The following is a 57671-nucleotide window of genomic DNA, read 5'->3' as shown; positions in this document are numbered from 1 at the left end:
GGACGTTAGAGTCGCATGATCCGATGGCCTACCTTCTCTTTTAAGAAATCCACCTGGAACTTTCCCAACAGCATACATTTTTTCAATATAATGTACGGTTAAAGGAAAGAAATCCATTCCAGATGTTTTTTTTGAAGCAACCGCTGCGGATAAAACGGCCGTATCGCCATAACGAACCAAGACAGCTCCATTAGCTTGTTTAGCCATTTGCCCAACTTCAATAGTTAAAGGACGGCCCCCCCAAGTCGTTTGAAAAATTTGTTTATTTGACATAAATATACTCCTTTAAATAATGTACCTGTCTACTCGACCACTAAACAAACATCAACTCACTGTAGCCAATCAGTTCATGTTTGGTTAGTAGTTGAGAGTAAATCAAGCTACTAGTAATATAACAAAACTCTTCCTGAAAAGCGAATTTGCTTAAATAATAAAACATATTTCTTCAACAAAAAAATGGTTGGGGCTCAACCCCAACCACCTTAACAATGACTAGCGACGTAGTCCTAAACGTTGAATTAATTCACGGTAACGTGTAACGTCTTTTTTACGTAAATAAGCAAGCAAGTTACGACGGTGACCGATCTTCTTCATCAGACCACGATATGAATGAAAGTCTTTCTTATGAATCTTAATATGGTCATTTAAAGTATTGATATCTTCAGTCAAGACAGCTACTTGAACTTCAACTGAACCTGTATCTCCTTCATGACGAGCATATTCCTTCATAATTTCATTTTTACGTTCTTTAGAAATTGCCATCATTTTCACCTCTTTCTATTTTGTCTGTGCCTCAAGCTAAGTATGGCGTTGGTGATTCGCCAAACTGAGCTTGGGTCAAAAGTTCATAGTCGGTATATTACAGCAACTTAGAACCACTTCATTATGTTACTACAAGTGGCTTTCTGATGCAAGTATTAATTGTGCTTGATTCAGATCTTGAAGCAAAAAATAAGGCTGAAATTCTTCCGGAGCTTCTTCTTGTCTTAAAAGATGAAGTCCTAACTCTCCTTGTTGAAAGCGATTTGTATCCATGCAGAGATTAAATCGAAAATCTATGTGATGATGGGCCCCCTCATTTTTTATAGGGTTAGCTGGTATTGAATGATAATTCACATCCAATAAGAACACGGGCGCTTTAGACAGAGTTTTGAAGCCAGTCTCCTCTTCAAATTCACGTTTAGCTGTCTGAATAAGCTGTTCACCTTTTTCAACATGTCCAGCTGGTAACAACCGACGATTTAAATAAGGGTGGTCTATAAAACATGCAGCATTCTCTAGAAACACAAATGCTGATGCTGTTAAATGCAAGCTACTAGATCGGTCATCCAACTGGTCGTTAGCTGTTTGTAAAAGAAGACTTTCAATCTCCTTCAATTTTTTATTTGATAACCAAGGATAAGTTTGAGTCTTCAATTGTTTGATATAAGCTAATGCTTCTTTTTTAAGCATCACTTAACAGCTCCAATCGTACACATTTAATTAAGTGAAAAGAACCCAGAATAATCAGTGGTTGTAGTTTTGCATTTAAGGCATAATTAACTGCTTCCAAGGGGTTTTTAAATTGCAAAGTCGAAACACTTTCCTTGTCAAAGATTACAGCTAAATCTTCTACCTCTAATGCCCTCCCTGGAAAATCTGGTTGGGTCAATATAAAATCAGCCTTTAACTCTTTTAAAACCTTAACCATCGAATTAACATCTTTATCTTTCAAAAAGCCACAAATAATATATATCTTTTGATTTTTAAATTCTTGTTTAAGGGTATCAATCGTTGCTTCCATTGCATCCATATTATGACAGGCATCTAAAATAATCAGTGGACTTTGACTTACTCTTTCATACCTTCCAGGCAAAGAAAGGTCTCGAAGAGCGTGGTTAACCCGCTTTTCATCGACAATCAAGCCCTCCTCCTGTAACCAAGCTTGATACCATAAACAAGCTGTCGTAAGATTTTCTACCTGATACTCTCCCTGCAGTCCTAAAGAAACCTGCAGGGTACAATCATCCGCTAAACGTACGAGATACCGTCTATCTGGTTGAATCTCAGCTAGCGGCTTAGGGGAATAAACCCAATGACAAGCCAACTGTTCTGACCTCTCCCGAAGAATATCGATCGCTTCTTGCTTTTGATTTGGAGCAACAATGACCGTCTGGTTCGGTCGCATAATACCAGATTTAGTCCTGGTAATTTCAGAAAGATTATGCCCCAGAATATTCAAATGATCCAAACCAATTTTAGTAAATACAGCGTAATCAGAAGAGGCAATCGCATTGGTAGCATCCAATGCCCCTCCCATGCCACATTCAAAAACAACCCAATCGCAAGCTAAATGAGCATAGTAAAGTGTAGCAACCAAAAAGGATAACTCAAATTGCGATAGATCCACTTCTGGATTCAGCCCTTCTAAGATGGCCGCTTGATATACTTGATCCAAAAGACGTTCAAAAGCCGTCTTATCAATCATTTTATGATTAACTTGAATCGACTCACACTCACTAAATAAGTGAGGGCTTGTAAATAATCCCACTCGAAGATCGTACTCAGCCAGTATACAAGCGATCATGTTTGCGGTCGATCCTTTTCCATTGGTTCCGGCGATATGAATAATTCGATAGGCTTGATCAGGATTACCTAGCCTATTTAGTAAACGCCTCAAAAGAGCTAAACGATCCCCTTGACCATAAAGCATAGCCGGGGTTTTGTTTGAAAAATCACTTGCCATTTTAATTCACCTTTGGTAGGGATTGTAAGAACTCATTTCTAAGTTGTATATTTTCCTTAAACTCTCCAACATAATAACAAGTTCGAGTGATCGAATTCATTTTCTTAACACCACGCATTTCAACGCACATGTGTCTTGCATCAACAATCACTGCCACTCCTCTGGCATTGGTCACTTCCATCAAAATATTCGCCACTTCTCGGGTAATATTCTCTTGTACATTCAATTTTTTTGATACATAATCAACCAATCTTGGAATTTTAGAAAGGCCAATAATTTTGCCACCTTGCGGTAGATAGGCTACAGAAACCTGGCCAAAAAAAGGAAGCATGTGATGTTCACACATCGAATAAAAAGGGATATTGTTAACCGAAACAAATTGGTCATCATCTTCATGTTCAGTCGGGAACATCTTTCCCTCAGAAAATTCCGTCAAACGAGTTGAAGCGGTTGTCTCTGCCAGAGCTTTAGCAACACGCTTAGGTGTTTCAATTAATCCATCACGATCAGGATCTTCACCAATCTCAATTAAAATTTCCCGTACTAGTTCTTCCACTCGACTTAAATTCATTTCTTTCATTTTTACACTCTTTCTATTTTTTGCTGCCCCTGAGCTTCCAGTAATTCAATGGCATCAAGAACGGCATCTTTTTGATAAAAATCATCTTGCATAATTTCCCTTAAAGGAATAAGGACAAATAAACGGTTGAAAATCTGGGGATGAGGTAATATTAATTTAGGATCCTCCTGATTTTTATGATCGAAAAATAAGATATCAATGTCTACCGTTCTTGGTCCCCATCGCACAATTCGTTCACGATGCAATTTGGCTTCGATTTCATGAATATAATCCAATAAGCAATACGCCGATAAACTAGTTTCAATCAACAATGCCTGATTAATAAAATCATCTTGAACAACTCCTCCAACCGGTGAAGTTTGGTAATAAGAGGACGAATGAATGATTTTAATTTCCTTATGCATTTTTAAATACTTCTGTGCACTTTTTAATTGCTGAATACGGTCCCCCATATTCGACCCTAAACTCAGATAAACCTGATGCATCAATCTTAAGCCTCCAATTCAATTTCCGCACTATCCATAAAACCCTCGATTGGTAATTGTAGTTTACGAACATTTACCTTTACCAAATCAATTTTTTCGGGGCTCGAATTCTTGATTAGGCGTACAATATCAAAGGCGAGCGTTTCAATCAGATCTGCCCGTGTTTCTTGAATATATGTTTCAATTATTTGATAAAAATGAGCATATGAAACTGTTTCATCTAACTGGTCAGCTTTCACTGAGTTCTTAATAGTCACACAAAGATCGATCGCTAACTTTTGACCTAATTTTTTTTCTTCTTCAAACACCCCGATATGAGAATAAAAAAACATATTATTTAATTTAATCTTAAACATTCATAACTCCTTACTTCTTCTGATAGGCCGAAAAATTAATATCATCCAATTGATCCGCTAAACGAATATTTGAGCCAATTAATCCAGCAACGACGTGTTCTTTAGCCACATGAACCCGCACAACTTCAATCCCCATATAAGATGCGACAGCAGTCAGTGCTGCGGACGCTTCATCTCTTAATGCAAAACCTTCTTCCTTACTTGGATCCGTATCAAAACCCGCTTCCGCTAACGTATTTTGAATAAATCGTTTTCTTGAAACACCCAAAAAACAAGTAAATCCCCAATCGTGAATACGCTGCGACTCACGAACAAGGTGATAGTTTTCCTTTTTAGTTAATCCAAAACCGATTCCTGGATCTAACATGAGTCGATTTAAAGAAATCCCTGCTGCTTGAGCTATTTCCAAGGTTTTGTCAAAATAAGCCTCCATTAAACTTAAATCATCCATTTGACTGAATGCTTGTAGTTCTTGATGAGTAAAGATGCCTTCTGCGCCAAAATGAGGAAAAATTTTGGCTGAAGGATGTTCTGGACGAACAATGACAGGATTAAACATGGCCACGCAGCCTACTTGGGACTGACTAATTACATTAGCCATTGCTGGATCACCTAATAAGCCAGTAATATCATTAATTATATCTGCCCCGGCTTCAATCGCTGCCTTAGCAACTTCTGCCTTCCAAGTATCCACTGAAATAATAACATCTGAATCTTGTCGTAATGCCCTAATAACAGGTACTACGCGGGCAATCTCTTCATCAATTTCAACATAGCTTGATCCCGGACGGGTCGATTCCCCACCAATATCTATCATTTTACAGCCTGCTTGAATCAAATACTTTGCCCTTTTAATGGCTTTATCTGTTTGAAACCATTGTCCTCCATCAGAAAATGAATCCGGAGTTACATTGACAATGCCGCAAATGATAGTAGCTTGCCCATGACAAATCTTTCGTTGGTTAAAATGAAAATCTCTTACTACTTGCTTTACTTCCATAATATGCTCCTTGAGAAAAATTATCAGAAAAAGAGCACCTTAGATTAACTAAGGTGCCCCCGCAAGGATTAACAGCGGAGGCAATGATCAACCGCGTGATAGCCACTTCGTCTACCGGCAACATCCCATCCGGAAGCACTTAACGTTAATCATTTACTCTGTTCTAATTCCACTCTATTGTAGTGGAATATATTTCTTTTTACAATGCTTATTATAAGAATTTTATTTCATCGAAAACTTAGCTTTTAGCTCCATAATGACATCCCGCATCAAGGCTGCTTGTTCAAAATTAAGCTCTTTGGCATAAGTTTTCATTTGAAGTGTCATCCGCTCTAACTCTTCCTGTCTTTGTAAACGAGATAGCTTTTTGAATTTAGCCAAAGTATTTTCTTCTTTTTCTTCATGACTAACATCCGTTGTAATACGGATCAAATCACGAATATCTTTTTTAATGGTTTTCGGCGTTATACCATGCTTTTTATTATAAGCTTCTTGAATCTCACGGCGACGCTTTGTCTCATCGATCGCATTTTTCATCGATTCTGTAATACAATCCGCATACATGATAACCGTTCCATCGGCATTACGCGCAGCTCGACCAATGGTTTGGACCAAAGCTCTCTCAGACCTTAAAAAACCTTCCTTATCTGCATCTAAAATAGCCACCAGAGAAACTTCTGGAACATCGATACCTTCCCTCAAAAGATTAATTCCAACTAAAACATCGAACACTCCCAATCTAAGATCGCGAATAATCTCAGTTCGTTCTAGGGTAGCAATATCCGAATGAAGATACTTCACTTTAATATCAATCTCTTTGAGATATTCTGTTAAATCTTCTGACATCTTCTTAGTTAAAGTTGTAATAAATACTCTTTCATTCTTGTCGACTCTTCGATTAATTTCATGGACTAAATCATCAATTTGACCTTTAATCGGTCGAACTTCTACTATTGGATCCAGTAAACCAGTAGGTCGAATAATCTGCTGCGCCATTGGAAGAGTAGCTCTTTCCATCTCATAAGGACCTGGTGTCGCAGAAATATAAATAATTTGGTGAACATGTTCTTCAAACTCATTTAACTTTAAAGGACGATTATCTAAAGCAGAAGGTAGACGAAAACCAAAATCAATTAACTGCTGCTTACGTGCACGGTCTCCATTATACATACCACGAATTTGCGGCATCGTCATATGCGACTCATCAACCACAATTAAAAAATCATCGGGAAAAAAATCAAGCAAGGTAAAAGGTGCTTGGCCCGGTTTTCTACCATCCATATGGCGAGAATAATTCTCAATTCCAGAACAATAACCCATCTCTAATAACATTTCAATGTCATAGTTTGTCCGTTGCTCTAAGCGTTGGGCTTCTAATAATTTATTTTCTTTACGTAAGAAATCCAATTGCTCTTCCAATTCTTGACGGATGGTATCAACCGCCAGCAAAATTTGAGGTTGATCAGCGACGAAGTGAGTAGCGGGATATACTGGAAAATGGGCAACATCATTCTTTACTTCTCCTGTTAGAACATCCACTTCTCGAATACGATCAATTTCATCTCCAAAAAATTCAACCCGAATTACCTCTTTATCACGGGATGCTAAAAAAATTTCTAAAACATCCCCTCTCGCTCGAAAAGTTCCCCGTTGGAAATCTATATCATTACGTACAAATTGCATATCAACTAGTCGCGTCATTACTTCTTCACGAGAGATTTCCTGTCCCTGTCGTAAGGATAACACATGATCTCGATAAACTTTAGGATCAACTAACCCATAGATACACGAAACAGAAGCAACCACAATGACATCATTTCTTTCTAATAAAGCAGATGAAGCGGAGTGTCGTAACTTATCAATCTCATCGTTAACTGAAGACTCCTTCTCAATATAAGTATCCGATGAAGGGACATAAGCTTCTGGTTGATAATAATCATAATACGAAACAAAATACTCTACGGCATTTTCTGGAAAAAACTCCAACAATTCTGAATACAATTGTCCGGCTAAGGTTTTATTATGAGCTAAAACCAAAGTTGGTTTATTAACTTCCTGAATAACATTCGCAATTGTAAATGTCTTACCAGTACCTGTTGCCCCCAATAGTATTTGTTCCTTAGTTCCCCTATGCAAACCTTGGACCAGTTGCGCAATGGCTTCAGGCTGATCTCCAGCAGGTTTATAGGGGGCCTTAATTTTAAATTTATTATTTAACACCTTTTGTACGCCTCCTCATTGGCATCATCTTCCTAAATTTAATGAAGATGACTAATATTGTCAAATAAATCACTTTAATCATTTAAACTCATTTTTAGCCTTAATATTCATTAATAAACTTGTAACACTGATATATCTAGGTTTTTGAGCCTAATTGTGCAATAAAAGATTGCATCTTTAATATGACTTCGGTATAATGTTTTCTGTTGACTAAGTTTTAGCTTAGACGATTCTATAGGAAAAGGGGTGACCATAAATGGCCAATACTAAATCAGCCTTAAAGCGCGTACGTCAAACTGAAAGTGTGAATTCTCGCAAGCGTTCACAAACAGCAGCTCTTCGTACTGCCATTAAAAAAGTTCGCCAAGCAGTTGAAACTGGCGAAGGTGATAGCCAAGCTTTATTCAATGCAGCGGTTAAAGCCATTGATTCAGCAGTTAACAAAGGCTTAATCCATCACAATAAAGCATCACGTGATAAATCACGTTTAGCAAAATTAGTTAATTCAGCAAAATAAGCTTGAATCGACTCAATAAACAATCAAGGCCAAGGGCAACCATCGTTGCTCCTTGGCCTTTTTAAGTATGCCCATCAAGAATGAGCTAATTGACTTAAAATAAGATAAAAAGATGTGTCTGCTTGCGATTTTCCAGTCTTAATAAAGAAATCAGCCTCAATTAAAGAACGATAAAGCTTTTCTAAAACTCGCCGATCCATTGACGTCGCATAATTCATGGCTAATTTAACCCGATAAGGATGTACATTTAAACTCTTAGCCATTTCTCCTTGATTTTGACCAGCTTCATAAAGAATTTGCACTTGTAAAATTAATCGAAATTGTGAAATAATTAAAGCTTGCAAAGCCAAAGGATCGTTCTTCATCAAAATCAAATCTTGATAGATTTGGATAGCCTCCACAAAATGCCGTCGAAGAATGGCATCAGTTAATTCAAAAATATTAGACTCGAGACTCCGCGTTACCAAATTTTTAACAACTTCTAAATTAATCGTTTCATTATTTTTGGCATATTGTTCTAATTTTTTAATTTCCGCCATGGTCTGACTCAATTGAAAATTAGTACGTGTCAATAATTCTTCAAAGGCTTCTTTTGTAACATTTAGTGAAGCTGCTTTAATATAGTCTTTTAAGTATCGTCTCAACTCTCTTTCGTCCAAAGCCAAGACCTCAATAAATTGACTATATTTTTGAATTTGTTGAGTCAATTTTCGTCGTTTATCAACTTTTTCATAAGGCATCAAAAACAATAAACAGGTCCCAGGGTTAGGATCTTTTAAATAAGCTTGAAGTCTTTTTTCTTCAGCGATTGTCAGCTTTTTCTGAGGATTGGTTGAAATAAAATCTGCCTCCTCCACCATAACTAACCTTAATTCAGCTAAAAAGGAAAAACTCTCAGCCTCATCTAAAACCTGATCCATTGTCACTTCACGATAGTCAAGGACAGATATATCTAAATCACTATAATATCTCTCAACACTTTTCATCAACGTTTCACGAAATTCCTGAATCAGGAAATATTCCTTACCTAATAAAGTATAAATTGCTTGAATATCATTTTGATTTATCGCTTGAATGGCTTCTTGATAACCCATATTTTTCTCCTAATCTTACCATTTCAACACTACAATTATTTACTATCCTATCCATTTTAGCTATAATAACAAACAAATTCAATCGAAAGGATACAGACTATGAAGCCTTTAATTGGTATCACTACTTCTATCACCTCGATTCATAATGATCCTCGTTATCAGCCGTTTGATGCTACCTATCTTCCTCACTACTTAGTGACCGCGGTCGAAAAAGCAGGAGGAATTCCAGTCGCAATACCTATACTGAATATTGATAATCTAGAAGAAATTACTCAACGACTGGACGGCCTAATTCTAAGTGGTGGTCATGACCTTGATCCAAGTTATTACCAAGAGGAACCTCATCCCAACTTAGGGCCGATATTTCCAGCCAGAGACCGACATGAAATGAATCTCATCCGACAATTTTATCCCCTCAACAAACCAATATTAGGAATCTGCCGAGGAATGCAACTACTTAATATTGCCTTTGGTGGTAACCTCTACCAAGATTTAAGTCAAAACCCCTCAATCCAAATACAACATTGTCAAAGCAGTGAGATGGAATATGCCACCCATTCTATTAACATTGCAGAGGATTCATTTCTTAAATCCTTAATATCCGATGATATTCGAGTAAACTCTGTTCATCACCAAATTATCAAGCAATTGGCACCTAGTTTGAAAGCAATCGCTTGGTCACAGGATCGAGTGATTGAAGCGCTAGAAGATCGGGATCATCCTTTTCTATTAGGTTTACAGTGGCATCCTGAATATACATATAATTATTCACCAGCCTCCCAAGCTATTTTTAATTGTTTTATTGAAGCTTGTCAAAAATAATCAATAAAAATCCCTAGACTTTTATCAGTTTAGGGATTTTGTTTATTATTATTCGTAAAAAGGCCGAATGACTCTTAAAATTACTGGTAATTCTTAACAATATAATCAACTAACAGCTTCATAGGATCAATAAATTCCACCGAGTAATCCGCTTGTCCTGTGGCTAATTCAATTTCAGTACAACCTGCAATAATAGCCTGTGCACCTTCATCAATGAGATGATGACCAGCTTCTTTTAATAATTGATTAGGGTATGTTCCCACGTGCCCATTTTTTATGCCTTCAGGGCCATAAATTGCCTCCATCACTTTCTCTTGATAATCTCTATTTGGATAAATGACCTGTTTAGAAAGATGATGTGAAAAAAGATCTATCTTTCGTGTGCCATCAGTACACATGACTCCAACTTTTTCCATACTTGGATATTTATTTTCGAGAAATCGGTTTAAAACTTGATAAGCATTTAAAATTTTAACGGAAGACTGTGCTTGAAGGGTATCTATATAATAATGACATGTCATACATGGAATAGCGATCAAATCACAGCCTGCTCTTTCTAAAAGTTGAACTGATTCCATTAAAGCATCCAAGGGGCTCGGTCCTTTATGAAGAATTGCCTCCGTACGGTCAGGAATTTGTGGGTGGCTATCTATAACTACCCTAAAATGATCTTGGTCACAATGAATATCTGTCGTCTGCTGAATAATGTTTTGAAAGAAAGAAGCGGTTGCAGCTGGGCCCATGCCACCTAAAACCCCAATAACGGTTTGTCGTGCCATAGTTTCCTCCTTATTTTTTTAAACGATGAGCGATTAGTTGGTAACAGTAGGCAAATCCAGGCAATGGATCAGACCAAGACCAAATAGCTCCAACTTTTCGATTAAATAAGCTTTTAATCATAGTTGTTAAACTTAGTTGGCCAGTTCGGTAATAATCTCTCATCGCAACTAAATCTTCTTTTAAATATTGAAAATAAATATGACTATCATAATCAATTACTTTTTGTCCAATTCCATGCCCGGTTAACTCAAGGTAGGCTAAATAGGGCATGTTAATCCCGACCTTTTCAATCATCGCATTAAAATTGGTAGTCCGTGCATTAATCTCAATTAAGAAAAACTCACCCGTTTGAGCATCTTTCTTAAATTCAATTTCAGCAAAGCCCTTAAATCCAATTGATTGAAGAAATGGAATGCCTAACTCTGCCAAACGAGGAACATATTCTTGCCGAATATAAGTCGATGCGCCAAAATTGATCGGAAATTGTCGTAATTTATGGCCAGTCATCCAATGAGTCACTTTAGAATTTTGATCCAAATAAGCATCAAAGGTATACATATGGTCATCAAAACCTTGTATGAATCGCTGGACTACCATTTCATAGCCTGCATTTTGTGTCATTTGAATTTTTTGCATGAGTTCTTCATCTGAATGAATAATAAACAATTTTGTTCTAAAACGCGAAACAAAGCCCATCGAATCAACAGGTTTTAAAATAACTGGATAAGCTAAGTTAGCATGCAACTTATCCAATAATTCAGGGTCTTGAGCAGACAAAGTGATTGGATAAGGCATCCGATGCCTTTCAGCTAATCGATATAATTGATCCTTATCAATCACCCTTTGCCATAATCCTTGCTCAGTCATGGTAATTAAATAATAGTCTTTCAATATATCCATGTAGCGATCAATATATAAAGCTAAGGTGTCAGTTGTTGGAAAAAGAACAGGTTTTTCGCTTTGTTGTTTCCCATAATCTACTAAAAAATTGAGCATCGCTTCAGGATCTTTATTATAATCTGGTCCGATTAACTTTTCTTGTACATAACGTGAATGCATCGCAAAAGCTCGGCTTTCATCGTAGTCATAGAGAGTAACAGATACCCCCTTTTTACCTAAACACCGTACTATACTCAAACCAATATAATAATTTCCTCCTAAAACTAAGGCCTTATGATTAGCCATCCCCTTACCTCCTTTAATCTGTAGCTCTTATATTTCCTGAATGCATGGGTAAGTTTGCTCAAAGAATCGTTGATACCAAACTAAAAATGCATAACAAACATACAATTTATGTCCATGGTCTGCTTTTCCTTCTTGATGTTCTTTTAATAAGTTCAATAGCGTGCCCACCTCAAAAAATTCCTGGGCTGTTTCCGAGGTGAAACGTTCTTCCATCTCATGATACCAATTACTTTCCTGCATCCACTTTCTAACTGGTGTGGGGAATCCTAATTTGGGTCGTTTAGCCCACTCCTCTGGTAAAACATCCTGGGCTACTTGACGCAAAGCGACCTTGGTTGTCTCATAATTAACCCGTTCCGAATTCTTTAAAGTGCGCGCTAAATGATACATTTCCTTATCTAAAAACGGCGTCCTTAATTCTAACGAATGAGCCATCGACATTTTATCCGCCTTTTGAAGAATATCATGCGGATTCCAAACTCTTAAGTCTAAGGATTGCATTTGATTTAGATCACTTTGACCCCTAAACTCTTCATAATAAGCCGATAATAAGTCATAAGGTGTTTCTTCTTTTCGATAACTTGCTTGTAGAACCTCATTAACATCATTTTCTTCAAAGACCTTTGATTGCCCCATAAATTTATGAGAAACATCCATCAAACTGCGCTTAGCCATCTGGCCGATTCGTCCGATTTGACCTTTCTTGTCAGCATATGGTACTAGACCTTTACGAAGAGATTTTGGAAGATGCCGCATTACTTTTTCTTCCATTTTTGAAGGTTTATACCATGTATACCCTGCGAAAAGTTCATCTGCTCCTTCTCCTGATAAGACGACTCGAACATCTTGAGCTGCTAATTTATTTAGAAACCATAATGGAATACAAGAATAATTCGCATCTGGTTCATCCAAATGGTAAAGAATTTCAGGCAATGCTTCAAGTGCTTCTTGACTTGACACATAATATGAGGCGTTCTCAATTGATAAATGTTCTGATAATTGTGCTGAAAAGGCCGTTTCATCAAATTGAGGATCTCTCAATTTAGAATTATCAGGATTTTCAAAGCCAACGGAGTAGGTTTTCACAGGATTACATAGACTCGTAATTAGACTGGAATCAACTCCACCAGAAAGAAAACTCCCAACTGGCACATCAGCAATTTTATGATAATCAATCGATTCGATGAGCGCATCTTTAATAGCTGTTTTGGTCTCCTCTTGACTTCTTGATTGATCTTCATATTCATCTCTAAAGTCGACTTCAGCAAAACGGAATTGCTCAACCAATTCACCATCTTTGAACTTCAGATATGATCCTTGAGGTATATGATATACCCCTTTAAAGAATGTTTCATTCATGGGATTATATTGGAACATAAGATATGGTCGCAATGCATCTTGATTTAGGCTTTCAATAAATAAAGGATAGTCTAAAAAGGATTTTATCTCTGAAGCAAACAATATAGAGTGATCCTGAGTATTTTTTGTATAGTATAAAGGTTTTATACCAAATTGATCTCTTGCTAATGATAATGTCCTCTCTTGACGGTCCCAAATAGCAATAGCAAACATACCCCTTAAACGAGCAAAAACTTGAGATCCCCATTCTTCAAAACCACGAATGATAACTTCTGAATCGGTTGTCGATATAAATTCATACCCTTTTGCTAGCAAGTCTTCTTTAATATCATGATAATTATAAATTTCACCATTAAAGACCATAACATAGCGCTCGTCTTGTGAATAAAAGGGCTGATTCCCTGCTTGGGAAAGATCGATAATTGCTAAGCGGCGAAAGCCTAATTGACAATAGTCATCTCTAAAATAACCCGCTGAATCAGGTCCACGGTGTTGGATACGGTCCAACATATTCTCTAGTACTTCTGATTCCAGTTCCAATTTTGTTTGATTAACAATTCCACAAAAACCACACATCAATAAAAACTCCTTCCAGTATAAACGGCACTCATCATTTAGCAATATATTCTAAAAATGATCCTCTTTGGCAAAAAGATAGGAACGATGATGATAACGCATCGACAAAATTAAACCTACACCGATCATATTTGAAATAATTGCTGAACCCCCTTGAGAAATAAAAGGCAGCGGAACCCCTGTAATCGGTAATAGTCCAATCGTCATTCCCACATTTTCTAGAACGTGAAACAATATCATTGAAATAACGCCTGAAGCAATATAGGTATAATATTCATTTTGCGTTTCAAAACAAGTTTGAACCATTTGGTAAATCAAGATAAAATACATTACCAAAATGAAAGAAGATCCTACAAATCCAAAGTTTTCACCGATCGTTGTAAAGATAAAGTCTGATTCTCTAACAGGGACCGGAACATTAGATACCCCAAATCCTTTACCACTTAATTGTCCCGAGCCTATCGATAAAAGGGACTGAACTAACTGATACCCTTCACCTGAAGTATCCTGAAAAGGTCTAATCCATGTTGTAATCCGACTTAGCTGATACGGTTTAAAACCTAACTTAAATAGTAACTCCGGGAAGAAAACCGCAAGGGCAATTAAACCTCCTCCTACTATACTAGCCATTAAAAAGCTAGGGACGAGAATTTTCCAAGAAATTCCCGATAACAAAATCATCCCTGCTAAAATTGATAACATAACCAAGTTGGTCCCTAAGTCGTTTTGCATTTGAACTAAAATCAATACTGGCGCTGTAGCTAATAAGAGCTTTCCTATTAATTGAAAGTCTGATCGAATTGTTCGTTGAGAAAAAAGACTATTATGATTAGTAATAATTTTTGCGAGAAAAATTATTAAAGCTGGCTTCATCACTTCGGAGGGCTGGAATGAGAAAGGTCCTACCGAAAACCAAGACTTAGCCCCTGTCTCAGCCGCAGTTGATCGATCATGAAAGAAGAATACCAGTACTAACAATATAAGCCCTAAAGCATACAAATAGTTCGATAATTTCCAATATTGTTCACTGTCAAATTGCATCACAGCAATCACCACTAAGGCTCCCACAGAATACCATAGCGCTTGCTGCAGAGTAGGGCCTAATCCTTGATTTTGAATAATCGCTGTTGTCGAATAAACAACAACTAGCCCAATTAGACAAATTATTAAGACGGTTAATATAATCCCATAGTCAATTCGATTATCATGATAATTAGCTAGACGTTTTTTCAGATTCATAGCGTCTCTCCTTTAGAGTTAAAATTCTTTCTTATCACAGGGCGTCAATTTTCCGGTTAAGTAGGGCCGGTACTGCCATTGAGGATCAAAGTCTATCGAATGAACTTGAAATTTCTTTTGTTGCTTCACTCGATACAACAATTCATCCGACGATATATGTTTGAAATCAAAAACTAATACATTCACATAGGCTCCAGCAAGTAATACAATCCCATTAAAATAGAGCCACATCAAAATAACAATCCCTACACCTAAAGCAGTATTAGACGATGCAGAAGGATTAAAGTGATTGATATATAGATCAAACAGTCGGCTAATTAAAGTAAAACCTATCATTGCCAGAACAGCTCCTGGGATTGAATCGACCCATCGACGATGATTATTCGGTAAATAAGTATATAACAAAACTAAACAAATAAACAAGACTAAGCTTGCTAAAAACCATCCTTGTTGAATAAGCGTTATGACTATATTCAAATTGATTAAAAGATACTGATTCAATTGTGTAATTAAATATTCACCAAACATAAAAATGAAGGAAGTAATTAAGGCGACCATCACAATTAACCAGGTAAATAGATAGGCAAATAAACGTTGAAACATAAAGTTCTTAGATCTTTCAATCTTATAAATTCGATGAAACACTCTCTGTAAAGTATTAAAAACTTGAGATGCTGGCCATAAAGAAAAGACCAACCCTAAAGAAAACGCCCCCGTTGAAGTATGATTTAAGTAGGATACCACAATAGGTATCACAACTTGTGCCACTTCACTTGGTAGTATATTTTTAAGTGTCACTGCCACTTCTTGAGGATTGGTTGGTAGTAATGCCAGAACATTGGTAAAAACCAAAAGTAACGGAATGATGGCTAATAGAATATAAAAAGTAAGTTCAGCAGCATAAGAAGTCAAATGACCTTGTCCAGAATTTAAGCGAAGTACATATATGAATTTCTTCAATGGATCCATCTTTGTTTTTTGACGCATCAATTAAGACTCTCCTTTAATCATTAACTCCTTAAGATTAACACAGTCATGAATAAAATGCACTGGATTCTCCTTATTCATAAATATTTCTTCCTTTTTTAGACAAGCCATCTGAAAAACACTATAATAATATATGAAAAAATAAGTAGGAGGTTTAACATGTCAAAAGGTGTCACTTTTTATTTTATGCGCCATGCTGAAACCTTTTTCAATCGAGAAAACCGAGTCCAAGGCTGGTCCAACGCTGAATTAACACCCCAAGGAATTGAAGACGCACTTGCCTCAGGTCGTGGTTTTTCTGACCTGCATTTTGATGCCGTTTATACAAGCGACTCCAAAAGAGCAATTGAAACAGCTGAATACTTCCTTTCTGTCAATCACTACCGTGATGACTATCAAATGAAACCCATGCAAGAATTACGGGAAGTAAATTTTGGTTCCTATGAAGGGCTGCCTTCCAGTAAATTATTTAACGATCTCAATGAAGCATTCCATCAAGATAGCCCATCTAAGGAGTCCTTTGTACTTCCTTATGATAGTCCACAAATCTTACGAATGATAAAACACCTCGATCCCAGTCATACCGCTGAAAACTATGTTGAATTTTGGCGCCGAGTTGAGTCAGGCTTATTAATTCTACTTAATAAACATGCTGGTACCAACCAAAATATCTTAGTGGTGAGTCACGGATGGACTATTCGAAATCTTATTCATGGTTTAGTAGCTGACTATGAAGTCGGAGAACCTTTAAAAAATGCATCCATATCAATCGTCGAATATATTGACGGTCAATTTCGATTAAAAGCAATAAACCAAGTCAACCATTTTGTTCATACACATTAATAAATAATAAATGATCAGATAACCGAGGAGAATAATAATGAAAATAGTTTTAACAGAACCTTTATCAATTGCCCCAGAGTATCTAGATCAACTAATTCAGCCTTATTTGGATCAAGGACATGAATTTATCTGCTATGATACAGTTAGTGATAATGATTCAGAATTGATTAGACGAACCCATGATGCAGACATTGTTTTGCTTGCCAACCATCCTTTTAGTGAAGAAGTTGTTGGTGACTTAGACAACTGTCAATATCTAAATATTGCGTTTACTGGTGTGGATCATGTCGCTGTTCAATCTGCCAAAAAGAAAAATATTCTACTATCAAACGCTTCTGGCTATTCTAATACTGCAGTCAGCGAATTAGTCATAGGTTTAACGCTAGATCTCTATCGAAACATCTCAAAACAAAATCAAATGATTCGCCAAGGGCATACCTTTTCTGGGCCTATCATGGGACAAGAAATCAAGGGGAAAACAGTAGCTATCTTAGGAACTGGAAAGATCGGCAGTCAAACAGCTGAACTATTCCACGCACTTGGAGCTAAACTTATCGCCTATGATCAATCGGAAAACGAAAATCTAAAACAAGCCCTCCCCATTCAATACTTATCGCTTGATGACGTGTTAAGCCAGGCTGATATTGTGACATTACACCTTCCATTGACGGATGACACTCACCATCTGATTAATCAGCAAGCATTGCAACAGATGAAAACTTCTGCCATATTAATAAACGCAGCAAGAGGTCCAATAATCGACCAAACGGCTCTTTGCCAGGCATTAGATCAAGGCCAAATTGCTGGTGCAGCTATTGATGTCTTTGATCAAGAACCCCCTCTTAATAATGATCACCCTTATTTTAAACCTGCTAACTTATTGCTCACCCCTCATATCGGCTACCTAACCCAAGAAGCAATGAATAAACGTGCCCAAATTGTCTTCAATAATTTGAAATCCTTCCTAGATGGCGAACCACAAAACCTCGTTTAATTATCAAAAGGACCTTGTCAATATGCTAATGCATTTGGCAAGGTCCTCTTAATTATAATAGTTAAAGTATGGCTTTTCCTTAACTTTTCGCTTTTCCATGTCCTACATCAAATATTTATTATTTTAGTAGAGATTTCTAATTACGTCAAAATGATCCTTGGACGCATGAATAGCTGGATCATTTCCAATAACAACGGTTCTAGCCTCTTTTAGACTGGTGTTTAGAGAATTGTATAAGCTTTTAAGATCTTCTAGTTGACAATTAATAATTTCCTTCTTAAGTTGACGTAAATCCTCCCAGTCACGTCCAGATAAAGCGAGTGCTAAAGCTGAGTATGCACGGTCTATCGGTGACTTTGGTGCTTCTAATTGTGAAATTGTTCCAATAATATCCTTTAATAAAGCTTCTTGCGAGAGGTTCAAATTAGCTACATAATCGGGAGTTGCTTTATAAATAGCTAAGGTTCTTTCAATATTAGGATCTCGGTATGAATAAAATCCAATTTGACCAAATCGATTATCTTGGAATCCTGCCCCATAGGCGCCTCCCTTAACACGTACCTCGTTCCATAAATATCCATAATTAAGTTCATTAGCTAATACATGATCGGCTCCTGTAAAGTCATTCGAATCAGGAGTTTTAGAGGCTAAAGCGACATAATTCACATCTTGAGCAGTGACAAAAGCTTCGTTTAATGACTCCCCGCAAGGATAATTAACAGTATTAGCTAACTCCAATGATTTAATTTTTTGTAGAGACTTTTCAATTTGTCCTTCAATATCTTCTTGATCCGAAGCTGGCCCTAGGAAAAGATATGAAAAGCGCTCTTTATTCAGTAGTTGCAGGTATACATCCTGAAGACGTTCAATAACCTTTCGCCAATCTTTGCCCTCAAGCTGAGTCTTTAGATTCTTTAAATAATTGTAATAATCAATTCCAGCTATGGCTTCTTGCAATTTTTTAACAGGATGAAATTGACTCAGTGCTCGATTTAAGGCCAGAGCGTTCGCTTGATAATTGATCGTCATTTGGAAACGCGAAATAGATTGATTAATTACTTTTAAAAGCTGATTTTTATCTTCAATTACGCTAGTCAACATTACTTCACTCATTAAATCGATCAAATATTGACGATAAATCTTAAGCCCTTTCGCTTGTAAAGTAAAATAAGGCAGTGGACGACCGTTTTCATCTTGATAAACTCGTAACCCAGCACTAATACCTCCGGTATAAATATCAATCTGTTTACGTAATTCTGAAGTTGAATAATTCTTAGTTGATAATTGAGTCAATAAACTCGCTAAGAATGACAAGTCACTATAAAAGTCCAAGTCTAAATCTGATAAGTCCCAAAAATATGTAAGATAATCAATTCCCGCCGTATATAGATCTACCTGATAACTTGACTGGCCAAAAGCTATCGAACTCCTTTTTAAGGGTGTTTCTTGAACGCTGGTAGATAAGTCCTCTTTAGTCAATGTTGGAATTTTTAATAGATCCTCGGGCTTGTCAGGGCTTGCTTGCCGTTCAATTAAGGACTGGGTATTTGCCACAAGTTCTTGGATCTGATCTTTGGTGAGTGAAGCTTTATAGTCTTGTAATTTTTGAAAAACTTCCTCTTCTTCACGATCACTTTTACCTGGATTCGCATTCAAAATAACTTCAACTCGGTGTGAATTGTTTAAAAATTTTTCCTGAATAAATGCTTCAAGATAACCTTCTTTAGCTTTTTGACGAATTTCTTCTAAGAGTAGACTCGATTCAAAAACACTGTAAGGGGATTGGCCATATAACCAAGTTTGGAAACTTGAAATGGCATAAATTACCCCTCTTGGATTAGACTCGGAAATAGCTCTTTCTTTAATAAAGAAGTCAAAACGGTTTAAAGCTGCCTCAATCAACTCAGGATCAATTTTTTGAATCACTAAATCAGATAAAACTTTATAAACTAATTCTTTAAAGGCAGGCATATTTTCGGCTTTAGCATATTTTCCTGTTACAGAGAATGATTGAACATATCCAGAAAAATCTAGCCCCCCTATCACATCACCTACTAATCCGGAATCTAATAAGGCTTTTTTCAATGGGGCCTCTTGATTGCCTAAAAGAATTTGTTCCAAGACTTCCAAGGTCGCCAACTCTATAACATCCTCAGCTTGACTAACATGCCAAGCTAAGGAAAGATAATCCTTATTTTGTGGATCATCTTTCCCAGCGATTGAATAATCACTAACCACTTCTTTGACCGATTGATCAGCCAGTTTAATTCGTAAATCAACCTTTTCAGACTGTTTTTCATAACGATCAAAATACTCCCCAAGCAAGTCAAGAGTTTGCTCTAAATTTAAATCTCCATATAACATTGTTAATGAATTACTTGGATGATAATATTTTTTATGAAAATCAACAAATTCTTCTTGCGTTAAACTAGGAATCGCTGCTGGAGTTCCACCAGACTCAAAAGCATAAATTGTATTAGGATACAATGCTTGATTAATCTTACGATTTAATTGCACTTCAGCTGAAGCCAAAGCTCCTTTCATTTCATTGAAGACAACTCCTTTATAAATCAAATTGTCTTCTGCTGATTCTAAATGATAATGCCATCCTTCTTGAGCTAATACTTGAGGATCTGTTCGGAAATTCGGTTCAAATACCGCATCTAAATACACAGAGATTAAATTCTTAAAATCCGCTTCATTAGTTGAAGCAACCGGATAAATTGTTTTATCGTCAAAGGTCATGGCATTCACAAAAGTATTCAATGATCCCTTGATTAATTCAACAAATGGCTCTTTACTTGGATATTTAACAGATCCATTTAGCACTGAATGTTCAATAATATGACAGATCCCATTATCCGAATAAGGTGGTGTCTTAAATCCAATGGTAAACGCTTTATTAGGATCATCATTTTTTATATAAAACACTTGAGCACCTGTTTCTTGATGCTCATATAGATAACCTTGACAATCAAGATCTATCAAATAATGTTGGTCGATTAAACTAAAAGTCATACTCTGCCTCCCAAATCTTTGAATAATTACGCCTTCTATTATCGCATAAGTGATTAACTATTTATAGTGAAATCCCTTTAAAGACATGTTAAACTAATTGAAAAGGAGGATAAACATGCTTAGTATTTTTATCACGACAGCATCAATGATGCTTTTAAGTTATATCATCCCTGGTGTTTCCGTCTCAACTGCTTGGGCTGCTTTAGGATTTGCGATCTGGTTGGCAATTTTTAATGCAACCATTGGACGTCTTTTAAAATTTATTGGCTGTGCGATTAACTTCTTAAGTCTTGGACTCTTTAATTTGATTATCAATACATGGATGATCAGATTAGCTGATCGTATGATTGACGGGATTGAAATTAAATCCTTCTTTACTGCCATGCTATTAGGCATCGCACTAAGCTTAATCGCTACCTATTTCTCTAATAAAGAAGCTCGTGAAAACTAAAAAAGAGCCACCCCGTGTATAGTTAGGGACCTCAAAGAAGCGGAATTTTACTTCCAACTTTTTCAAGTCACATTACACTAACACCAGGTGGCCTTTTTTTATTTGACTTTGGCGACAATAAGTTGATTGATATCTGTAATATTTTTTTGACTGGTGACCACGATCACCAGATCCCCAACTTGAATTACATCGTTTCCATCAGGAATAATATGTTCACCTTGACGATAGATCCCCGTCACTAAAGTGCCAGTTAAAAAGTTTAACGTTTTTAAATTAGCCGCAGTGATCTCACTTTCATTTAAAACCTCAAATTCCAAAGCCTCCATTAGTCCATCTGCTAACTGATAAAAATTTACTAAAGAAGAGTTTTGACTCGCTTTAAGAGAGCGTACCAAGCGAATGATCTTATCGGCCACAATTTTTTTAGGAGTAATAATAGTGTCTAAACCCAGATCATTAAATGGCTTGAGAAGATAAGGACGATCAATCTTAGTAATAACCTTTCGCATATTATGAGCCTTTGCATAAAGTGACACGATCATATTTTCCTCGTCATTTGAATTTAAAACGACAACCGCATCATATTCATCCATCCCCTCCTCATCCAATATACGTTGGTCAGTCCCATCGGCATGAATAATCTCAAACTGTGGATAAGCTAAGGCTAACTCATGACAGAGATGATAATTTTGTTCAATAACTTTAACTTGTTTTTTTCGAAGCCCTTTAGAAAAACGCTCTAAAAGATAATAGGTCATCTGCCCTCCTCCCACAATAAAAATTCGATTGGCGGAACGCCTTTGACCACCAAGAGAATTATATAAATGCCGTAAATTCTCTTTAGTTGCCGTAACATATACAATATCGCCCGATTGAACTCGGAAAGAACCATTAGGTATGGTAATTTTTCCCTTGCGATCCACCGCGCAAACAATAACTCGCAAATTTAATTCAGACCGCAACTCATCCAATTTTTTACCATCAATTAAACTGCCGGCTTGAACTGTGACACTCACAATTTGAAGTTTACCATCAGCAAACTCATCAATAGAATTCGCTGCTGGAAACGTTAAAATCTGATCGATTAACTTCACTGCATCCATTTCAGGATTAATCAATCGAGTTAACCCAATAGCCGATTTCATGAAATGAATATCTTCCAGATATTCAGGATTACGAACTCGACTAAAGACATAAGGAACCCCCTTATTTTCAGCAATAATTGAAGAAATAATATTAGCTTCATCCGATGAGGTCACCGCCACAAATAAATCTGCTGTCTCGACTCCAGCTTCCTCTAAAGTCTTCATGGAGGTTGCGGAACCAACAATTCCTTGAATATCGTAATGCGAGTACAAATCATCAACTATTGACTCATCCTTATCAATTAAAACAATATTAGTCTTCTCCCACAATGCTTCACAAACAGCACTCCCCACTTGTCCAGCACCACAGATTATAATTTTCATAATAAACTCCTTATCTCTTCTTCCAAATAGATGTATTGATCAATATTAATACAGGAAAAATCTCTAGACGTCCAATAATCATTAATACAGTCATCACTATTTTTGAAAAATCATTAAACTCACTAAAATTCATACGCGGCCCAACCCCGGAAAACCCCGGACCAATGTTATTTAGAGTGGCTGAAACAGCCGAGAAATCTGTTAAAAAGTCTCCTCGATCAAACGAAATTAAAAGCAATCCAGTGATAAAAATAAGCACATAAGTCCCTAAATAAATAAAGGTTTGTTTGATAAAGGCTTCTGAAATTGGATTTCGATCAATTGTTAATGGAAACACACGACGGGGTTGAATGGCTAACTTAATTTCACGTTTAATCGTTTTTAAATAAACGAGTAAACGTGAAATTTTTATACCACCTGCAGTAGACCCCGCCATCGATCCGGTAAACATCAATAACATAATAATCAATTTATTAATTAAGGGCCACTGATCAAAATCAACTGTTGCGTAGCCTGTCGTTGATACAATCGTCGTCACCGTAAAGAGACTATCTCTAAATAATGGTTCTACGTGATGATAGTTCGTTGAAATATTGATCATAATGAGTATTAAACTGATCAAGACAAGACCTAGATATAGTCGAAATTCTTCATTCTTAAAGATCGTCTTAAATTGTTTATTCAGTAAAAAATAATACAAATTAAAGTTTATTCCAAATAATAGCATAGCAATCGATAAAATATACTCTACAGCCGGATTATTAAAATGCGCAATACTTAAAGCTTTATTTGAAAATCCTCCTGTCCCAGCCGCACCAAAAGCATGGATCATTGCATCAAATAAATTCAAACCTGACAACCATAATAAAATAATGAAAATTAATGTCATACCTAAATAAATTCGGTAATTAATTCGTGCAGTATTCTTATTTTTTGCAACTAATTTTCCAAATTGTGGTCCAGGTACCTCTGCCTTCATAATATTTACTGATCCTTCTCCTTGTTGAGGAGCAAAGGCAAAAGCAAATACTAAAATTCCCATCCCGCCAATCAAATGAGAGAATGACCGCCAAAATAGCATAGACTGGCTAAGTTCTTCAACGTTTTCCAAAATCGATGATCCAGTAGTTGTAAAACCCGAAGCCATCTCAAAGCAGGCATCAACGAGTGAAGGGATTTGTCCAGAAAACACAAAAGGTAATGCTCCAAAAAAAGACAATGCGAACCAAGATAAAGAAGTAATGGCCAACCCTTCTTTTAACGTATAGCCATTCTTTTTAGGTTTTAATTGATACGATAAAAAAGATACAACGATTAATATTATAATCGTTATTAAAAAAGCTTGTAGATTAAGCCAGTTTTCACGATAAATAACAGCAACAACCATTGGTAAAATTAATAATAGTGCTTCAATGAAGCATAACTTACCAATGAAACTGAACACTAATTTTTTATTCATACTTTCTCCTTCATGTCGTCAGTAGCTATAGTCTATCACTTTCTCAAGATATTTGAAATCCATCAGTCAGTTTTATAGATTATATAAAAAGACCATTAATTATGAAAGTTCTATGAAAATTAAATTATTTTAATCATCTTTCCCATTCTTCCATCAATAAATGGTACAATATTCTTGATAATTTTTTTAAAGGAGGAATTCATAATGAATTTCAAAAAGATGTTAACAGCAGGTTTAAGTGCTTGTTTAGGCCTAGCAATGGCTATAACACCACTTACTCATGCACAAGATGCAACTACGGTTAAAGAACTGACCGTTCAATTCGTTCCTTCTCGAGATCCAGAAGAAATTATGACCGAAACAGAACCTCTTAAAAATCTTCTTAAAGATGAACTAGCAAAATTAGGTTTTAATGTTGAAAATATTGACATCTCTGTTGGAACGAGTTATGAAGCAACCGGGGAAGCCTTAGCAGCTGGTACCGTTGATATCGGTTTTATTCCTGGTGGAACCTATGTTCTTTATGATGATGGTGCAGACGTAATTTTAACGGCGACTAGAGAAGGATTGTCTAATGATTCTGAAAACGCCAAAGACTGGAATGATAATAAGCCAACTGAAAAATCAAGTGAACAAGTAACCTACTATCGCGGTCTCTTCCTTGCTGGACCTTCTGAAAAAGGACGGGCCTTAGCTGAAAAAGTTAATAATGGTGAAGCTTTAACTTGGGATGATTTAAACAATGTAAATTGGTCTGTGATGGGTACCTCTTCACCAGCAGGATATATCTACCCTTCCCTATATCTATCGAAAAACTATGACGGTAAGACAATTGCCGACCTTAATTCAGCTGTTCAATCCGATTCATACGCTTCCGCATTTAGCCGTTTAGCTACTGGTCAAGTCGATGTCTTATTAACCTATGCTGATGCACGGATGGATTATGAAGACCAATGGCAAAAAGAATTTGGCGGAAAAAATGATATTTGGACCGATGTTGATGTTATCGCGGTAACAGACGGTATGATGAACGATACGATTTCGGTTTCTAAGAATTCTGATCACCTGACACCTGAATTAATTGAAGCTATTCAAGAAGCGATGATTAATATTAGTAAAACAGAAGAAGGTCAAAAAGTCATCGCAGTCTATTCTCACCAAGGATACTCGAAAGCAAAATCTGAAGACTACGATACAGAAAGACAAGCTCAAAAGTTCCTACGTGACATGAAATAATTTATTAGCTAGTCTTGACAGAGACCTTAGAATGAATCATATTATGATACATCTAAGGTCTTTTTTAATACCTATTTGAAGGAGGAAATTTGATTGATCGAATTTACAAATGTGGATAAAGTCTATCCAGGTGGATATAAGGCTTTGAGTAATATTAACTTAACTATCGAAGATGGGGAATTTGTCGCAATCATCGGTCGTTCAGGTGCTGGAAAGTCGACTTTTATACGTACTATTAATAAAATGCATGATATCAGTCAGGGACAGCTAAAAGTTAATGGGGTTGATGTTAGTCAACTAAAAGGCCGTGAATTAAGAGCTTTTCGACGAAATATTGGAATGATTTTTCAACATTTTAACCTAGTTGATAGAATCTCTGCCCTAAATAATGTACTAACTTCTTTTGTTCCTGATCTAAATCCTGCTCAAAAAATATTTGGTCTCTATACCGAAGATATGAAACTTCGTTCACTGGAAGCACTTGATTCAGTGGATATTCTAGATAAAGCTTTTACAAGAACGGACCAGTTATCTGGCGGTCAAAAGCAACGTGTTGCTTTAGCGCGAACGATCGTGCAACATCCTCAAATTATACTAGCCGATGAACCCATCGCCTCTTTAGATCCAGTTACTGCAAAACAAGTTATGACCTATTTTAAAGACTTAAACAAGAAGCAAAATATGACCATCCTTTTAAATATCCACGATGTTGAAATGGGGCTTGCTTATGCTAGTAAAGTTCTTGGTATCAAAGATGGACAAGTTGTCTTTTATGATGACCCACAGAAGGTTACTCCACAAGTTTTAAATGAGATCTATGAAAATAATCCGATAGATCAAGATTTGGCTTAGGAGGTAGAAAAATGACCTTATACGATAAAATATTCAAGCCAAAAAACTATCAATTATCCAATGGTAAAATGATTCAAGAAAAAAAGAGTCGAACGCCTCTATATTTATTATTAACAATTATCATCTTAATCATTGCATTAAAAGTCACTGAATTTTCCTTAGAGACCATCCTCTCCAAAGGGAAAAATGTCATAGTTATGCTTGAAGCCATGTTTCATCCTGATTGGGATTACCTTCCCAAAGTTATAGAACCACTTTTCGACACCCTGAAGATGTCATTTTTTGGTTCTTTCATCGGTTCTCTTCTTGCCTTACCCGCCGCCTTCTTAGCAGCTAACAACATGGTAAAAGTCCCTTTGATAAATTGGTTAATAAAACTTCTTTTTACCTTGATTCGTACCATTCCAACTCTTGTATCTGCATTAATTGCTACCTACATTTTTGGTTTGGGGACTCTCGCCGGAACGGTCGCAATTTTCCTTTTTTCATTCTCATATATCGGTAAAATCATGTATGAAGAAATTGAAACCGTTAATATGGGAGCCCATGAAGCGATGATATCAATGGGATTTTCAGAATCATCGGCCTTTTTAAAAGGAATTATCCCATTGATCATGCCAACTTATATCTCCACATCGCTCTTCAATTTCGAAGGAAACGTCCGTTATGCTTCAATTTTAGGCTATGTGGGCGCCGGGGGGTTAGGTTTACTGATTAATGAAAATATAGGTTGGCGAGATTATGAGCGCGTTGGAACTATTTTATTTTCCTTATTAATCACCGTCTTTATTATTGAACAAATTAGCCGGTACTGTCGGCATAAATTAAGTTAGGAGGTATATTATGACTCAAAAGTTTACAGAAGTATTAAAGAATGAGCCGAATTTTCGTCTCATCCAAAGCTGTTTAACTCTGATCGTGGTCATCCTCTTGATCTGGTCCTCATCAGTCGTTGATTTTTCGAATTACAGCCAAAACGGTTGGCAAGTGGCCTTAAATATTATCAAAGGAATATTTACACCTAGCCTTGATATGTTAGCTGATTTTTCAACCAAGGGTATTTGGTTTCTGCTTTTTGAAACCATCTGTATTGCAATAATTGGAACACTTATCGGTGGAATTTTATCACTACCTTTAGCCTTTTTTGCAGCACCAAATATCGTCCCTCGATGGTTAGCTTTTATTGTCAATTTTTTAATCATGATGATCCGTACCATCCCTGCAATTGTCTATGGACTGATGTTTATCCGAGTTACAGGACCAGGCCCATTTGCTGGTGTTCTTACAATGACCTTTACCTCGATCGGAATGTTAACGAAACTTTTTTCAGAAAGCATTATGAATATAGATCGATCTGTGATTGAAGCTTTTACTGCAATGGGTGCTAATACCTGGGAAAAAATCCGATTTGGTATTGCCCCACAATTATCTGCTTCGTTTTTATCGACTTTAATTTATCGATTTGATATGAATATTCGAGATGCAACAACACTCGGGTTAGTAGGTGCAGGAGGGATAGGGGCACCGCTTATGTTCGCAATTAACTCCTATCGTTGGAATCAAGTTGGTGCCATATTGCTCTCCTTAATCTTATTAGTTATTCTTGTTGAATATGCTTCGACTCGTATTCGAAGCTATTTAGCATATGGGCATCGATAATAGTTTTCGCTTAAAATCAATTTTATAAAAATAGTGATAGGCTCTCTCTAATGTCGTTTTACTTGTCTTAGTATCGACTTTAGGGGGAGCTTTTTTAGTTATGTGTGTTAAAGCATTATCTATCTATTTAACAGAGATGACCAACTCTGTAAATCTTAACTTTTCCTATTCAACTTAATTCAAAAGTTTAAATTTTTCTTGTATTTTCCCCTTTTCAAACCTTAAAGAATATGATAGGATATTTTTGTTGTCAAATATTGGAGAGTTGGCCGAGTGGCTGAAGGCGGACGCCTCGAAAGCGTTTAAACGGTGTTGAGCCGTTTCGCGGGTTCAAATCCCGCACTCTCTTTTTTTTTATAAATTATTCAATCGATCAAACGAACCATAACGTATAAAGAGTGTAATACCACTACTTCAATGGCACTTTATATATCATCAGTCTCAAATCAAATCAAACCATCCCCATATCAAAATATAAGGGGATGGTTTTTTATATATTCTTCAAATGAAGCCTTAATTTTTATTTTCTAGAGCTATATGTCTAGCTTTAGGACTCTAGGTTAAACTTTTTTAGTTAAAAAAATAGACCGCATCAAATTGATGCGGTCTATCATTTATGGGTATTCGGATTTCATGGTGGAAAAGGGCTTATAAATCACCCTTCTCCAAATTCTTAATAAGTGTGGAAAAATCGACACCAAAGTTGTCTGTAATGTTATGATCATTCACTTCATACCAATTGAAATTATCGTGTAACATAGCTTTATTGAAAGCACTTGAATTAAATCGTGGCTTACGCTTTTTACGGAGCTTCTCATTGAAAAGGATTTTGGCTCGTAAGGCATCTCTACCCATTCGCTCTACCTGCCTAATAATGCTGTTAATTGACTCCGTATAAGCGTTAGTGAGCCTTTTATCAAAGTAGTTGAATATTTTTCGACATGCCAGTTGTCTACGGCTCTCACGAGGTCTTTATATGCATCTTTATAGTTACTGGACATACAACGGTGTCTCCATTGACTATAACGAAGACGACCTTCATCTGAATCAGGAGTATCCCATATTCAGTAAAACTCTTCTTTGAGTTCATAGGCTTCTTTTAAGGCAGGAAGATTACCTAACCAAGTCTCTAAGAGGAATGATTCACGTACATTTAGATCGTGTTTACGCTTTAGAAGGATAAACCTTTCACGCATAAGGGTAAGTCTTTCTTTTTGGCTCATATGAGCTTTCAAAGACTTTCTGACGTTATCTAAGGCTTGATTAGCCATTCTAACTACATGAAACTTATCTACGACAACTTTAGCGTGTGGAAGGATAGTGTTCACTGCGTCTTTGTAAGGCTTCCACATATCCATTGTGACGTACTCAATATAAGTCCTGTCACTGATTTCTGAAAGACGTTGGATGACTGTTGTTTCCTTGTCACGGTTTGGCTTGATGTCATAAATAGTCCTGCGTTCAATATTAGTCAATACAAGCCGAGGTCTTCGGATAATATATATATCGTCTATCCCAAGCCACTTAGGAGTTTCAAACTGGTATTCACGTTCTTTGAGTGCCACATAGTCCTTAAAAACGTTCCTAATAGTTTTCTCGTCAACACCAACACTTTCTGCGACTTCTACAAAGGTCTTAGACATGGATTGCTCTTGAATAGACTTTAAAAGCCTTTTGGTCATACTACGCTTTTCATCTACAGATACTAGGCGTTCCCAGAAGGTAGATCCGCATTCACGACACTTGTATCGTCTACGGTTCAATTGTAAGCCCACTCGCTTTAAACGAATGGGCAAATCCATAATTAGTTGATTTCTTGAACTGTGTTTGTATAACTTGTCAAAACCACATTCAGGACAACGTTCAGGTGGTCCGACTGATTCAACTTTAAACATCATATCGGTTTCATTTTCTTGTGGTGATTCTATTGTTTTAATGTCTGGTAGGGATAATAAGTCTGACATATTGTTCATCCTTTATTACTCTGCGGTGTTACTGTATCAAATATAGATTTGATGTCGAAATCATCAGTGTTAAATTATTTTTGTGACCGCAAATGTACTTAGAAAATCCCTTAAAGCATTTATATAATGGGTGATCGCAAAATAGTGTATGAAATCCTTTTGTAGACTTTGCTAATCTACTGCACACTTTAGTACAGTATTAGCTGGTTCACTTGAATAGGGAATTGTAAAAAAAGTTCCCTTAGCCTGCACAACAAGATAATTTCGAAACATTTTTATCGAACGTAAGTGCAGCTAATTTTAGCCCTTCAGCCATTGTTAAATATGGTGCTAGGGTTTCTGTTAAATCTTCTATCGTTAAGTTAAATTTAACAGCTAATGATGCTGCATAGATGACATCTCCTGCATTCTCAGATACAATATGAACCCCTAATACTTTTAGTGTTTCTGCATCTGCTACTAGTTTAAATACACCGGTTGTTTCATGGTTTACAATTGCTCTTGGAACAGCATCTAAAGGTAATACAGATGTCTTCACATCATACCCTTTCTCTTTTGCTTGTTCTTCTGTTAAACCAACCGTTGCAACCGTTGGATTCGTAAACGTAACAGCAGGAACTACCGATAAATCTATTTTTTTGTTTAACCCACCAATAGCATTATCAGTAATAATTCCACCTTCATAGGCTGCTACATATACAAATTGCGGTCCTAACGTCGCATCTCCTGCTGCATAAATCTTTTCATTACTTGTTTGACCAAAATCATTGATCAGGATTTCATTATTTTTTCCGGTTTCAACACCTGCCGCACTTAAATTTAAAGAATCCGTATTTGGTTTTCTTCCAGTGGCAACAAGTAACTGATCTGATTCAATAACTTCTTTACTGCCATTTACTGTTACGTAAACCTTTTTTATCTCTCCACTTTGTACAACACGCTCAAAAGTTGCCCCTTTGACAAGGTTTATACCCTGTTCAATTAACGCTTTTTCAACTGACTCTGAAATCTCAGGATCATACTCCTTTAAAAGTCGCTCACTTCTTTGCATAAGCGTTATTTCTGAACCTAAATGATGAAATAGTTGTCCAAGCTCCATTCCAATGTATCCTGAACCAATTACAGTTAATCGTTTTGGTATTTTCTTTAACTCAAGAAGTGTTGTACTAGTTAAATAGTCCGTTTCTTCAAGTCCTGAAATTTGGGGCAATGAAGGAGATGCACCTGTTGCAATTAAAAAGCGTTTTGCAGATAACTTTGCACCATTGACCTCAACCGTACTAGCATCAACGAATTTTGCTTCACCTTTAATTAAATCAAAATTATATTCATCAATTAAATCCACATATTTTTGATTCCGAAGTTCGCTCACCAATTTATCCTTTTGCGTGATTAAACTAGCTAAATCCACTTCTCCAGCGGATGTTTGTAAACCTATAAACGGGTTGTCTTTTGATAAATGATTGATTTCCCCTGCCCTAAGAAGAGTTTTTGACGGAACACAGCCAATATTCACACAGGTTCCCCCAACCGTTCCACGCTCAATCATTCCAACTTTTGCACCGTATTCTGTAGCTTTAATTGCCGAAGAAAAGGCAGCAGCACCAGAACCGATAATAAGAAGGTCATAATCGTCTTCATTAATTAACGCCACGTTTTCTAGTGATGATACTTCTTCAATTTCTCCGGCTTGGTAATTTGCTTCATCAATCGCCTTTATTGCACTTTCAACCTCAATATCATCGGGCAGTTCAAATACTGCTTCACCACGACGAAAATTAGACTCAATATTTTTAGCACCTATCTTTTCAAGTGCTGATTCAACATGTTTTTCACAACCCGCACAGGTCATTCCTTGAATGTTTACCTTAAATTTATTCATAATAAAGCCCCTTTCGTTAATCTCTCATGTTAATGTTTCTATTATTGGACACGAATGTGATTGCTTTTCATCTGGACATCGTTGTTTTAAGTTGTCTAACATAGTTTCAATTCGTTTTAAATCCTCTATTTGTTTTTGAACTTCCATTTGTTTTTTAGAAACAAATTCGAACATATCTTGACAACGAACTTCATCTTTATCTACAACACTAAGTAATTTATAAATCTCGTTTAAAGAAAATCCAAGTTCCTGTATTCGTTTAATAAACCCAACACGCTTAACGTCATCATATGAATATATCCGATAACCAGCTTCCGTTCGGTGAGGTTCTTGTAGTAAATTTTTTCGCTCGTAATATCTAATCGTTTCTTTATTAACGCCACATTTTTCTGCAAACTCACTAATGCGGTAAATCATCTTATTTCACCCCATGAATATTATAAACCGTGTACCATAGTACACGGTCAAGTAAATTGGACTATTTTATTTTTTCCCCAACGTATCACTCGTATGTGATTGATACTTTTATAATACTATTGATTGTCCTAACATTACACTAGAAAATCCGATTTAAACACCAGTTGTTTTTAAACTATTAAAAAAGTAATTCCAATATATATTCCGAAGACCCTCATTTATTAACTATAAACTTTACAAGCTAAATTATTATCTAAAAGTCCAATAATTTGTCTGAAATATTTGAAGACTCTTTTTATGAAACCTTATACTATCAATAGCTTTAAGTAACATTTAACTATATTAATAAGTGATTATGGAGATGAGGGGAGTCGAACCCCTGTCCAAATACCTCGCCATCAAGGAATCTACGCCAATAGATTAGTCAATTTTATTTAGCTTACACATAGCCGACTAACAGGCCTCTGTGCTTGCGAGTCTGATTATCTCTTCAATGACTTGCAGACGGAAAGTCATTGCGTATCCCACTAATTTGAGACCAGTAACTAATACATGGGCGATATTAGGCTGATCTTAGCTCGCTGTTTTTAGGCAGCTAAAGCTAAATTGTTTTCGTTGTTTGCAGTTATATTTAACTGTAGCGTTGTTGTGGTAGTCGCTGCCTACCTGACGCATCCAAAATTCGAACGATACCTGTCGAAACCATGACACCCCCGAATATAGTTTTATTGTATAAAAGAAAGCTATCATTGTCAACTTATTGTCCTTGACCCATTTTATAGGATCTGCTTGACTGCACGCATCAATAGTGGCATCACAAAGGCCGAAAAAATAGCTTCTGGAATTCCATTGACCAAAATAATCCCCATTAAAACGGACCATAAGTTAGCCATTGACGCTCCCTGAATTTGTAGATAGTCTTCTCGTTTGAATACAACGATTGCTGATAAAACCAGAATGGTATTTAATAAGGCACCAGCTAATCCCATCAGTCGATAATAATTTGCATGAGTTAATCGATTCTTTATAGCGCTAGAAATGGCCATCAAACAAATAGGCATTAAAAAGCGAGGCAAAACTGAAACCAGAGGCGATGAAAATATATAAATATACATCGGAGAACTTGGAATAGTATATGCACGAATTAAACTGTTAAGTCCCCAAAAGAAACCAATAAAAGCTCCCGTTTTCCCCCCCATCACCAAACTAGCTAAAATCACGGTGACATGTATAATCGTAATATTTAATGGTGGAATGGCAATATATCCTAAAAAGGGGATCCACGTTTGAATAAGAATAATAGCCATAAAAATACTAATAAGCGTTATCTTTTTTACTGAAAAATTATTTTTAGACTTGAAATCTCGCATACTATCACCTTTAATCTATTCAAAAATTTTACCATTTTTTATAAATTGGTAAGCAGGTTCATTCCTTACCTTATCATATATAATATGTAAATCATATTCTTTAAAATACCAAGCATCCTGCTCCTCTATGTAGAAAGAAATACCGTTATCTGCTTGAAAAAAGGCGATTGGTGAATCAGCTTCAGCAGATTCAATACCAATACCAATTCCCGGATCGATCGGACTAGAGGAATAAATTTTAGTTTTTATACGAATGCCCCAATTTGGTTTCATTCCCACTTCATCTTTAAACCACTCTGCCGCTAAATTATCAACCGTTAATTTCATATGTTTGTGGAAAACCACATACCCTCCTTATTAATGGACTAAGTCATGTTGAAAAGCATAGATCGTTGCCTGAGTTCGATCATCAACTTGTAATTTGGCTAGAATATTCGATACGTGTGTCTTTACTGTCTTTAAACTAATAAATAAAGTATCCGCAATTGCTTGGTTAGTATAGCCTTTAGCAATTAACTGGAGTACTTCTATCTCCCGTTTCGTTAATTCATCATGAAGTGCCCCTTGTTTTTGTTGGTCTTCCTGATGAAGAATTTTTTGGGTAACCTCTTCCTGCATAAAGGATTCACCGGAAGCCGTCATTCGAATAGCTTGAACAATTTCTTCAGCTGATGAAGTCTTAAGAATATATGACTTAGCCCCAGCTTCTAAGGCAGGGTACACTTTTTCATCATCTAAAAAAGATGTCAATATAATAATTCGCGCCTCAGGCCAAACTTGGATGATCTTTTGGCTCGCTTCTATACCATCCATCACATCCATCACTAAATCCATTAGAATAATATCTGGTCGAAATTTCAGTGCCTGATCATAAGCTTGTAAGCCATTTTCTGCCTCTGCCACAACTTCAATATCATTTTGAATTTTTAAAAAACTTGAGATACCCAATCGTACCATTTCATGATCATCAACAATTAATACTCTTATCAATCGTGCCCCTCCTTTTAAGCTAGATGATTAAAAAGCGGTTTATAGGGAACGGTCACGGTTAAGATGGTTCCCTGGCCGGGGGAAGAGATAATGTTACTTCTCCCCCCCATCCCCTTAGCTCTTTCTTCAATATTACTCAAGCCATAAGATCCTAATTTAGCTTTCTCCTTTAAGTCAAAACCTTTCCCATCATCGACAATTCGAATCGAAACAGTATCACGACTGGCTGATAAATAAACCTCTAACCTCTTAGCCTTGGCATGCCGCATTGTATTTGAGATACCTTCTTGTACAATTCGAAATAAATGATCTTCCATCCCTGTCTCTATCTGGGGATCATCTAGACTCCAAGTGATTTCAAGCGCCACTTTATGCTGTAATTCTCGTAATAATTGTTCGATCCCTTGCTTTAAGGATTTGCCTTGAAGGTCAATAGGTCTTAGATGAAGAAGCAAGGCTCGCATCTCTGTCTGTGCATCATTAATGACTTCATTCACCTTTTTTAATTGATCATCAACAGGTGAAGGTAAGCTTCCCTGTGTTGAGTAATTAATTGCGGATAAGAGCATCATGGCCGCGAATAATTCTTGAGAAACCGAATCGTGTAACTCTCTAGCAATTCGACTTCTTTCCGATTCAATCACTTCTTCTTTGGTCTTTTCACCCAAAAATACAGGTGCTGAAGTAAACTCTTGCAAGTCAGACGTGAGATGAATCAGTCTTTGGCGAAGATGATCAATATCAGAAGCCAATAATTGTTCATTATCATACCAAGAAGTTGTGACTGACTTAGAATCAAAAATTGTATGGTGGTATTTTCCCAATAATAACCAATTAATCTTTGCACGTACCTCTTCAAAAACGCTTGATAAATGGACCGCTATATAAAAACTAAAGACTAAATTTAAGGCAACAATAATTGCTAGGATCCATATAAATAGACGAACATTCCAAATTTCATTTCGGTAAAGAAAATCAATTGAAAAGTAAGGTAAAAAATAATGTGCACAAGCAAGAAGTGTACCTAAAACAATTAAGTTCATCACACATTGACCCAGAAAAAGTCGGAAAAACAATCTAAAATTCATAAGATAATCACCTCAACATCTCCAAAGACGCTTGAAACAATTAACTTAATTTTCCGCTTAGCCTGCATATAATCAGGACTTTGCCAGCGAAAATTCTCCAGAGCCAGTGTATAACTTTGCGATTCAAAGATCACTTTACCCGATATTAAAGAAATATTAAGACTTAAACCGATATCCCTTGGTATAATTAAGCGAAGGCGACCGTACATTTTTCGTACCATTACAATATATTCACCCTCTGGAAATAGGCTATTTCCTAGATCAACTATCGTATTGCCGCCAAAGTAAATCAGATTAATATCATCCCATTCAATGATTGATCGATTTGCTGATTTTTGTTCCCACACAGCATTTTTATCTAATATCGATCGTTGAGAAGATTGTGGTTGCACTAATTGAATTCCGTGATATTCTCCTAATTTATCATGATTAGGGAGCAACCAATTATCACTTAAATTAATTAACTGATTTACTTGATCATCTTGAAAAACTAAAAAAGTTAATACTAACGTGACGATAAACAACCAAAAAGAGCGAGTCACAGCTAATGATACCAACAGCATTACCAAAGCAGGAAACAAGACTATCTTTCTTAAAGTGGTATTTTTTATAAACAGACTAAGATAGGATAAAGCTATCCCAGTCGTAAATAAAAGTAAAAAACGAAAATCTAGCACTAATTCCAAAGCGATAAAAGCAATCGTTAATACTAAAATATAGAGAATACGATAACGCCATTTTTTCAAAGACTCCAGCCCTCCTCTCTTATTTAAAGCCTATTATCGCATATTTGAAGCCATTCGCCAATATAAAAAGCCAATCTCAGACGAGCTATTAGTGAAAACAACCGCTGGATTGGCCAAAAATTATTTATTTTTTTCAACTTTTAAAATTTCGACATCAAAAGCTCCGCCTGGTGTTTCAATGGTGACTGTCTCACCAACTTTTTTGCCAATAAGAGCTTGTGCCATAGGAGAATCATTTGAAATCTTGAACGACATTGGATCAGCTTCGGCAGACCCTACAATTGTATACGCTTCTTGATCCCCATCAGGTAATTCTTTAAAAGTTACCTTCCGCCCTAAAGTGACTTCGTCATCTGCATAATCTTGATCATTGATAATTTCTGCGAAACGAATCATATTCTCTAACGTTGAAATCCTACCCTCAACAAAAGCTTGTTCATCCTTTGCAGATTCATATTCAGAGTTTTCAGATAAATCACCAAAAGATCGTGCAATCTTAATACGTTCGATAATTTCTGCACGTTTATTAACTTTTAAATCTTCTAACTCTTGCTCTAACTTTTCTTTACCTTCTTGTGTCATTGGAAATGTTTTTTCTACCATTATTTTACTCCTTTTTATTTTAAAATAGATTCTATCTTTGTAATTAACAAATCAACTGCGACATGATTCAGCCCGCCCTCGGGTATAATAACATCAGCATAGCGTTTAGTCGGCTCAACAAATTGGTGATGCATCGGTTTCACAACATCAATATATTGATTTAACACTGATTCAACCGATCGACCTCTTTGAATGACATCACGCTGAATACGTCTTGCTAAACGTATGTCATCTTCAGTATCAACATAAACCTTTATATCACATAAATCACGAATGGAAGGTTCTTGAAAAATTAAGATTCCTTCTAAGATTAAAACTTGACGAGGTGGTTCAAAATGAACTTCTTTAGACCGGGTATGATTTACATAATCATATACTGGGACTTCAATGCTATGTCCTTTCAAAAAATCCTGAATATGCTGATAATACAAGTCATTATCAAAGGCTAAAGGATGATCATAATTCGTCTTAAGACGCTCCTCAAAGGTTAAGTGACTTTGATCCTTATAATAGTTATCCTGAGCCAGAATAAGAACAGAATTTTGTGTGAATTCTTCAAAAATTCTTCGAGACACACTGGATTTACCTGATCCAGAACCTCCTGTTACCCCAATTACGATTGGTTTGCCAGTCATACGCTTACAATCCTTTCTTTAATCTTGGCCACATAAAATAAAGCAATCATCCCCTTAGGGATGATTACTCCACTTGAAAATCGCTTTCAAATCTATATCATAGAAAATACCACACTCGATGATTAAATGCAAGTCATTTTTTATAATAATCTTTAAAGATTTATTCAGAAGAACGAGAAGTGTCTTGCTCTTTATTTGATGATTCCTCAAACAAAGGTTGAACATATTCTTTAACTAAAGCATCATGCTCTTCTTGACTTTGTGAATAATAAATTTTACCTGTTTTTAAGTCTGCCACGAAATAATAATAATTATTTGAACTTGGATAAATACAAGCCTTAATCGCTGACAAGCTTGGATTATTAATCGGACCAGGTGGTAAGGCTGACGCCTTATAGGTATTGTATGGTGAGTCTACTTCCAAATCTTGGTACGTTACTAATTCCTTATGCTCTCCTAAAGCGTATGAAACGGTAATATCAGATTGGAGTGGCATACCAGCATTGAGTCGGTTATAAAAGACCCCTGCAACTAATGCACGATCTTCGTCCGTTACTGCCTCGCGTTCAACAATCGAAGCGAGGGTCAAAATTTGGTGGTAAGAGAAAGCAGTATTATTTAAATCTTCAAGTAATGACTGAAATTCTAAATTGGCCTTGGTAACCATTTGAGTAATTAAATCCTCCGCCGTTGAGCCAGATATATAATCGTAAGTTGCTGGATACAAATACCCTTCTAACGGATGCTTCAAATTTTCTATTTCCGTTAGTGGCTTTAAAAGTGACGGAAAGGAAGCCATGAGTTGATCGATCAAATTATGATTATCAGCAGCTTTAATGAAATCCTCTGCACTAATCGGAGTATTTTCTTCAACCAACTGCGCAATTTCCTCCAGTTGCATCCCTTCAACTACTGTGAGTGTCGAATCAACATCTTCATAGATAGGTTTACCACCTTCCTCAAGTGTCGCTAAAAGTTCATTAGCTCCCATCTGTTTTGAAAATTCATAGGTGCCCGCTTGAAAATTATGTGACCCTTTAAACTTCATATAAAGTGAAAAAATTTTACTCGATGAAGTTAGCCCCTTATCCTCTAAGATCTGTGCGATATCCGATGAAGTCGATCCCATAGGGATCGTCACCTCAAGCTTTGAGCTATCTTTAATATCTGACGGACTTAAAGCTCCATCAATTTTAATATATGCAAAAATTGTCACTAACAAACCGACTAGGAGCAATCCTAACATAAAAACATGGATAATGCGATTAGTCCATAATGTTTCTTTGACATGGATTGTTTCATTTCGTTTTGCTTCTGCTTGAATTTTTTCCCAATTAATTTTTGCCATAGAACCTCCTTAAAGATCTAAAATTCGATCTAATTTGAATAAATAAGGCTGCGACTTAAAGGTCACAGCCTCTTTCACTATCATCCTAATGGTTACTCATCGTCTGAATCAAGAAAAGTATTCAATACTTCTTCCACTAAGTCCCATTCTTCATCCGTTGTAATTGGTTGTAGGTCTCCACTCGTTCCATCTTCTTGCTCTTGATAAGCATAAGCTTGAAGCTCAACTTCTTCATCTTCAGATGTTCCTGCTGGATAAATCAATACATAGGACTTACCAAAATCTTCCGAGTCAAAGGTAAAAAGAATTTCGTATAGAGATTCATTCCCTTCTTCATCGACGACAGTAATATATTCTTGTTCTTCGTGTTCGTGTAAATCTTTTTCTGTCATAATATTCTCCTAATGTGGTGTGTCTAAATAATTTTGTAAAATCATCACAGCTGCTAACTTGTCAATAACCTGCTTGCGCTTCTTTCTTGAAACGTTTCCTTCTTCAATAAGCATACGTTCAGCCTGAGAAGTAGTTAAGCGTTCATCCTGATAAATAATTTGACAATGAGGAAGTCGCTGTTTAACAGCTTCACCGTATGCCATAGAAGCTTCTGCTCTTTGTCCGATACTATTATCCATATTTTTAGGTAATCCAATCACCAAAGTAGTTACTTGATAAACATCCACTAATTCTAGCAAACGATCTAAACCAAGCTCTCCCTTTTCTTCATCGATTTGGATGGTCTCTAGCCCCTGGGCTGTCCATCCCATTGGGTCGGAGATCGCGACACCTACTGTGCGCGAACCAACATCCAATCCCATACTACGATTTAATGTCACCATCAACTATGATTCCTTTTTGGTCAAATAATACTCAACTAATTTTTCAACGATCTCGTCGCGTTCATGTCGGCGGATAATATTCCGCGCATCTTTATGACGAGGAATATAGGCCGGATCACCTGATAAGAGATAGCCAACTATTTGGTTAATTGGATCATATCCTTTTTCTTCCAATGCTTGATAGACGATTTCCAGACTTTCTCTAACTGTATGTTGATTTAAATCATCCAGTCTAAATAAAATTGTTTCATCGAGAGATTGCATGGACTAATCACCCAACCTTTCTAAATTAAAATTTCACTCTTTAAGCTCCTAAACTACTTTGAGATTCATTTTAACACATTCTGAATTAAATTGCTTGTTTTACAGTAATTTTTCAATTTCACTAGCCACTAGGCCTATCATTTCTTGAATGGCTTGTGGATTCTTCCCACCGGCTTGAGCCATGTCAGGGCGTCCACCACCGCCACCACCAATAACCTTCGCTAAAGGTTTTATCAAATCTCCTGCTTTTATCCCCATATCATTAGCCTCTTTATCCACTAAAACTAATAATTTGGCACTTTCTCCTTCATGACTTGCTACCACGAAGATATTGGAAATTTCTTTCGTCTTCCATTGATCACCAAGACTTCTGAGGGCGTCCATCGATTGATTATTCAAGGAAGCTGCAATATAACGAACTCCTTTTACTTCTTTAACTTGTTCAAAAATTTCGTTGGAAGCTTCTTTCATCAATTTTGCAGATAGGGCATCGATTTGAGCCTGCTGATCTTTGAGTTCCGCTTGTAATTGATCGATCTTATGGAGAAACTGACTAGATTGAGCTACTTTTAATTTTTCTTGTGCTTCATGAAGTAGATTTTCTTTAGCTTGGTAATCCGCAATAGCTGCCTGACCAGTTAAGGCTTCGATCCGTCGAATACCAGCACCGATTCCTGTTTCAGATAAAATCTTAAAGGTCCCAATTTCATTGGTATTAGAGACATGGGTACCACCACACAGCTCAATAGATTCATTCGCAACATTCACTACTCGAACAACATCACCGTATTTTTCACCGAATAAAGCCATTGCGCCCATGGCCTTTGCTTCGTCTATTGGCATCTCATTGATATTAACGGCTTCAGCATTTTCAATCATGTAATTCACATAAGTTTCAACTTGTTTTAATTCCTCTTGGGACATTTTCGCAAAATGTGAAAAGTCAAAACGTAGGCGATCAGGTCCTACATAAGATCCAGCTTGATTAGCATGTGACCCTAGAACATTTTTCAAACCACGGTGAAGCAAATGAGTAGCCGTATGATTCTTATTAGTTTTTAAACGATTTGCCCGATCAACACTTAAGGTATACGATTGATCCACATTTAATGGCAAATCAAATGTTCTCACTTTGTGCATAAACTGACCATGGGGGCTCTTTTGAACATCAAGGACCTCTGCAATCATCGTTTCCCCATCAAAGATCCCACCATCATCCGCAATCTGTCCTCCCATTTCAGCATAAAATGGGGACCGATTAAAGAAGGCATAACCTTCGCTGTGACTTGGTAATTGTTTAACTTTTTGATCTCCCGCCACAAGATATTTTAAGGTTGCATTGGTACTTAATTGATCATATCCTACAAAATCAAAATCATAATCAATCTCTTGTAAAGCAGCTGATTGAACAGACATGGAGCCCTCATTAGAGCGAGCAGATCGAGCCTGTTCTTTTTGTTTAGCCATTGCCTCATCAAAGGCTTGTAAATCAACCTCCATACTAGCTTCTGCAGCCATCTCTTGAGTCAATTCAAGTGGAAAACCAAATGTGTCATAAAGCTGAAAAGCCTGTTGACCTGGAATCACTTTTACTCCCTCGGACTTCAATCCCTCAATGACAGTCTCTAAATGAGCTTCCCCTTCCCCAATCGTTTCATGGAAACGTTGTTCTTCTTTGATCAAAACTTTTTGTACAAAATCAGCATTGGTTTGTAATTCTTGATAGAACTCACCCATGATAGATACGATAACTGGTACCAAATCCGCTACAAAAGAATTTTTAATACCTAATTTACGACCATGCATAATCGATCGACGTATTAATCTTCTTAAAATATATCCACGACCTTCATTTGAAGGTAATGCACCGTCAGAAATTGCAAAAGTTACTGCTCGAATATGGTCGGCGATTACTTTGAAAGAAGTATCGATTTTATCAGATTCACCATAATTATAACTTGTTAATTGAGCAATTTTATCAATGATTGGCTTAAAAAGATCCGTTTCAAAATTGGTTGGTGTATCCTGCATAACTGATGCCATACGTTCCAAGCCCATACCCGTATCCACATTTTTGCTAGGAAGAGGTTGATAAGTGTGGTCCGGCATATGGTTAAATTGTGAGAATACTAAATTCCATATTTCTAGATAACGTTCATTTTCGCCACCTGGATACATTTCAGGATCATCATCAGATAGATTCTGGTATTTTTCACCTCGATCATAAAATATTTCAGTATCTGGTCCACAAGGCCCCTCTCCAATATCCCAAAAATTATCCTCTACTGGTATTAAATGATCACTTGCTAGGCCCACTTTATTTAACCAGATATCGCGAGTTGTTTCATCCTCTGGATAATAAGTAACATAAAGACGACTTGGTTCCATGGCAAACCAATTTTCTCCAGTCAATAACTCCCATGCCCAAGTAATTACTTCTTCTTTAAAGTAATCGCCAATCGACCAATTTCCTAGCATTTCAAACAGAGTATGATGGCGAGCAGTTACCCCCACATTTTCAATATCATTCGTCCGAATACATTTTTGTGCATTGGCAATTTTAGGATTATCTGGAATTTCTGATCCATCTAAATATTTTTTTAATGCGGCAACCCCCGAATTTATCCATAATAAACTAGGGTCATTGATTGGAATCAAGGAAGCGGACGGAATAATCTCATGATTTTTTGATTCCCAAAAATCCAAAAATTTTTGACGAATCTCTTTACTACTCAAAGCTTGCATTATATTTCCCCTTTTATAAATTTAATAAAAAATGCCCTTATATGTAAGGGCGCCAAACCGCGGTACCACCTTACTTATAAGGACTTTCGTCTTTCTTTTGTACTGTTAAGGCCAGTCTACCTCAGTCTTTCAACTGACTTCTTAAGAGGAGCACTATCTATCGTGATTATTCTCAGCAATCTAATCTCTCTGTATGGGATAAACAGCATATCTCTATGACAATTCTATCAATTTTTACTAAATAGGTCAATCATTTATCCAATTGGAAAATTCATGATTTCTTTTTAACGTATTTCAAGTATAATGGTTTTTAGACTGTTGAAAATTAATTAGAAGAGGTGACACCTTGATCGAAAAAATATACATTATAGTCTATCCTATGGCTGGATTTGGAAAAGGACGACAGGTCTTAAATCAGGTACGTCAAGAACTTCAAGCTTTAAGAATACCCCATCTTACTTATGAAACTGAATACGCTCAACATGCAGTATCTATCACAAAACAACTTGTTACACAACAATTTGATCCAAATAAACATCGTTTAGCCGTCATTGGTGGTGATGGAACGCTCAGTGAAGTTATTAATACCCTCCTATCACTCAGTTTAAAAATTCCCATAACCTATTTTGCAGCTGGAACAGGCAACGATTTTTACCGAGCACGGTTTAACGAAGCCTCCGTACCAGATATGATTGATAAAATGCTTTATCAACGCCAAGCCAAACATATTCCTATTGGCTATTATCAAAACAAAAGTCAACACAAAGTGGGTTATTTTATTAATTCTTATGGATTCGGTTTTGATGCAGAGGTTATCCATAGTATGACCCATTATAATCTTAAAGAAAAACTAAACCGCTTTAAGTTATCCCATTTATCATATTTTTTCGCGGTCTTTTTAGCCTTAAAAGATATTAAAACATTTTCATTGGATGTGAATCATGAGGGATCTCAGCAACATTTTGAAAATTGTGGGCTCGTCTTGATGATGAACCATCCATTTGTCGGAGGTGGAATTCAGATAGCTCCACAGTTTGATCCCCACCAAAAGGATTTTTCACTTTATATTTTTCATCACTTAAACTTCAAGGTTATTCTTAATTTAATTTGGAATATTCTTTTTAGCCACAAACCCATCAATTCTAATAACCTCACTCACCTTAGAGGAAATCAATTTGAATTGTGGAGTCCTCAGATTATCCGCTCAGAATACGATGGTGAACTAAACACTTCTTCTCCAATTCATTGTCAATTTAAAAAAACCAGCTATCCTTTTTTTATCTAGGCTAGCTGGTTATTTTTGGACTTTCATAAAATCAAATGGGGTTAAATCTCCCATTCCAATCATCGGATCAATCATAAAAATAGATTCATCCGTTAGCTGGATCTCTTCATCACTTAAGTTCGACGAATGAACATTTGACTGACGATGATTCAAGTCTGCTTGAGTATTAAGAATGGTCAAATCTGAATTTTGGCCTTGAGTAATCGATTTTTGACTTGAAGTAATTGATTGTGATTTTTGTTTATCTAATTTCTTATTAAAAAGAAGTTGTAGATAGTCTTTTAAATGTGTCTCTCGTTCAACTTGTTGTGAGGCTACTGCTTTTTGAAAACTATTTGGATTACCTAATAGAATCAAAAACTTACTAGCACGTGTTACAGCTGTGTAAACAACGTCTCGTCTTAGTAATGGCGAATGCATATCAATTAAAGGAAGAATAACTAGATCATACTCACTTCCTTGCGCTTTATGAATCGAACAGCAGTATGCCAGGGTCAATTGATCTAACTCATTCTTCGTATAGTGTACTTCGGTTCCATCAAAGTCGACCACTAACTCTTCTTGTTTTGAAGAAGATTCTTTGGCGGTCAATATTGCACAAACCCAGCCAATATCTCCATTATAAACGCCCTCATCGGTATTATTCACCAATTGCAATACCTTATCTCCTTGTCGAAGCACTTGATCATAATGCTTGATCTGTCTTTTCTTAACACTAGCAGGATTCAATTGTTCTTGTAACAAATGATTAATCTGAGTAATCCCAGCCTGTCCCTTATACATAGGAGCTAACACCTGCATATTTTGTCCACTAAAACCTTTCTTTTTAGCATAGTCAATTACTTGTTGAATCATATAACCAATCTGTGATGAATCACAAGGAATAAATGATCGGTCTTCTTGCTTGTCTAAGAAATTTCTTGGCAAATAGCCTTTGCGAATGTTATGCGCTAAAGAAACAATCGATGAATCCTGTGCTTGTCGATATATCTTAGTTAGGAATATTGTAGGGATGACCTGAGAAGCAATTAAATCAGCAAATACTTTTCCTGGACCAACTGAAGGAAGTTGGTCTTGATCTCCTACAAATACCACTTGAATATGAGAAGGAATCGCCTGTAACAACCAATTCATCAACCAAACATCCACCATCGACATTTCATCAATAATTAAGAGAGAACCTTCAATTTCCTCTGGAGTAAAAGTTTCCATCACACTCTCTCTGGTAAAACCAATTAAACGATGAATAGTAACTGCTGGTAATTGACTACTTTCTTGCATCCGTTTAGCTGCTCTTCCTGTAGGAGCCGCTAATCGAATGGGTGAATTAATATTAGAGGGGGTCAAATCATCCAGATCGTAGCCTTCTAGCTTGGCATGTAGATAGATTAGCCCTTGAACGAGTGTTGTTTTCCCAGTACCTGGTCCTCCAGTAATAATTGACATAGGAGACTGAATTGCTAATTTTAATGCAGCTTTCTGTTGACTATCATAGATAATCTCTAGTAGGTCTTCAATTTCTTTAATCGCTTGACTTATCTCATCGTCTTCAATATCAAATTGCTGACTTTCCTGCATAAAATGATGTATTTTCTGACTGGCACCATATTCTGCGTAAAAAATAGACGGAAGCATCAGAGATTCTTGATCTAAAATTAAACGTTCTTGTAATATAGCTTCATCCAAGGCTTGAATTAAATCTTCTTTTAAAATTAATACAGATTGGCATCTTTCAAGAAGGCTTTGTGCTTTTTGTTGAGCTAATGAGACACTAACTGAAGTGTTACCTTGCCGGTAACAAATCTGCTTAACAACTTCAACCCATGCTGCTGACAAACGTTGACTTGCGCTAGGATCGAATCCTAAACTTATCGCTAATTGATCGACTTTTTGAAAACCTATCCCATCAATTTTTTCAATTAATTCATAGGGATTATCTTTTATTTTATTAAGTGTCTCGGTTTGATAAATTTTGTAAATTTTTTCTGCAATCTTAGGTCCGAATCCCCATAAATTTAGCTGAACAAATATGCGTTCCGTTCCTTGATGCGCCAACAAACTATCCGTTAGATTTTTAGCGTTTTTAGCGGATAATCCAGGCACTTTATCTAAACAAGCTGGATCGTTCAGAATCTGATCGATTGCATCCTCGCCTAAACAAGCAATTATTTTTTCAGCAGTCCGAATTCCTATTCCCTTAAATCGGTCACTCGATAGGTAATTAACTAGCCCCTCTTTCGATTGAGGGGCAATCTGACGATAATGAGATACAGCAAACTGTTGACCATACTTAGGATGTTGAACCAATTTCCCAAAAAATTCATAGGAAGTATCCATTTGCAAGCTAATAAATTGGCCTGTCATCACGATCTCGTCATTCTGAATGACTTGTTGGGGATCTTCTTCTACAAATACTCGTACTACTTTATAGAAGTTACTAGGGTTTTCAAAATAAACTGCCTGAGCAGAAGCTATAATGTTTATTTCCTCCACGTTATCCTCCCCCTTCACATCTAAGACAAGACCATTATAACAAATGTATTTCTTAAAGTAATTAAAGCTCGATATCTAGCAAAAAAGCTCAGAACTCATTGGTCTAGCAGACTATGAGACTCAGAGCTCCTCAATTACTAGCTATTTATACTAAACATATTGTCTTTTTATACCATCCTTATAAACCGCATCTATCAACCCGCCTCCTAGGCACTCTCTACCTTGATAGAAAACTACAGCCTGTCCTGGAGTTACTGCACGGGCAGGTTGGTGAAATTCGACTTTAGCCTTCTGACCATCTTCGAGTAAATGTACTGTAACTGGAACATCTTTTTGACGATATCTAAATTTTGCTGTGCATTCAAAAGAAGAAGAAGGGGGTGTCTTTTGGGTAAAGGAAACTTGTGACGCTATCAAATCATCGGCATAGAGGTTTTCATGATGGAAACCTTGACCTACATAGAGAGTTTGAGTTGACATATCTTTACCTACTACAAACCATGGTTCATTCGATCCATCGGAACCTGCGCTTCCTCCAATTCCTAAACCGTGACGTTGCCCAATCGTATAATACATTAGGCCCATGTGTTCCCCCATGACACGTCCATCGATCGTTTTCATTTTTCCAGGTTTATTCGGTAAATAGTTAGAAAGAAATTCATTAAAATTTCGTTCACCAATAAAGCAAACTCCCGTCGAATCTTTTTTATTGGCCGTCGCAAGACCGGCATCTCTTGCAATCTCACGAACTTGTTTCTTCTCAAGATGACCAATTGGAAAGAGCGATCGTGCTAATTGTTCTTGCGAAAGTTGACTTAAAAAGTAAGTCTGATCTTTATTTGAATCTGCTCCCCTTAGCAAATGAACATGACCTTGATCATCACACTCAACTTGCGCATAATGTCCCATGGCAATATAATCTGCACCTAGCCCCATGGCATAATCCATAAATGCCTTAAATTTAATTTCTTTATTACACATAACATCTGGATTAGGAGTGCGGCCATGGCGATACTCTGAAAGAAAATACTCAAAAACCCGATCCCAATACTCTTTTTCAAAGTTAACAGCATAGTATGGAATCTCTATTTTTTCCGCAACTAAAGAAACATCTTCATAATCTTCTGTCGCAGTACATACGCCTGACTCATCCGTATCATCCCAATTTTTCATAAATAAGCCCACTACATCATAGCCAGCTTGTTTTAATAACAAGGCTGCCACCGAAGAATCTACACCCCCAGACATTCCGATGACCACTCTTTTTTTGGAATTGTTTAATAGTTCACTTTCCACACTAACACCCTTTCTAAATGATGAAAGACGAACCCTCTTAGATTAGTGTTCGTCTTATTTTTTAAAATGAAAGTATTATACCTCAACCAAGACATTTCGATCAACAAAGCCATCAAAAATAAAATTTATTTTTTCAATCACCATTTCATTATTAGCCAATTTTTCAACATTGACTGCTTGAAGTCCATTTGCCGTCACTGTTGAAATTTTCAGCTGATTAATCTTTTGATTGACGGTAACCTTCAGTACAAGTCCTGCTCGATGGGTCGAATCTAAAGGACGCTTATATAGATAATTCCCACCACTTGTTTCTACAAAGCCATTATCTCTCAGTGTGTAGGGCTTACATTCGGAGCTCACCTTAAACTGTCGATTAAATCCTTTTAAACTTGCTTCTGTTGAGAATGCCATACCGTTTTCCTCCTTTATGTTAAATCTTTTTTAATGCCATGATCAATTGATCAATTTGATCCTCGCTTGTATAACGTCCGAAAGAAACCCTAAGACTTTCCCGCCAAAGAGCTTCATTTTCAGGATAATAGGCTTTCAAAATTCGACTTGGCTTTACAGATCCAGCTGAACAAGCAGAGCCTGCTGATAAGTATATCCCAGCCAGATCAAATTGAATCATCAACTGACTTGCTAAATGTCCCTTTATCCATATGTTGTGAACACGATGATTATGATGAACAATATCTCCATTTTGCTCAAATTCAATTCCTGCTTTCGTCAATTGATCAAAAAAGTATTGAGAAAGTATCTGATAGTGATTAGGACTTTTTCGCTGATCCTCTAGCATTAATTCTAATGCCTTAGCTAAACCAACTATATAAGGAATATTTTCAGTCCCTGAACGCATCTTATACTCTTGTCCACCACCTAAAATCATCGGCCTTAATGTCATCGCATCATTCCAAGGTTGATAGACCAAAAAGCCAATCCCTTTAGGTGCATAAAATTTATGACCGGATGCACAAAATGAAGTACAGGGCATATTTTCCGGGTCAACCTTTTGATATCCAACAGCTTGTGTTGCATCAACATGAAACCACAAACCCATATGTTTTGCTTGCTGACCCAAATCTTGAATCGGTAGCACTGAGCCTAATTCATTATTAACAGCCATAGCTGTCCAACCAATTGTATTTTCATTACTTGCATCGACAAATTGATCCACCGAAAATTGATGATCCGACTGAGGATCAATCCACGTGATCTCAAAGCCCTCTTTTTCCAGTGCTAATAAAACTTCTCTAACAGCAGAATGTTCAATTGAACTAGCGACAATATGATTGCCTAAGCCTAATTCGTTTGCTTTTCTTGCTTGAAACATCAAAGCCCAATTAATGGCCTCTGTAGAACCCGAGGTAAAATATAATTGACTCTCTTTAGGCAATCTTAGAAGATCTTTTATCTTTTGCCGACTCGATAAAAGAAGATGCTTACTTTCCTTTCCTAAGTGATAGGTTGATGAGGGATTCCCAAAAAACTTAGTCATTGTATCAAAGATACATTCCGCTACCTGAGGATCTACTGGCGTTGTTGCTGCATAATCTAAATAAGTCATTCTATCACCCTTACTTTAACACTTACTCATATTATACCTTAAATCCCTAAATTTGTAATCGAATAAACATCAATTTTCATCGAAAAAGAACTTGAATATAAAAACAGAAATGGTTAAACTCTTAGCTCATTATGCTACAATGGAACTAATCGACAAAGAAAGGAGCGGTCTTATGGAACCTTTAGCCTATCGAATGCGTCCCCAAAACATTGATGAAGTTCTCGGTCAGACACATTTATTGGGTCCAGGAAAAATTATTCGTCGTATGGTTGAAGCCAATCGACTTTCGTCAATGATCCTATACGGCCCCCCAGGTACAGGTAAGACCTCTATCGCTGCAGCTCTAGCGGGTTCTAGCCACTATGCATTCCGTCAAGTTAATGCCGCCACTGATGGCAAAAAAGAGCTTGAAATTGTTGTTCAAGAAGCAAAAATGTCTGGTGCAGTCATACTTCTACTTGATGAAATACATCGATTAAATAAAATTAAACAGGACTTTCTCCTTCCCCATTTAGAAAAGGGACGCATTATTTTAATTGGAGCCACAACCGAAAATCCTTTTATTGCGATAAATCCAGCTATTCGTTCAAGGTTACAACTTTTTGAAGTGAAAGCTCTAACACCCGATGATATTAAAACAGGGCTTCAACGCGCTTTAGTTGATAAAGAAAGGGGCTTAGGCGATTATTCTGTAAAAATTGATGATGCAACCCTCAACCATTTTGCAGGTGTTACAAATGGAGATATTCGCTCATCTCTTAATGCACTCGAGCTGGCTGTTTTATCAACACCTAAAGATGACCAAGGAAATATTATTATTAACCTTGAAATTGCTCAGACATGTCTTCAACATAAGGGCTTTAGCCACGACAAATCAGGCGATGCTCATTATAATGTTATTTCTGCATTCCAAAAATCGATACGTGGTTCCGATCCCGATGCTGCCCTCTATTATCTTGGTCTACTCCTGGAGGCAGGAGAACTAATTATCGCTTGTCGTCGACTTTTAGTCATTGCCTATGAAGATATTGGCTTTGGCAATCCAGCTGCAACACAACGTACGGTTGCGGCTGTTGAAGCCGCAGAAAAACTTGGTCTTCCCGAAGCACGAATCCCACTCGCTTTTTCCGTCGTAGACCTTGCTTTAAGTCCTAAGTCGAATACTTCTTATCGTGGAATTAACCAAGCGATGAGTGATATTCGTTCAGGAAAAATTGGACCCATTCCTGATCACTTAAAAGATACGTCTTATGCCAGCCGAGAAGCAAAACAACTAGCTAAGGAATATCAATATCCTCACGACTATCCACAACATTTTATCAAACAAAGCTACTTACCTGTCAACCAAGTCCATCAACGGTACTTTAATCCACAACCTACCGGAAAATACGAAGAAGGAATTGCTCGTTACTACCAATCTCTTTGGCCCGACCGAAAAAAATAACTACTTCATAAAAAAGCTGATAACCCTTGCATAAAATGAAAAAACTGCTATAATTAAATCATAGGAAATACATCTGAAGTGTTCGAGAATATTTACACTGTGTTGACCGAACATTTTTTAATTGGGATCCTATGAGCAGCTTTGTCTGACAAGCCATCGCATGTGGACGTCATTAGAAGACTGTGTGGAGCCCACCTGATTGCTAGCGGGTTCAACCTAGCTTTATTGATACGGCACGATACGGATGTATTTCAAGGACTGGTTTTACCAGTCCTTTTTATTATGTTTCTTACCCTTCCTGTTACAGCCTTGGCTTTTAAAGAATGCTTATAAATTACTTGATTGGAGAAATTTTTATGTCCCCTGTATTTTATTGTTTACCTATTTCATTACTTCTGTTAGCAATTTATGCTCGAATCTATCATAAAGAATTAATGGTTCTTCTAGGTATCTCATCAAAAAAGACAGTCCACAAATTTTATTGGACTGTCCTTATCTTTGCAATAACTGGCGTATTTTTATTCTATAAAGGAACAAAACTCGTTTGCATAATCTGGCTAATTGCCCTGCTTCTTTTTATAGGAATCCTATCTTTCTTAATTTTTAATTTACTCTTAAAAAAAGGTTAAGGTCGAATAATCACCACTTGGTCTTCTCCATCTACTTCTGTTAGACGCACAGCAATTCGTTCTTCCTTAGAAGTTGGAATATTTTTGCCCACATAATCCGCTCGAATCGGTAATTCTCGATGACCACGATCGACTAAAATTGCCAATTGAATCCTTTTAGGTCGATCGTAAGTAAGAATCGCATCCAATGCCGCTCGAATTGTTCGTCCTGTATATAAAACATCATCAACCAAAATAATTGTTTTGTCTTTTAACACTTGAGTAAAATCAGCTTTTTCAACTTTAGGTAATTGTGAGTCATACCGATAGGTTAAATCATCTCGATAAAATGAAATATCAAGATGGTCCAAGGCTACCTCATTCCCATCAATTTCCTGAATCTTTTGAGACAAACGATTCGCCAGAAAAATTCCCCGCGTCTTTATCCCAATCAGAACCAAGTCTTCTACATTTGAATGAGCTTCTAATATTTCATGTGCAATCCGCTTCAATGTCCGATCTAATTTGGCTTGATCTAAAATTACATTCTCCATTAATTGACTCCTTAGATAGTCAAAAGGCTGTGACAATCGAGTCATAGCCTTTTTTAATAATTTTTTTTACTTCTAAAGTGTGCCTCCACTATATGCAATAGCTTTTAGACCCATCACCGCAAGCACTAATCAAGTATTATGGAGATGTCCACAAGCCTACAGTATGAGGCATCGTTTATTATAGTTGCTTTATAAAATTATTTTCTTAATCGTTCTACATCACGAGCAATCGCAATCTCTTCGTTAGTTGGAATATTAATAACCACTACACTCGAATCATCCGTTGACACAACCGCTTCAGAACGTGTATCATTGCGTTCTTGATCAATTTTAATTCCCATATAACCGAAATTATCCATGACAATTTGACGAGTTTCTTTAGAATTTTCACCAATTCCAGCTGTAAAGACAATCACATCCACACCATTCATTAATGCAATATATTGTCCCACATACTTAATAATTCGATTAAAGAAAATATCTAAGGCTAATTGAGCTCTTTCGTTCCCTTTTTCAGCCGCTTCTTCAACATCACGCATATCTGATGAAACGCCAGAAATACCCAATAAACCAGATTTTTTATTAAAGATATTAATGACTTCATTGATATCTTTGATTCCTTCTTTTTCCATTAAATATGGAATGAGCGAGGTATCTAAATCTCCAGTACGAGTTCCCATTGTGACACCTGCTAATGGCGTGAATCCCATTGAAGTATCAATCGATTTTCCTTCTTTTACTGCAGTAATCGAAGCGCCGTTACCTAAATGACAAGTAATAATCTTTAATTCTTCTATTGGCTTGCCCACAATCTCTGCGGCACGATGAGCCACAAAATGATGACTGGTTCCATGAGCACCATACTTACGGATTGAATGCTTTTCATAGTATTCATAAGGCAAGCTATAGAGATAATTTTCAGCTGGCATTGATGTATGGAATGACGTATCAAAAACCGCTGCCATCGTTGCATGAGGTAGTTTCTCTTGGAAGACCCGCATAACAACAGCTTCAGCTGGATTATGAAGCGGAGCAAATTCTGAAAGTGATTCAACATCTTTGATAACTTGTTCATCCACTAAAGCAGAATCTTTAAAGATTTCGCCACCGGCAACTACCCGATGACCCACACCCGTGATTTCTTCAAAAGAAGCAATTACGCCTAAATCTAACAAGTTTTTCAATAATAACTCAACAGCAACAGCGTGATCTGGAATATCTTGTGTTAAAGTGAACTTTTGATTCTGTCCATTTTTATCTGTGTATTTAATCTCAAGATTTGAATCAGCAATTCCAATTCGTTCAACTAACCCTTTTGATAGTAATTTTTCTTCAGGCATTTCAATGATTTGGAATTTCAATGATGAAGAGCCTGCGTTAATTGCCATCGTTTTTGACATAGTCTTATTCCCCATTTCTTAATATATTCCAATAGCTTAATTATAACATTGTTTGATGAATAAGTTAAATAAAAATCAAACTTGTCATGCGAATTATCAAAAAATAGACGCTTTGAGGAATGGGATAATAAAATTAACACTTATGTAAAAATCATCTAAGAAATTCTTTACAAAATTTTCTAAAAGCATAGAATAGAAGTTAAGTGGGCGTGGCGGAATGGCAGACGCGCTGTCTTCAGGCGGCAGTTTCTTTTGAAGTGTGAGTTCGACTCTCATCGCCCGCATAATACTAAGTCATATATATATATATATATAGCCCCCAATCTAGCTTTTAGGATAGAGGGCTATATATTTTATCAACAAGAGCCAACTTTCAGAGAAAGCTGGCTCTTACAATCAAATAGTTCTAATACTTAATCTTATTTAAAAGCTTATTTATTGTCTCTTAACCAATTAAAGGCAGCCGTTGCCATAGTAGCAGAACCAACAATAAGTGCTTCTTCATTGAACTGTACAAGCGGATGGTGAACCGGATATGTTTTTCCATTTTCATCTGGTTCGGGACAGCCAATAAAGAAATAACAAGTTTCTGGTAACTTTGCTGCAATATGGGCATAATCTTCTGAAGCAAGATAAGGTCCAACGTTTTTAACTGGATACTCACCTTGTAATGCTTCTTCCGCTGAGCTTTGTAATTGCTCAGTAATCGCTTCGGTATTGATTAAAGCAGGAACATCTGCTAACACTTCAAATTGTGCTTCCGCACGGAATGCCTTTGCGATATGATCTACCACTTCCGGTAATCGACTCTTCATATGTTCAGCAGATTCTGGATACAAGGATCTAGATGTTCCTTCCAATACAACAGTGTCAGGGATTACATTAACCGCTCCACCAGGTGCTGATAGATAGCCCATCGATAGTGAAGCTCCTTTGTTCGATGGTAATTCACGTGCTAGAATTCCGTTAGCCGCATTGATAATTTGACTAGCTACAAAGATAGGATCCACCCCATTATATGGCATAGCTCCGTGTGCTCCCACTCCTTTAATCGTAATTCGGAAATTTAAAGCAGAAGCCAATGAAGCCCCCTTTTGAATTTCTACTCCTACTTCCTTAGCAATTGGCCACATATGAATAACCATTCCAGCATCAGGTTTTGGATTTTCAAGGATACCATTCTTAAGCATCACCTCTCCACCTGTCAGCGTCTCTTCTCCTGGTTGAAAAAGGAATTTAATTTGTCCTTCTAATTTATCTTCATCTTCCTTAAGCATCTTTAATACCATTAATAAAATAGTTGGGTGAAGGTCATGCCCACATAGATGACCATTGTCATTTTTAGAAACAACTACCCCTTTAGACATTTCTGTAATGGCAAGGGCATCCATATCTGCTCTTAAAAGTAATGTTTTACCTTTAGATGAATCGCCAATAGTTCCAGTAATACCATCACTATCACCAACATTATGATAAGCAATGCCAAATTCATCTAACTTACTTTTAATCAGTCTGGTAGTTTTAGGTAAATCAAACCCAACTTCTGGATTTTCGTGTAATTGACGACGTACCTTAACAGCCTCATCAAACATCTCTCGTGCTCGTTCTAAATAGGTCATACTAGCCTCCTAAGTTTGTAATGATTAAATTCTACTACAAATAATTAAACTGTCTAGTCTTTTATAAAAAACTGATCAAAAAGAATACCTATTATTTAAGTCTTGGTCGGCAATAAAAAGTAAGTAACCATAGCATTCCAAAATTTACAGTAAGTGTTGGAAATTATGAATACTTTCCAAAAAGCTAGACAATAATCAAAGACAAATTTGATTATTTGAGTTAAACTAATTAAAAAGGAGGCGATTTAATGGGATTACTCGTTAATGGAAAATGGCAAGATAAATGGTATGATACAAAGTCTACAGGAGGAAGATTTGTTCGTAAAGACTCTCAATTTAGGCAATGGATTAGTCCAAATGGGAAAGAATTCATTAATAATCTTGAAACCCTTCCTGCGGAGAAAAACCGCTATCATCTTTATGTCTCATTAGCCTGTCCATGGGCTTCAAGGGTTATGATTGTGCGTGCTCTAAAAGGATTAGAAGAGATACTCCCTGTATCGATTGTTAGTCCTTATATGCTTGATCAAGGTTGGAGCTTTGATAACTATCCTGGAGTCATTGCTGACCCAGTCATCAAAGCAAAGTATCTACACCAAATCTATACCTTATCAACACCTACTTATAGTGGTAGAGTCACCGTTCCAATCTTATTAGACAAAAAAACGAATAAAATTGTCAACAATGAATCATCGGATATCATTCGAATGCTAAATACTGCCTTTGATAATCTTGGTGCTAAAAATGGCCACTTCTACCCTCAAGAATTACAGGCTGAAATCGACCAATGGAATGATATTATTTATGATCATATTAATAATGGAGTCTATAAGGCTGGGTTCGCTACAGAGCAAGCGGTATATGAAGAAGAAGTTCAAGCTGTTTTTAAAACACTAGATGAACTAGAAAATCATCTCAGTCAGTCTGAATACCTAGTTGATCACCAGTTAACGGAAGCAGATATCCGCTTATTCGTAACCCTCGTCCGCTTTGATAGTGTGTATTTTGGCCATTTTAAATGTAATCTAAGGCCTCTTACATCTTATCCCAATTTATGGAATTACACTAAAAGAATCTATCATTTGCCAGGTATCAAAGAAACGATTAATTTTGATCACATAAAAACACATTATTATGGATCTCATCCGACAATCAATCCTAATGGAATTATTCCAAGCGGACCCATTTTAGATTGGGACTTATAGAATTAAAAGAGCACTATCACTGAAGTAAAGTGATAGTGCTTTTTATTAGCTATTCAAAAATAACCTTACCCTCTTCAAAAGCCTTAATCCTTGCCTGAGAATAAACCTCGTAGCCCGCTTGACGGGCCTTGTCGCCTCCACCTTGAAAGACTTTTTCAATTCCAATTCCAATACCAGCTACTTGAGCCTTAGCTTGATCACAAAGATCAATTAACCCCTTAAGAGCTTCTCCATTCGCTAAAAAATCATCAATGATTAATACACGATCTTGGTCATTAAGGAAACGTTTATCCACTCGAATTTCATAGGTAGTTTCTTTCGTATATGAATATACCTGGCTCACAAAGACTTGATCGTTCAAAGTTAGAGATTTAATTTTTTTTGCAAAAACCATCGGCACACCTAGCTCTAGAGCTGCCGTTAAGGCCATTGCTATTCCTGAGACCTCCAACGTTAAAACCTTAGTTATTCCCTTTTCTCTAAAATGCTCTGCAAAATCCTTACCCATGAGCATCATTAATTCAGGATCTACTTGGTGGTTAAAAAAAGAATCAACTTTTAAAATATTCCCATCTAAAACTCGTCCTTTTTCCTGAATTCGCTCCTCTAATGCACGCATAAATATCCTCCTTATTACTTATCAAAGATCAAAGATTTAATCAATGGTCTGTTGATCTTTTAAGATCAGATTTAATAACAGAGCCACAATCGTTCCTGCAGAAATTCCCGATGAAAAAAGACCTGCTAGAAATGATGGTAACTGACTTGTAATTTCAGGTCTAAATGAAACTCCTAATCCAACTCCTACTGAAGAAGCAATAATAATTAAGCTACGTGTATTAAACTCAACACGACTTAATGACTGAATTCCTGCTGCAGCAACCGTACCAAACATTAAGATTCCTGCACCACCAAGGATTGGTAAAGGCATTACTGAAATAATGGTCGCCAATTTAGGGCTCATAGATAATAGTATCATAATTAGCCCAGCGACTAAAGCCACAATTCGAGAAGCATTTCGGGTTAAAGGAATCAAACCAGCATTTTGAGAGAAGGTAGCTGCTGGCCCTGAACCAAATAGCGGTGCAATAAATGAACCAAACCCATCTGCCCTCACCCCAGCAGCTACTTGGTCATCTGTTAGTTCAGTTTGTGTTACTTGTCCTAAAGTCTGCATGACACCTACGGTCTCAATAACGGTAACTAAATAGCCAGATAAAAATGGAATTGCATAACTTGGATTAAAATCAATACCAATCTTATTAAAACTTGGCAAAGAGATCCATGCTGCTTCTCCTACCTTGGCTAAATCTACCATATCCAATGGAATGCACACTAGATAACCAATAGCCATACCAATTAAAACGGCATAAGACGAAAACTTCGAGGGAGCATAATGATTAATT

Annotated in this window: 53 protein-coding genes, 2 tRNA genes, 2 other RNA genes, 1 pseudogene and 1 riboswitch (2 of these 59 running past the window's edge); of the genes and pseudogenes, 15 read left to right on the top strand and 43 right to left on the bottom strand. The window is 36.6% G+C overall.

Features of this window, described 5'->3' with window-relative positions:
* The 9 genes from pnp to uvrB form a co-directional block, all read right to left on the bottom strand.
* Positions 1–273: the beginning of a polyribonucleotide nucleotidyltransferase gene (gene pnp, locus HMPREF9706_RS00895; protein WP_006907458.1), read on the bottom strand. Its footprint begins 1842 nt before the window's first position; the window shows 273 of its 2115 coding nt (coding positions 1–273); it begins with the start codon at positions 271–273; its stop codon lies beyond the left edge, outside the window.
* Between the two features lie 219 nt (positions 274–492).
* Positions 493–762 (bottom strand): 30S ribosomal protein S15, encoded by a 270-nt coding sequence (gene rpsO, locus HMPREF9706_RS00890; protein WP_006907457.1) that lies wholly within the window; start codon positions 760–762, stop codon positions 493–495.
* 129 nt (positions 763–891) lie between these two features.
* A complete protein-coding gene (locus HMPREF9706_RS00885; protein WP_006907456.1) occupies positions 892–1452 on the bottom strand; it encodes an NUDIX hydrolase in 561 nt (186 codons plus the stop codon).
* A complete protein-coding gene (locus tag HMPREF9706_RS00880; protein ID WP_006907455.1) occupies positions 1445–2725 on the bottom strand; it encodes a bifunctional folylpolyglutamate synthase/dihydrofolate synthase in 1281 nt (426 codons plus the stop codon). Before HMPREF9706_RS00880 ends, HMPREF9706_RS00885 begins: the two co-directional genes overlap by 8 nt.
* Before the next feature lies 1 nt (position 2726).
* Positions 2727–3305: a GTP cyclohydrolase I FolE gene (gene folE, locus HMPREF9706_RS00875; RefSeq protein ID WP_006907454.1), complete on the bottom strand. Its 579-nt coding sequence runs from the start codon at positions 3303–3305 to the stop codon at positions 2727–2729.
* A 2-nt stretch (positions 3306–3307) separates the two neighbouring features.
* Positions 3308–3790 (bottom strand): 2-amino-4-hydroxy-6-hydroxymethyldihydropteridine diphosphokinase, encoded by a 483-nt coding sequence (gene folK / locus HMPREF9706_RS00870; RefSeq protein ID WP_006907453.1) that lies wholly within the window; start codon positions 3788–3790, stop codon positions 3308–3310.
* A 5-nt stretch (positions 3791–3795) separates the two neighbouring features.
* Positions 3796–4146 carry a dihydroneopterin aldolase gene (folB, locus tag HMPREF9706_RS00865; protein ID WP_006907452.1) on the bottom strand — a complete coding sequence of 117 codons (351 nt, stop codon included), beginning with the start codon at positions 4144–4146 and terminating at the stop codon, positions 3796–3798.
* Between the two features lie 10 nt (positions 4147–4156).
* Positions 4157–5146: a dihydropteroate synthase gene (gene folP / locus HMPREF9706_RS00860; RefSeq protein WP_006907451.1), complete on the bottom strand. Its 990-nt coding sequence runs from the start codon at positions 5144–5146 to the stop codon at positions 4157–4159.
* Positions 5147–5216: 70 nt separating this feature from the next.
* Positions 5217–5309: riboswitch (THF riboswitch) on the bottom strand.
* Between the two features lie 59 nt (positions 5310–5368).
* Positions 5369–7366: an excinuclease ABC subunit UvrB gene (uvrB, locus tag HMPREF9706_RS00855; protein WP_006907450.1), complete on the bottom strand. Its 1998-nt coding sequence runs from the start codon at positions 7364–7366 to the stop codon at positions 5369–5371.
* A 256-nt stretch (positions 7367–7622) separates the two neighbouring features.
* Here uvrB and rpsT point away from each other — a divergent pair, with 256 nt between their 5' ends.
* The gene (gene rpsT / locus HMPREF9706_RS00850) at positions 7623–7883 is read left to right on the top strand and encodes a 30S ribosomal protein S20 (protein ID WP_006907449.1); all 261 of its coding nucleotides are present in this window, start codon (positions 7623–7625) and stop codon (positions 7881–7883) included.
* A gap of 74 nt (positions 7884–7957) precedes the next feature.
* Here rpsT and holA read toward each other — a convergent pair whose 3' ends face one another.
* Complete coding sequence (gene holA, locus HMPREF9706_RS00845) at positions 7958–8977, bottom strand: DNA polymerase III subunit delta (protein WP_006907448.1); 1020 nt, start codon at positions 8975–8977, stop codon at positions 7958–7960.
* Between the two features lie 99 nt (positions 8978–9076).
* On the opposite strand from holA, the gene HMPREF9706_RS00840 reads away from it, so the two are divergent.
* Positions 9077–9799, top strand: coding sequence for a gamma-glutamyl-gamma-aminobutyrate hydrolase family protein (locus tag HMPREF9706_RS00840; protein WP_006907447.1), 723 nt, complete (start codon positions 9077–9079; stop codon positions 9797–9799).
* An 80-nt stretch (positions 9800–9879) separates the two neighbouring features.
* Here HMPREF9706_RS00840 and cuyB read toward each other — a convergent pair whose 3' ends face one another.
* Genes cuyB through HMPREF9706_RS00815 form a run of 5 tightly spaced genes read right to left on the bottom strand, consistent with a single transcriptional unit; the run spans position 9880 to position 15925 of the window.
* Positions 9880–10578 (bottom strand): cysteate racemase, encoded by a 699-nt coding sequence (gene cuyB / locus HMPREF9706_RS00835; RefSeq protein ID WP_006907446.1) that lies wholly within the window; start codon positions 10576–10578, stop codon positions 9880–9882.
* A gap of 10 nt (positions 10579–10588) precedes the next feature.
* Positions 10589–11764, bottom strand: coding sequence for a carboxylate--amine ligase (locus HMPREF9706_RS00830; protein WP_006907445.1), 1176 nt, complete (start codon positions 11762–11764; stop codon positions 10589–10591).
* 27 nt (positions 11765–11791) lie between these two features.
* Positions 11792–13699 (bottom strand): asparagine synthase (glutamine-hydrolyzing), encoded by a 1908-nt coding sequence (asnB, locus tag HMPREF9706_RS00825; protein WP_006907444.1) that lies wholly within the window; start codon positions 13697–13699, stop codon positions 11792–11794.
* 51 nt (positions 13700–13750) lie between these two features.
* Positions 13751–14938, bottom strand: coding sequence for an FtsW/RodA/SpoVE family cell cycle protein (locus tag HMPREF9706_RS00820; RefSeq protein ID WP_006907443.1), 1188 nt, complete (start codon positions 14936–14938; stop codon positions 13751–13753).
* Between the two features lie 18 nt (positions 14939–14956).
* Positions 14957–15925: a YihY/virulence factor BrkB family protein gene (locus tag HMPREF9706_RS00815; protein WP_006907442.1), complete on the bottom strand. Its 969-nt coding sequence runs from the start codon at positions 15923–15925 to the stop codon at positions 14957–14959.
* Positions 15926–16084: 159 nt separating this feature from the next.
* Between HMPREF9706_RS00815 and HMPREF9706_RS00810 the strand changes: the two genes are divergently transcribed.
* Entirely contained in the window at positions 16085–16768 is a 684-nt protein-coding gene (locus HMPREF9706_RS00810) for a histidine phosphatase family protein (RefSeq protein ID WP_006907441.1), read from the top strand.
* Positions 16769–16805: 37 nt separating this feature from the next.
* Positions 16806–17762 carry an NAD(P)-dependent oxidoreductase gene (locus HMPREF9706_RS00805; RefSeq protein WP_006907440.1) on the top strand — a complete coding sequence of 319 codons (957 nt, stop codon included), beginning with the start codon at positions 16806–16808 and terminating at the stop codon, positions 17760–17762.
* Positions 17763–17885: 123 nt separating this feature from the next.
* Here HMPREF9706_RS00805 and HMPREF9706_RS00800 read toward each other — a convergent pair whose 3' ends face one another.
* Positions 17886–20780, bottom strand: coding sequence for an insulinase family protein (locus tag HMPREF9706_RS00800; protein ID WP_006907439.1), 2895 nt, complete (start codon positions 20778–20780; stop codon positions 17886–17888).
* 115 nt (positions 20781–20895) lie between these two features.
* Here HMPREF9706_RS00800 and HMPREF9706_RS00795 point away from each other — a divergent pair, with 115 nt between their 5' ends.
* Complete coding sequence (locus HMPREF9706_RS00795; RefSeq protein ID WP_006907438.1) at positions 20896–21231, top strand: phage holin family protein; 336 nt, start codon at positions 20896–20898, stop codon at positions 21229–21231.
* 98 nt (positions 21232–21329) lie between these two features.
* Here HMPREF9706_RS00795 and trkA read toward each other — a convergent pair whose 3' ends face one another.
* Both trkA and HMPREF9706_RS00785 read right to left on the bottom strand, forming a co-directional pair.
* On the bottom strand, positions 21330–22700 hold the full coding sequence (trkA, locus tag HMPREF9706_RS00790; RefSeq protein ID WP_006907437.1) for a Trk system potassium transporter TrkA: 1371 nt from the start codon (positions 22698–22700) through the stop codon (positions 21330–21332).
* A gap of 10 nt (positions 22701–22710) precedes the next feature.
* The gene (locus HMPREF9706_RS00785) at positions 22711–24159 is read right to left on the bottom strand and encodes a TrkH family potassium uptake protein (RefSeq protein ID WP_006907436.1); all 1449 of its coding nucleotides are present in this window, start codon (positions 24157–24159) and stop codon (positions 22711–22713) included.
* 204 nt (positions 24160–24363) lie between these two features.
* Between HMPREF9706_RS00785 and HMPREF9706_RS00780 the strand changes: the two genes are divergently transcribed.
* The 5 genes from HMPREF9706_RS00780 (at position 24364) to HMPREF9706_RS00760 (ending at position 28255) form a co-directional block, all read left to right on the top strand.
* Positions 24364–25395 carry a phosphate/phosphite/phosphonate ABC transporter substrate-binding protein gene (locus tag HMPREF9706_RS00780; RefSeq protein WP_006907435.1) on the top strand — a complete coding sequence of 344 codons (1032 nt, stop codon included), beginning with the start codon at positions 24364–24366 and terminating at the stop codon, positions 25393–25395.
* Positions 25396–25488: 93 nt separating this feature from the next.
* The gene (phnC, locus tag HMPREF9706_RS00775) at positions 25489–26247 is read left to right on the top strand and encodes a phosphonate ABC transporter ATP-binding protein (RefSeq protein WP_006907434.1); all 759 of its coding nucleotides are present in this window, start codon (positions 25489–25491) and stop codon (positions 26245–26247) included.
* An 11-nt stretch (positions 26248–26258) separates the two neighbouring features.
* Positions 26259–27080 (top strand): phosphonate ABC transporter, permease protein PhnE, encoded by an 822-nt coding sequence (phnE, locus tag HMPREF9706_RS00770; RefSeq protein WP_006907433.1) that lies wholly within the window; start codon positions 26259–26261, stop codon positions 27078–27080.
* A 10-nt stretch (positions 27081–27090) separates the two neighbouring features.
* The gene (gene phnE / locus HMPREF9706_RS00765) at positions 27091–27906 is read left to right on the top strand and encodes a phosphonate ABC transporter, permease protein PhnE (protein ID WP_006907432.1); all 816 of its coding nucleotides are present in this window, start codon (positions 27091–27093) and stop codon (positions 27904–27906) included.
* Between the two features lie 259 nt (positions 27907–28165).
* Positions 28166–28255: transfer RNA gene (locus HMPREF9706_RS00760), tRNA-Ser, on the top strand.
* Between the two features lie 299 nt (positions 28256–28554).
* Here HMPREF9706_RS00760 and HMPREF9706_RS00755 read toward each other — a convergent pair.
* The 16 genes and pseudogenes from HMPREF9706_RS00755 to alaS form a co-directional block, all read right to left on the bottom strand.
* Positions 28555–29870: pseudogene (locus HMPREF9706_RS00755) on the bottom strand (ISL3 family transposase).
* A gap of 241 nt (positions 29871–30111) precedes the next feature.
* Entirely contained in the window at positions 30112–31752 is a 1641-nt protein-coding gene (merA, locus tag HMPREF9706_RS00750; protein ID WP_006907428.1) for a mercury(II) reductase, read from the bottom strand.
* Positions 31753–31776: 24 nt separating this feature from the next.
* Entirely contained in the window at positions 31777–32169 is a 393-nt protein-coding gene (gene merR / locus HMPREF9706_RS00745) for an Hg(II)-responsive transcriptional regulator (protein ID WP_006907427.1), read from the bottom strand.
* A 353-nt stretch (positions 32170–32522) separates the two neighbouring features.
* Positions 32523–32884, bottom strand: a transfer-messenger RNA (tmRNA) gene (ssrA, locus tag HMPREF9706_RS08870).
* Positions 32885–32945: 61 nt separating this feature from the next.
* A complete protein-coding gene (locus HMPREF9706_RS00740; RefSeq protein ID WP_006907425.1) occupies positions 32946–33539 on the bottom strand; it encodes an ECF transporter S component in 594 nt (197 codons plus the stop codon).
* A 15-nt stretch (positions 33540–33554) separates the two neighbouring features.
* The gene (locus HMPREF9706_RS00735) at positions 33555–33884 is read right to left on the bottom strand and encodes a HesB/YadR/YfhF family protein (protein WP_006907424.1); all 330 of its coding nucleotides are present in this window, start codon (positions 33882–33884) and stop codon (positions 33555–33557) included.
* 12 nt (positions 33885–33896) lie between these two features.
* Positions 33897–34529 carry a response regulator transcription factor gene (locus HMPREF9706_RS00730; RefSeq protein WP_006907423.1) on the bottom strand — a complete coding sequence of 211 codons (633 nt, stop codon included), beginning with the start codon at positions 34527–34529 and terminating at the stop codon, positions 33897–33899.
* 14 nt (positions 34530–34543) lie between these two features.
* Positions 34544–35617, bottom strand: a complete 1074-nt coding sequence (locus tag HMPREF9706_RS00725) for a sensor histidine kinase (protein WP_006907422.1) — start codon at positions 35615–35617, stop codon at positions 34544–34546.
* Positions 35614–36363 (bottom strand): cell wall-active antibiotics response protein LiaF, encoded by a 750-nt coding sequence (liaF, locus tag HMPREF9706_RS00720; protein ID WP_006907421.1) that lies wholly within the window; start codon positions 36361–36363, stop codon positions 35614–35616. The genes HMPREF9706_RS00725 and liaF overlap by 4 nt, the downstream gene beginning before the upstream one ends.
* Before the next feature lie 120 nt (positions 36364–36483).
* Entirely contained in the window at positions 36484–36966 is a 483-nt protein-coding gene (gene greA, locus HMPREF9706_RS00715) for a transcription elongation factor GreA (RefSeq protein ID WP_006907420.1), read from the bottom strand.
* Between the two features lie 14 nt (positions 36967–36980).
* On the bottom strand, positions 36981–37601 hold the full coding sequence (gene udk / locus HMPREF9706_RS00710; protein WP_006907419.1) for a uridine kinase: 621 nt from the start codon (positions 37599–37601) through the stop codon (positions 36981–36983).
* Positions 37602–37761: 160 nt separating this feature from the next.
* Entirely contained in the window at positions 37762–38949 is a 1188-nt protein-coding gene (mltG, locus tag HMPREF9706_RS00705) for an endolytic transglycosylase MltG (protein ID WP_006907418.1), read from the bottom strand.
* A 92-nt stretch (positions 38950–39041) separates the two neighbouring features.
* Positions 39042–39341 carry a DUF1292 domain-containing protein gene (locus HMPREF9706_RS00700; RefSeq protein WP_006907417.1) on the bottom strand — a complete coding sequence of 100 codons (300 nt, stop codon included), beginning with the start codon at positions 39339–39341 and terminating at the stop codon, positions 39042–39044.
* A 9-nt stretch (positions 39342–39350) separates the two neighbouring features.
* Positions 39351–39785 (bottom strand): Holliday junction resolvase RuvX, encoded by a 435-nt coding sequence (gene ruvX, locus HMPREF9706_RS00695; protein WP_006907416.1) that lies wholly within the window; start codon positions 39783–39785, stop codon positions 39351–39353.
* A 3-nt stretch (positions 39786–39788) separates the two neighbouring features.
* Positions 39789–40049: an IreB family regulatory phosphoprotein gene (locus HMPREF9706_RS00690; RefSeq protein ID WP_006907415.1), complete on the bottom strand. Its 261-nt coding sequence runs from the start codon at positions 40047–40049 to the stop codon at positions 39789–39791.
* 99 nt (positions 40050–40148) lie between these two features.
* On the bottom strand, positions 40149–42794 hold the full coding sequence (alaS, locus tag HMPREF9706_RS00685; RefSeq protein WP_006907414.1) for an alanine--tRNA ligase: 2646 nt from the start codon (positions 42792–42794) through the stop codon (positions 40149–40151).
* Positions 42795–43140: 346 nt separating this feature from the next.
* On the opposite strand from alaS, the gene HMPREF9706_RS00680 reads away from it, so the two are divergent.
* Entirely contained in the window at positions 43141–44079 is a 939-nt protein-coding gene (locus HMPREF9706_RS00680; protein WP_006907413.1) for a diacylglycerol/lipid kinase family protein, read from the top strand.
* Positions 44080–44088: 9 nt separating this feature from the next.
* Here HMPREF9706_RS00680 and recD2 read toward each other — a convergent pair whose 3' ends face one another.
* The 4 genes from recD2 to HMPREF9706_RS00660 form a co-directional block, all read right to left on the bottom strand.
* Complete coding sequence (gene recD2 / locus HMPREF9706_RS00675) at positions 44089–46572, bottom strand: SF1B family DNA helicase RecD2 (protein ID WP_006907412.1); 2484 nt, start codon at positions 46570–46572, stop codon at positions 44089–44091.
* A gap of 150 nt (positions 46573–46722) precedes the next feature.
* Positions 46723–47868: a tRNA 2-thiouridine(34) synthase MnmA gene (gene mnmA / locus HMPREF9706_RS00670; RefSeq protein WP_040444528.1), complete on the bottom strand. Its 1146-nt coding sequence runs from the start codon at positions 47866–47868 to the stop codon at positions 46723–46725.
* Between the two features lie 75 nt (positions 47869–47943).
* Entirely contained in the window at positions 47944–48279 is a 336-nt protein-coding gene (locus tag HMPREF9706_RS00665) for a cysteine desulfurase (RefSeq protein ID WP_006907410.1), read from the bottom strand.
* Between the two features lie 19 nt (positions 48280–48298).
* Positions 48299–49435 carry a cysteine desulfurase family protein gene (locus HMPREF9706_RS00660; protein ID WP_006907409.1) on the bottom strand — a complete coding sequence of 379 codons (1137 nt, stop codon included), beginning with the start codon at positions 49433–49435 and terminating at the stop codon, positions 48299–48301.
* Positions 49436–49607: 172 nt separating this feature from the next.
* Here HMPREF9706_RS00660 and HMPREF9706_RS00655 point away from each other — a divergent pair, with 172 nt between their 5' ends.
* Together HMPREF9706_RS00655 and ssrS are read left to right on the top strand one after the other, a co-directional pair.
* Entirely contained in the window at positions 49608–50879 is a 1272-nt protein-coding gene (locus HMPREF9706_RS00655; protein WP_006907408.1) for a replication-associated recombination protein A, read from the top strand.
* A 67-nt stretch (positions 50880–50946) separates the two neighbouring features.
* Positions 50947–51130, top strand: a non-coding RNA gene (ssrS, locus tag HMPREF9706_RS08865) — 6S RNA.
* A gap of 374 nt (positions 51131–51504) precedes the next feature.
* Here ssrS and pyrR read toward each other — a convergent pair.
* Together pyrR and HMPREF9706_RS00640 are read right to left on the bottom strand one after the other, a co-directional pair.
* The gene (gene pyrR, locus HMPREF9706_RS00645) at positions 51505–52041 is read right to left on the bottom strand and encodes a bifunctional pyr operon transcriptional regulator/uracil phosphoribosyltransferase PyrR (protein WP_006907406.1); all 537 of its coding nucleotides are present in this window, start codon (positions 52039–52041) and stop codon (positions 51505–51507) included.
* A 197-nt stretch (positions 52042–52238) separates the two neighbouring features.
* Positions 52239–53441, bottom strand: coding sequence for an acetate kinase (locus tag HMPREF9706_RS00640; protein ID WP_006907405.1), 1203 nt, complete (start codon positions 53439–53441; stop codon positions 52239–52241).
* A 203-nt stretch (positions 53442–53644) separates the two neighbouring features.
* On the opposite strand from HMPREF9706_RS00640, the gene HMPREF9706_RS00635 reads away from it, so the two are divergent.
* A tRNA-Leu gene (locus tag HMPREF9706_RS00635) sits at positions 53645–53725 on the top strand.
* A 147-nt stretch (positions 53726–53872) separates the two neighbouring features.
* Here HMPREF9706_RS00635 and HMPREF9706_RS00630 read toward each other — a convergent pair.
* Complete coding sequence (locus tag HMPREF9706_RS00630; RefSeq protein ID WP_006907404.1) at positions 53873–55060, bottom strand: M20 metallopeptidase family protein; 1188 nt, start codon at positions 55058–55060, stop codon at positions 53873–53875.
* A gap of 248 nt (positions 55061–55308) precedes the next feature.
* Here HMPREF9706_RS00630 and HMPREF9706_RS00625 point away from each other — a divergent pair, with 248 nt between their 5' ends.
* Positions 55309–56265 carry a glutathione S-transferase family protein gene (locus HMPREF9706_RS00625; protein WP_006907403.1) on the top strand — a complete coding sequence of 319 codons (957 nt, stop codon included), beginning with the start codon at positions 55309–55311 and terminating at the stop codon, positions 56263–56265.
* Between the two features lie 49 nt (positions 56266–56314).
* On the opposite strand, the gene HMPREF9706_RS00620 is transcribed toward HMPREF9706_RS00625, so the two are convergent.
* Complete coding sequence (locus tag HMPREF9706_RS00620) at positions 56315–56884, bottom strand: xanthine phosphoribosyltransferase (protein ID WP_006907402.1); 570 nt, start codon at positions 56882–56884, stop codon at positions 56315–56317.
* Between the two features lie 36 nt (positions 56885–56920).
* Positions 56921–57671 carry the 3' portion of a uracil-xanthine permease family protein gene (locus HMPREF9706_RS00615; protein ID WP_006907401.1) on the bottom strand. The gene runs 572 nt beyond the window's last position, so the window shows 751 of its 1323 coding nt (coding positions 573–1323); the start codon falls outside the window, past its right edge; the stop codon is at positions 56921–56923.

Origin of the sequence: Facklamia hominis CCUG 36813, assembly GCF_000301035.1 — a bacterium.
GTDB lineage: Bacteria > Bacillota > Bacilli > Lactobacillales > Aerococcaceae > Facklamia > Facklamia hominis.
The sequence above is the reverse complement of the archived record's forward strand: the minus strand, read 5'-3'. Positions and strand labels throughout refer to the sequence as shown.

Excerpts from the sequence above, each read along its gene's own strand:
- alaS (WP_006907414.1), bottom strand. The coding sequence starts at position 42,794 with ATGCAAGCTTTGAGTAGTAAAGAGATTCGTCAAAAATTTTTGGATTTT.
- HMPREF9706_RS00795 (WP_006907438.1), top strand. The coding sequence starts at position 20,896 with ATGCTTAGTATTTTTATCACGACAGCATCAATGATGCTTTTAAGTTAT.
- HMPREF9706_RS00840 (WP_006907447.1), top strand. The coding sequence starts at position 9,077 with ATGAAGCCTTTAATTGGTATCACTACTTCTATCACCTCGATTCATAAT.
- HMPREF9706_RS00810 (WP_006907441.1), top strand. The coding sequence starts at position 16,085 with ATGTCAAAAGGTGTCACTTTTTATTTTATGCGCCATGCTGAAACCTTT.
- HMPREF9706_RS00625 (WP_006907403.1), top strand. The coding sequence starts at position 55,309 with ATGGGATTACTCGTTAATGGAAAATGGCAAGATAAATGGTATGATACA.
- HMPREF9706_RS00815 (WP_006907442.1), bottom strand. The coding sequence starts at position 15,925 with ATGCGTCAAAAAACAAAGATGGATCCATTGAAGAAATTCATATATGTA.
- holA (WP_006907448.1), bottom strand. The coding sequence starts at position 8,977 with ATGGGTTATCAAGAAGCCATTCAAGCGATAAATCAAAATGATATTCAA.
- cuyB (WP_006907446.1), bottom strand. The coding sequence starts at position 10,578 with ATGGCACGACAAACCGTTATTGGGGTTTTAGGTGGCATGGGCCCAGCT.
- HMPREF9706_RS00780 (WP_006907435.1), top strand. The coding sequence starts at position 24,364 with ATGAATTTCAAAAAGATGTTAACAGCAGGTTTAAGTGCTTGTTTAGGC.
- rpsT (WP_006907449.1), top strand. The coding sequence starts at position 7,623 with ATGGCCAATACTAAATCAGCCTTAAAGCGCGTACGTCAAACTGAAAGT.
- pyrR (WP_006907406.1), bottom strand. The coding sequence starts at position 52,041 with ATGGAGAATGTAATTTTAGATCAAGCCAAATTAGATCGGACATTGAAG.
- HMPREF9706_RS00660 (WP_006907409.1), bottom strand. The coding sequence starts at position 49,435 with ATGACTTATTTAGATTATGCAGCAACAACGCCAGTAGATCCTCAGGTA.
- HMPREF9706_RS00700 (WP_006907417.1), bottom strand. The coding sequence starts at position 39,341 with ATGACAGAAAAAGATTTACACGAACACGAAGAACAAGAATATATTACT.
- merR (WP_006907427.1), bottom strand. The coding sequence starts at position 32,169 with ATGATTTACCGCATTAGTGAGTTTGCAGAAAAATGTGGCGTTAATAAA.
- asnB (WP_006907444.1), bottom strand. The coding sequence starts at position 13,699 with ATGTGTGGTTTTTGTGGAATTGTTAATCAAACAAAATTGGAACTGGAA.
- ruvX (WP_006907416.1), bottom strand. The coding sequence starts at position 39,785 with ATGGTGACATTAAATCGTAGTATGGGATTGGATGTTGGTTCGCGCACA.
- HMPREF9706_RS00800 (WP_006907439.1), bottom strand. The coding sequence starts at position 20,780 with ATGACTTTTAGTTTAATCGACCAACATTATTTGATAGATCTTGATTGT.
- HMPREF9706_RS00880 (WP_006907455.1), bottom strand. The coding sequence starts at position 2,725 with ATGGCAAGTGATTTTTCAAACAAAACCCCGGCTATGCTTTATGGTCAA.
- folP (WP_006907451.1), bottom strand. The coding sequence starts at position 5,146 with ATGGAAGTAAAGCAAGTAGTAAGAGATTTTCATTTTAACCAACGAAAG.
- folK (WP_006907453.1), bottom strand. The coding sequence starts at position 3,790 with ATGCATCAGGTTTATCTGAGTTTAGGGTCGAATATGGGGGACCGTATT.
- HMPREF9706_RS00885 (WP_006907456.1), bottom strand. The coding sequence starts at position 1,452 with ATGCTTAAAAAAGAAGCATTAGCTTATATCAAACAATTGAAGACTCAA.
- HMPREF9706_RS00725 (WP_006907422.1), bottom strand. The coding sequence starts at position 35,617 with ATGAATTTTAGATTGTTTTTCCGACTTTTTCTGGGTCAATGTGTGATG.
- phnE (WP_006907432.1), top strand. The coding sequence starts at position 27,091 with ATGACTCAAAAGTTTACAGAAGTATTAAAGAATGAGCCGAATTTTCGT.
- trkA (WP_006907437.1), bottom strand. The coding sequence starts at position 22,700 with ATGAAAATTATAATCTGTGGTGCTGGACAAGTGGGGAGTGCTGTTTGT.
- greA (WP_006907420.1), bottom strand. The coding sequence starts at position 36,966 with ATGGTAGAAAAAACATTTCCAATGACACAAGAAGGTAAAGAAAAGTTA.
- HMPREF9706_RS00805 (WP_006907440.1), top strand. The coding sequence starts at position 16,806 with ATGAAAATAGTTTTAACAGAACCTTTATCAATTGCCCCAGAGTATCTA.
- HMPREF9706_RS00740 (WP_006907425.1), bottom strand. The coding sequence starts at position 33,539 with ATGCGAGATTTCAAGTCTAAAAATAATTTTTCAGTAAAAAAGATAACG.
- HMPREF9706_RS00665 (WP_006907410.1), bottom strand. The coding sequence starts at position 48,279 with ATGGCATTCTCAACAGAAGCAAGTTTAAAAGGATTTAATCGACAGTTT.
- rpsO (WP_006907457.1), bottom strand. The coding sequence starts at position 762 with ATGGCAATTTCTAAAGAACGTAAAAATGAAATTATGAAGGAATATGCT.
- HMPREF9706_RS00830 (WP_006907445.1), bottom strand. The coding sequence starts at position 11,764 with ATGGCTAATCATAAGGCCTTAGTTTTAGGAGGAAATTATTATATTGGT.
- HMPREF9706_RS00640 (WP_006907405.1), bottom strand. The coding sequence starts at position 53,441 with ATGTCAAAAACGATGGCAATTAACGCAGGCTCTTCATCATTGAAATTC.
- folE (WP_006907454.1), bottom strand. The coding sequence starts at position 3,305 with ATGAAAGAAATGAATTTAAGTCGAGTGGAAGAACTAGTACGGGAAATT.
- merA (WP_006907428.1), bottom strand. The coding sequence starts at position 31,752 with ATGAATAAATTTAAGGTAAACATTCAAGGAATGACCTGTGCGGGTTGT.
- HMPREF9706_RS00630 (WP_006907404.1), bottom strand. The coding sequence starts at position 55,060 with ATGACCTATTTAGAACGAGCACGAGAGATGTTTGATGAGGCTGTTAAG.
- udk (WP_006907419.1), bottom strand. The coding sequence starts at position 37,601 with ATGACTGGCAAACCAATCGTAATTGGGGTAACAGGAGGTTCTGGATCA.
- phnE (WP_006907433.1), top strand. The coding sequence starts at position 26,259 with ATGACCTTATACGATAAAATATTCAAGCCAAAAAACTATCAATTATCC.
- HMPREF9706_RS00820 (WP_006907443.1), bottom strand. The coding sequence starts at position 14,938 with ATGAATCTGAAAAAACGTCTAGCTAATTATCATGATAATCGAATTGAC.
- HMPREF9706_RS00655 (WP_006907408.1), top strand. The coding sequence starts at position 49,608 with ATGGAACCTTTAGCCTATCGAATGCGTCCCCAAAACATTGATGAAGTT.
- HMPREF9706_RS00690 (WP_006907415.1), bottom strand. The coding sequence starts at position 40,049 with ATGCAATCTCTCGATGAAACAATTTTATTTAGACTGGATGATTTAAAT.
- HMPREF9706_RS00785 (WP_006907436.1), bottom strand. The coding sequence starts at position 24,159 with ATGAATAAAAAATTAGTGTTCAGTTTCATTGGTAAGTTATGCTTCATT.
- mltG (WP_006907418.1), bottom strand. The coding sequence starts at position 38,949 with ATGGCAAAAATTAATTGGGAAAAAATTCAAGCAGAAGCAAAACGAAAT.
- HMPREF9706_RS00620 (WP_006907402.1), bottom strand. The coding sequence starts at position 56,884 with ATGCGTGCATTAGAGGAGCGAATTCAGGAAAAAGGACGAGTTTTAGAT.
- folB (WP_006907452.1), bottom strand. The coding sequence starts at position 4,146 with ATGTTTAAGATTAAATTAAATAATATGTTTTTTTATTCTCATATCGGG.